The 57671-nt window shown below is 70.2% G+C and carries 50 protein-coding genes (2 of these 50 only partly in view); 19 read left to right on the top strand and 31 right to left on the bottom strand.

The features are described from left to right. From ACZ6Z4_RS30185 to ACZ6Z4_RS30150, 8 genes are all read right to left on the bottom strand, one after another. A protein-coding gene (locus tag ACZ6Z4_RS30185) for an alpha-L-fucosidase (RefSeq protein WP_465571633.1) crosses the window boundary here: on the bottom strand, positions 1-144 show its start. Its footprint begins 1080 nt before the window's first position; 144 of the gene's 1224 nt are visible here — the first part of the coding sequence; the start codon lies at positions 142-144; the stop codon falls past the left edge of the window. Between the two features lie 5 nt (positions 145-149). Next, positions 150-1016 (bottom strand): carbohydrate ABC transporter permease, encoded by an 867-nt coding sequence (locus ACZ6Z4_RS30180; RefSeq protein ID WP_465571630.1) that lies wholly within the window; start codon positions 1014-1016, stop codon positions 150-152. After that, on the bottom strand, positions 1013-1927 hold the full coding sequence (locus ACZ6Z4_RS30175) for a carbohydrate ABC transporter permease (protein WP_465571626.1): 915 nt from the start codon (positions 1925-1927) through the stop codon (positions 1013-1015). Before ACZ6Z4_RS30175 ends, ACZ6Z4_RS30180 begins: the two co-directional genes overlap by 4 nt. After that, on the bottom strand, positions 1927-3249 hold the full coding sequence (locus tag ACZ6Z4_RS30170) for a sugar ABC transporter substrate-binding protein (protein WP_465571622.1): 1323 nt from the start codon (positions 3247-3249) through the stop codon (positions 1927-1929). The genes ACZ6Z4_RS30175 and ACZ6Z4_RS30170 overlap by 1 nt, the downstream gene beginning before the upstream one ends. An 85-nt stretch (positions 3250-3334) precedes the next feature. Beyond that, a complete protein-coding gene (locus ACZ6Z4_RS30165) occupies positions 3335-3904 on the bottom strand; it encodes a DUF5666 domain-containing protein (RefSeq protein WP_465571618.1) in 570 nt (189 codons plus the stop codon). 11 nt (positions 3905-3915) lie between these two features. Then, positions 3916-5157, bottom strand: a complete 1242-nt coding sequence (locus ACZ6Z4_RS30160) for an ABC transporter permease (protein ID WP_465571613.1) — start codon at positions 5155-5157, stop codon at positions 3916-3918. After that, the gene (locus tag ACZ6Z4_RS30155) at positions 5157-5894 is read right to left on the bottom strand and encodes an ABC transporter ATP-binding protein (protein WP_465571608.1); all 738 of its coding nucleotides are present in this window, start codon (positions 5892-5894) and stop codon (positions 5157-5159) included. The genes ACZ6Z4_RS30160 and ACZ6Z4_RS30155 overlap by 1 nt, the downstream gene beginning before the upstream one ends. Next, positions 5884-7122 (bottom strand): efflux RND transporter periplasmic adaptor subunit, encoded by a 1239-nt coding sequence (locus ACZ6Z4_RS30150; protein WP_465571605.1) that lies wholly within the window; start codon positions 7120-7122, stop codon positions 5884-5886. The genes ACZ6Z4_RS30155 and ACZ6Z4_RS30150 overlap by 11 nt, the downstream gene beginning before the upstream one ends. A 238-nt stretch (positions 7123-7360) precedes the next feature. Here ACZ6Z4_RS30150 and ACZ6Z4_RS30145 point away from each other — a divergent pair, with 238 nt between their 5' ends. Beyond that, a complete protein-coding gene (locus tag ACZ6Z4_RS30145; RefSeq protein WP_344172121.1) occupies positions 7361-7747 on the top strand; it encodes an RNA polymerase-binding protein RbpA in 387 nt (128 codons plus the stop codon). 86 nt (positions 7748-7833) lie between these two features. Here the strand turns inward: ACZ6Z4_RS30145 and ACZ6Z4_RS30140 are convergent, their stop codons facing one another. The 7 genes from ACZ6Z4_RS30140 to kdd form a co-directional block, all read right to left on the bottom strand. Continuing rightward, entirely contained in the window at positions 7834-8385 is a 552-nt protein-coding gene (locus ACZ6Z4_RS30140) for an FxsA family protein (protein WP_465571599.1), read from the bottom strand. A gap of 23 nt (positions 8386-8408) precedes the next feature. Continuing rightward, entirely contained in the window at positions 8409-9974 is a 1566-nt protein-coding gene (gene lnt / locus ACZ6Z4_RS30135) for an apolipoprotein N-acyltransferase (RefSeq protein WP_465571594.1), read from the bottom strand. 486 nt (positions 9975-10460) lie between these two features. After that, positions 10461-10850, bottom strand: coding sequence for a 3-aminobutyryl-CoA ammonia lyase (gene kal, locus ACZ6Z4_RS30130; protein ID WP_363677517.1), 390 nt, complete (start codon positions 10848-10850; stop codon positions 10461-10463). Beyond that, positions 10847-11605, bottom strand: coding sequence for a lysine 5,6-aminomutase subunit beta (gene kamE, locus ACZ6Z4_RS30125; protein ID WP_363677518.1), 759 nt, complete (start codon positions 11603-11605; stop codon positions 10847-10849). The genes kal and kamE overlap by 4 nt, the downstream gene beginning before the upstream one ends. After that, positions 11602-13170 (bottom strand): lysine 5,6-aminomutase subunit alpha, encoded by a 1569-nt coding sequence (gene kamD, locus ACZ6Z4_RS30120; protein ID WP_465571589.1) that lies wholly within the window; start codon positions 13168-13170, stop codon positions 11602-11604. Before kamD ends, kamE begins: the two co-directional genes overlap by 4 nt. After that, the gene (locus tag ACZ6Z4_RS30115; RefSeq protein WP_465571586.1) at positions 13167-14771 is read right to left on the bottom strand and encodes an amidohydrolase; all 1605 of its coding nucleotides are present in this window, start codon (positions 14769-14771) and stop codon (positions 13167-13169) included. The genes kamD and ACZ6Z4_RS30115 overlap by 4 nt, the downstream gene beginning before the upstream one ends. Positions 14772-14775: 4 nt before the next feature. Next, a complete protein-coding gene (gene kdd, locus ACZ6Z4_RS30110) occupies positions 14776-15828 on the bottom strand; it encodes an L-erythro-3,5-diaminohexanoate dehydrogenase (RefSeq protein WP_465571582.1) in 1053 nt (350 codons plus the stop codon). A 160-nt stretch (positions 15829-15988) separates the two neighbouring features. On the opposite strand from kdd, the gene ACZ6Z4_RS30105 reads away from it, so the two are divergent. Further along, complete coding sequence (locus ACZ6Z4_RS30105) at positions 15989-17443, top strand: KamA family radical SAM protein (RefSeq protein WP_465571579.1); 1455 nt, start codon at positions 15989-15991, stop codon at positions 17441-17443. A 92-nt stretch (positions 17444-17535) separates the two neighbouring features. After that, positions 17536-18168, top strand: a complete 633-nt coding sequence (locus tag ACZ6Z4_RS30100) for a class I SAM-dependent methyltransferase (protein WP_465571575.1) — start codon at positions 17536-17538, stop codon at positions 18166-18168. Here ACZ6Z4_RS30100 and ACZ6Z4_RS30095 read toward each other — a convergent pair. Both ACZ6Z4_RS30095 and ACZ6Z4_RS30090 read right to left on the bottom strand, forming a co-directional pair. Continuing rightward, positions 18165-20615, bottom strand: coding sequence for an endonuclease/exonuclease/phosphatase family protein (locus tag ACZ6Z4_RS30095; RefSeq protein WP_465571572.1), 2451 nt, complete (start codon positions 20613-20615; stop codon positions 18165-18167). The two genes, ACZ6Z4_RS30100 and ACZ6Z4_RS30095, sit on opposite strands and share 4 nt — an antisense overlap. A gap of 223 nt (positions 20616-20838) precedes the next feature. Continuing rightward, positions 20839-21279, bottom strand: coding sequence for an Lrp/AsnC family transcriptional regulator (locus ACZ6Z4_RS30090; RefSeq protein WP_363677527.1), 441 nt, complete (start codon positions 21277-21279; stop codon positions 20839-20841). A gap of 77 nt (positions 21280-21356) precedes the next feature. Here ACZ6Z4_RS30090 and ACZ6Z4_RS30085 point away from each other — a divergent pair, with 77 nt between their 5' ends. After that, entirely contained in the window at positions 21357-22283 is a 927-nt protein-coding gene (locus tag ACZ6Z4_RS30085; RefSeq protein WP_465571858.1) for a 5'-3' exonuclease, read from the top strand. 269 nt (positions 22284-22552) lie between these two features. Further along, positions 22553-23758, top strand: a complete 1206-nt coding sequence (locus ACZ6Z4_RS30080) for a M20 metallopeptidase family protein (RefSeq protein WP_465571566.1) — start codon at positions 22553-22555, stop codon at positions 23756-23758. An 81-nt stretch (positions 23759-23839) separates the two neighbouring features. Here ACZ6Z4_RS30080 and ACZ6Z4_RS30075 read toward each other — a convergent pair whose 3' ends face one another. Continuing rightward, entirely contained in the window at positions 23840-24175 is a 336-nt protein-coding gene (locus tag ACZ6Z4_RS30075; RefSeq protein WP_465571560.1) for an ArsR/SmtB family transcription factor, read from the bottom strand. 64 nt (positions 24176-24239) lie between these two features. Between ACZ6Z4_RS30075 and ACZ6Z4_RS30070 the strand changes: the two genes are divergently transcribed. Beyond that, positions 24240-25376 (top strand): zinc-dependent alcohol dehydrogenase family protein, encoded by a 1137-nt coding sequence (locus tag ACZ6Z4_RS30070; RefSeq protein ID WP_465571556.1) that lies wholly within the window; start codon positions 24240-24242, stop codon positions 25374-25376. 7 nt (positions 25377-25383) lie between these two features. On the opposite strand, the gene ACZ6Z4_RS30065 is transcribed toward ACZ6Z4_RS30070, so the two are convergent. The 6 genes from ACZ6Z4_RS30065 to ACZ6Z4_RS30040 form a co-directional block, all read right to left on the bottom strand. Continuing rightward, positions 25384-26373 (bottom strand): nucleoside hydrolase, encoded by a 990-nt coding sequence (locus ACZ6Z4_RS30065; protein ID WP_465571553.1) that lies wholly within the window; start codon positions 26371-26373, stop codon positions 25384-25386. After that, the gene (locus ACZ6Z4_RS30060) at positions 26300-27622 is read right to left on the bottom strand and encodes a hypothetical protein (protein ID WP_465571550.1); all 1323 of its coding nucleotides are present in this window, start codon (positions 27620-27622) and stop codon (positions 26300-26302) included. Before ACZ6Z4_RS30060 ends, ACZ6Z4_RS30065 begins: the two co-directional genes overlap by 74 nt. 84 nt (positions 27623-27706) lie before the next feature. Next, positions 27707-29803 (bottom strand): ABC transporter ATP-binding protein, encoded by a 2097-nt coding sequence (locus ACZ6Z4_RS30055; protein ID WP_465571547.1) that lies wholly within the window; start codon positions 29801-29803, stop codon positions 27707-27709. Beyond that, positions 29800-31533: an ABC transporter ATP-binding protein gene (locus ACZ6Z4_RS30050; protein WP_465571543.1), complete on the bottom strand. Its 1734-nt coding sequence runs from the start codon at positions 31531-31533 to the stop codon at positions 29800-29802. Before ACZ6Z4_RS30050 ends, ACZ6Z4_RS30055 begins: the two co-directional genes overlap by 4 nt. After that, positions 31533-32135, bottom strand: a complete 603-nt coding sequence (locus ACZ6Z4_RS30045) for a TetR/AcrR family transcriptional regulator (RefSeq protein WP_465571535.1) — start codon at positions 32133-32135, stop codon at positions 31533-31535. Before ACZ6Z4_RS30045 ends, ACZ6Z4_RS30050 begins: the two co-directional genes overlap by 1 nt. Before the next feature lie 30 nt (positions 32136-32165). Beyond that, a complete protein-coding gene (locus tag ACZ6Z4_RS30040) occupies positions 32166-32927 on the bottom strand; it encodes a TetR/AcrR family transcriptional regulator (protein WP_465571532.1) in 762 nt (253 codons plus the stop codon). A 172-nt stretch (positions 32928-33099) separates the two neighbouring features. On the opposite strand from ACZ6Z4_RS30040, the gene ACZ6Z4_RS30035 reads away from it, so the two are divergent. The 10 genes from ACZ6Z4_RS30035 to ACZ6Z4_RS29990 all read left to right on the top strand — a co-directional run bounded on the left by ACZ6Z4_RS30035 (position 33100) and on the right by ACZ6Z4_RS29990 (position 47089). Beyond that, a complete protein-coding gene (locus ACZ6Z4_RS30035; protein ID WP_465571853.1) occupies positions 33100-34986 on the top strand; it encodes an ABC transporter ATP-binding protein in 1887 nt (628 codons plus the stop codon). A gap of 106 nt (positions 34987-35092) precedes the next feature. Beyond that, entirely contained in the window at positions 35093-37849 is a 2757-nt protein-coding gene (locus ACZ6Z4_RS30030) for a DEAD/DEAH box helicase (protein WP_465571529.1), read from the top strand. A 49-nt stretch (positions 37850-37898) separates the two neighbouring features. Continuing rightward, a complete protein-coding gene (locus tag ACZ6Z4_RS30025) occupies positions 37899-39071 on the top strand; it encodes an SWIM zinc finger family protein (RefSeq protein ID WP_465571526.1) in 1173 nt (390 codons plus the stop codon). 126 nt (positions 39072-39197) lie between these two features. After that, positions 39198-39677 (top strand): GNAT family N-acetyltransferase, encoded by a 480-nt coding sequence (locus ACZ6Z4_RS30020; RefSeq protein WP_465571523.1) that lies wholly within the window; start codon positions 39198-39200, stop codon positions 39675-39677. A gap of 154 nt (positions 39678-39831) precedes the next feature. After that, positions 39832-41508 (top strand): ABC transporter substrate-binding protein, encoded by a 1677-nt coding sequence (locus ACZ6Z4_RS30015; RefSeq protein ID WP_465571519.1) that lies wholly within the window; start codon positions 39832-39834, stop codon positions 41506-41508. 8 nt (positions 41509-41516) lie between these two features. After that, entirely contained in the window at positions 41517-42470 is a 954-nt protein-coding gene (locus ACZ6Z4_RS30010) for an ABC transporter permease (RefSeq protein WP_465571516.1), read from the top strand. Continuing rightward, positions 42470-43354 carry an ABC transporter permease gene (locus ACZ6Z4_RS30005; RefSeq protein WP_465571513.1) on the top strand — a complete coding sequence of 295 codons (885 nt, stop codon included), beginning with the start codon at positions 42470-42472 and terminating at the stop codon, positions 43352-43354. The genes ACZ6Z4_RS30010 and ACZ6Z4_RS30005 overlap by 1 nt, the downstream gene beginning before the upstream one ends. After that, complete coding sequence (locus ACZ6Z4_RS30000; protein ID WP_465571508.1) at positions 43351-44331, top strand: ABC transporter ATP-binding protein; 981 nt, start codon at positions 43351-43353, stop codon at positions 44329-44331. The genes ACZ6Z4_RS30005 and ACZ6Z4_RS30000 overlap by 4 nt, the downstream gene beginning before the upstream one ends. Next, positions 44328-45320 (top strand): ABC transporter ATP-binding protein, encoded by a 993-nt coding sequence (locus ACZ6Z4_RS29995; RefSeq protein ID WP_465571505.1) that lies wholly within the window; start codon positions 44328-44330, stop codon positions 45318-45320. The genes ACZ6Z4_RS30000 and ACZ6Z4_RS29995 overlap by 4 nt, the downstream gene beginning before the upstream one ends. Beyond that, complete coding sequence (locus ACZ6Z4_RS29990) at positions 45317-47089, top strand: gamma-glutamyltransferase family protein (RefSeq protein ID WP_465571502.1); 1773 nt, start codon at positions 45317-45319, stop codon at positions 47087-47089. Before ACZ6Z4_RS29995 ends, ACZ6Z4_RS29990 begins: the two co-directional genes overlap by 4 nt. 4 nt (positions 47090-47093) lie before the next feature. On the opposite strand, the gene ACZ6Z4_RS29985 is transcribed toward ACZ6Z4_RS29990, so the two are convergent. Beyond that, complete coding sequence (locus ACZ6Z4_RS29985; protein ID WP_465571499.1) at positions 47094-47759, bottom strand: GntR family transcriptional regulator; 666 nt, start codon at positions 47757-47759, stop codon at positions 47094-47096. 108 nt (positions 47760-47867) lie between these two features. Between ACZ6Z4_RS29985 and ACZ6Z4_RS29980 the strand changes: the two genes are divergently transcribed. Next, on the top strand, positions 47868-48728 hold the full coding sequence (locus tag ACZ6Z4_RS29980) for a GNAT family N-acetyltransferase (RefSeq protein WP_465571496.1): 861 nt from the start codon (positions 47868-47870) through the stop codon (positions 48726-48728). Positions 48729-48762: 34 nt separating this feature from the next. Here ACZ6Z4_RS29980 and ACZ6Z4_RS29975 read toward each other — a convergent pair whose 3' ends face one another. The 3 genes from ACZ6Z4_RS29975 to ACZ6Z4_RS29965 are packed head-to-tail and all read right to left on the bottom strand — an operon-like array spanning position 48763 to position 52436. Further along, complete coding sequence (locus tag ACZ6Z4_RS29975) at positions 48763-49416, bottom strand: response regulator (protein ID WP_465571493.1); 654 nt, start codon at positions 49414-49416, stop codon at positions 48763-48765. Between the two features lie 10 nt (positions 49417-49426). Further along, positions 49427-50647, bottom strand: coding sequence for a sensor histidine kinase (locus tag ACZ6Z4_RS29970; protein WP_465571490.1), 1221 nt, complete (start codon positions 50645-50647; stop codon positions 49427-49429). Positions 50648-50657: 10 nt separating this feature from the next. After that, complete coding sequence (locus tag ACZ6Z4_RS29965; RefSeq protein ID WP_465571487.1) at positions 50658-52436, bottom strand: M1 family metallopeptidase; 1779 nt, start codon at positions 52434-52436, stop codon at positions 50658-50660. A 311-nt stretch (positions 52437-52747) separates the two neighbouring features. Here ACZ6Z4_RS29965 and ACZ6Z4_RS29960 point away from each other — a divergent pair, with 311 nt between their 5' ends. Next, positions 52748-53506, top strand: a complete 759-nt coding sequence (locus tag ACZ6Z4_RS29960; protein WP_465571482.1) for a M28 family metallopeptidase — start codon at positions 52748-52750, stop codon at positions 53504-53506. Between the two features lie 3 nt (positions 53507-53509). Here ACZ6Z4_RS29960 and ACZ6Z4_RS29955 read toward each other — a convergent pair whose 3' ends face one another. After that, positions 53510-54616, bottom strand: a complete 1107-nt coding sequence (locus ACZ6Z4_RS29955; RefSeq protein WP_465571479.1) for a CapA family protein — start codon at positions 54614-54616, stop codon at positions 53510-53512. 336 nt (positions 54617-54952) lie between these two features. Between ACZ6Z4_RS29955 and ACZ6Z4_RS29950 the strand changes: the two genes are divergently transcribed. Next, positions 54953-56515 carry an adenylate/guanylate cyclase domain-containing protein gene (locus ACZ6Z4_RS29950; RefSeq protein WP_465571476.1) on the top strand — a complete coding sequence of 521 codons (1563 nt, stop codon included), beginning with the start codon at positions 54953-54955 and terminating at the stop codon, positions 56513-56515. 91 nt (positions 56516-56606) lie between these two features. Here the strand turns inward: ACZ6Z4_RS29950 and ACZ6Z4_RS29945 are convergent, their stop codons facing one another. Both ACZ6Z4_RS29945 and ACZ6Z4_RS29940 read right to left on the bottom strand, forming a co-directional pair. Beyond that, on the bottom strand, positions 56607-57350 hold the full coding sequence (locus tag ACZ6Z4_RS29945) for an SDR family oxidoreductase (protein WP_465571472.1): 744 nt from the start codon (positions 57348-57350) through the stop codon (positions 56607-56609). Positions 57351-57452: 102 nt separating this feature from the next. Then, positions 57453-57671, bottom strand: the end of a protein-coding gene (locus ACZ6Z4_RS29940) for a GNAT family N-acetyltransferase (RefSeq protein ID WP_465571469.1). It continues 570 nt past the right edge of the window; 219 of the gene's 789 nt are visible here — the last part of the coding sequence; its start codon lies beyond the right edge, outside the window — the gene reads right to left on this strand; its stop codon occupies positions 57453-57455.

Below are 57671 nucleotides of genomic sequence, written 5' to 3'. Positions count from 1 at the left end.
ATCGGGGTCGAACCGGTCGAAGTACCGCTGGTACTGCTCGTCGGTCATCCGTTCCCGGTTCTTCACCCACTCGTGCCGGGCGGCCAGCGAGTACAGCCCCCAGTGCACGAACATCCCGAACCGGTCGTGCCGGAACCACTCCATACCACTCATCCCTTCAGGGCGCCCGAGGTCAGACCCCGCGCGAACGACCGTTGGAAGAACAGGAAGACCAGCACCGACGGCAGCAGGGCCAGCAGCGACGCGGCCAGGACGACGCCCGGGGTGACGACCGGGTCGATCCGCAACGTTCTGAGGGCCAGCGGCAACGTGTAGGCCGACGAGTCCGTTGCTACCAGCAACGGGAGCAGGTACTGGTCCCAGATCATCGTGAACCCGAACACCCCGATCACGCCGAGCGCCGGCTTGCACAGCGGCAGGATGATCTGGGCGAAGATCCGCAGCTCACCGGCGCCGTCGATCCGGGCCGCCTCCTCCAGCTCGCGCGGCACGTCCTTCATGAACTCGGTCATCACCAGGATGGAGAACGCCCAGGCGCCGAGCGGCACGATCATCCCCGCGAGGGTGCCCATCAGGTTCACGTGCAGCAGCGGGAGATCGCCGAGCACGAGCGTGAGCGGCAGCGCGAGGATCTCCTCGGGCAGCATCATCGTGGCCAGGATCGCGACCATCACCAGCGTCATCGCCGGGAACACCTTGCGGGCCAGCGCGTACCCGGCCAGCACCGAGACCGCGACCTGGAGCAGCAGCCCGAAGCCGACCACGAAGAACGAGTTCAGCAGGTACCGCAGTACGCCGTGGTCGAAGGCGATCCGGAAGTTGTCCAGCGTCGGGCTGCGCGGGATCACGCTCAGCTGGGTCGGGTCGGAGACGTGGTTGAACGAGCTCACGAGCAGCGCGAGCAGCGGGCCGGCGAAGACCACGAACAGGCCGAGGTAGACGACGGCCTTGATCAGTTTGGCGACCGGGCCGGTGCGTTCGGTGAGACCGAGCGCGGTCTCGGTGGCGGCGCTCATGCGGCTCTCCTTCGACGCAGCAGCTGGACGCAGACGGTCAGGACGAGGGTCGCGGCGAACAGCAGCACCGCACCGGCCGAGCCGACGCCGAGCCGGTTCTGCTCGAGGCCGAGCTTGTAGATCAGCGTCATCACGACCTCGGTGGAGCCGTTCGGCCCGCCGTTGGTGAGCAGGAAGACCTCGGTGAAGCTGCGGAACCCACGCACCGCGGCGAGCACGAACAGGATCGCGAACACCGGCCGGAGCCCCGGCAGCGTGACGTGCAGGATCCGCTGCCGCGTGGACGCACCGTCGACGGTCGCGGCCTCGTACAAGCCGCGGTCGATCCCGGCCAGCCCGGCGAGGAAGATCATCATGTCGTACGGCGCCCCGCGCCAGATCCCGGTCACGACGATCGACGCGAGCGAGCTGTCCGGGTGGTTGATGAACCCCGACGGCCCGAGCCCGACCAGCCCGATCACCTGGTTCATCAGCCCGTCGGCGGTCGGGTGGTACATGATCCGCCACAGCTCGGCGACGACGGCGAGCGGCACCACGACCGGCAGGAACGCCGCCGACCGGACGAAGCTCAGCTTCCGGGTCTGCCCCTCGACCAGCAGCGCCAGCCCGAACCCGAGCAGCATCGAACCGAACGTCTGCCCCACCGCCAGCACCACGGTGTTCCACGCCGCCGCCCGGAACCCCTCCGACCCGAGCACCTCGCCGTAGTTCGCCGCCCCCACCCAGGTGTTCCCGAGATAGGGCTTCACGTCCTGCACCGACATCGTGACGGCCCGCGCCATCGGGATGAACTTGAAGTACAGGAACAGCACGAGAGCAGGAGCCAGGAAGGCCCACGGCACCCACCACTGTCCGAGTCTTCGCACTCGCACTTTCGCGCGAGCGACCCCCAGTACTTCGATCGCGGTCATCAGGCGCCGATCCCCTGCTGGTTGAGCGCGTCCGTGAGCTTGCTGTCGAGCTTCTTCAGCTCGTCACCGACGTTCAGGCTGCAGTCGGCGATCAACGCGTTGATGGTGTCGGCCGACGCCTGGCGAACCGCCGTCCAGTTCGGGATCGACGGCGCGTACCGCGCGTGCGACTTGTACGCCTCGGCGTACACCTTCCAGCGCGGGTCGGGCCGGACGCTGCTGATGTCGACGCTCTGGTTCACCGGGAGCTGCACGATGAACGCCTTCTCGCCGGCCATCCCGAGCTTCTGGCCCTCGGCCGAGATCGCGTACGCCGCGAAGGCGTCCTGCCCGGCGCGGTTCGGCGACCCCGCCATCAGATACACGCTGCCGCCCTCGGCGAGCACCGTCGCGTCCTTCGGCCCGGCCGGCACCGGCACGACCTCGTACTTGTCCTTGCCGAGCGCCGAGTCGAAGCGCGGCAGCAGGTACGGCCCGACGACGTACATCCCGGCGCGCCCCGCCTCGAACGTCTCGTTCGTCGGCGGCGTGTCCATCGTCGCGGCGCCCGGCTGCACCACCTTCGCCGTACAGGCCAGGTCCCGGAACCACGTCGTCGCGGCCACCGACTCCGGCGTGCTCATCGCGGCCTTGTACTTGCCGTCCGGCTGCGCCGCGACGAAGTCACCGCCACCGGCCCAGAGGAAGTTCGAGAAGTACCACGACGCGTACCCACGCTTCGTCGACCCCGGTACGGCGAGCCCGGCGGTGTCGGCCTTGCCGTTCCCGTCGGGGTCCTGCGTGGTGAACGCCTTGGCCAGCGTCACCAACTCCGCCCACGTGGTCGGCACCGGCAGCCCGGTCTTCGCGCGCCAGTCCTTGCGGATCAGCAGCGCGCTCGCCTGCGCGGAGTACGGAACGCCGTACGTCTTGCCGTCGGTCGCGCGCCCGGCGGCGAGCGCCGCCTCGAGCAACTGGTCGCTGCCCTTGACCGCCGCGAGGTCGACCTCGCGGACGATGCCCTGGCTGACCATCGTGCCGAGCTGCGCCGAGTCGTTCAGCACCAGATCCGGCAGGTCCTTCTGCGCCGCGCGCTGGGACAGCTTGGTCTCGAAATCGTCGAAGATCGCGGTGACCTGGACCTTCTGCCCGCTCGCCGCCTCGAACGCGGCCGCGAGCTTCTTCATCCCCTTCTCGCCGTCACCGCCGGGCGTGGTCCTGACCCACAGCTCCAGCGGTGCCGACGAGTCCTGGGCCACCTCACCGGCGCCGGACGAACCGCACGCGGCCACCGTGAAGGTGGCCGCCAGCACCGCCGCGACGAGTCTCCTGGAACTGCGCATGCCGTCTTCTCCTGTCGACGAAGAGGCGAATTTGTACTTTCTGCGCCTCATTTCGTCGCAAGATAGCGCTTTCCAAAGAAGCCCGTCAACGGTTGGGCGGTAGCTCCCCTTGCCGGACGGTCCGCGCGGTCAACGTCCCGTCGGCCGTCTCGCCGCTCACCACGACCTGCTGACCGGCCTTCAGATCACTCACCGACCCCTTGCTGCTGATCTCGTACGCCGTATCGCCGGTCAGCTTCACGGTCACGTCACCGCTCTGCGTCTTCACCACGAGCTTCCCGTCGGCCGCCGACACCACCGTGCCGATCGCCGCGCGGCCCTGGCCGAACTGCCCGCCGCCGCGTTGCCCGGCACCACCCTGGCCGGCCCCGCCCTGACCAGTGCCGCCCTGACCGGCACCATCCTGGCCGGGCTGCCCGCCCTGACCACGGAAGCCGCCGTACCCCGCCCCGCGCCCCGCCTGCGCCGACGTACCGTCCGACGCGAACGCCGCGTGCAGCCCGGCGCCGCCCGCCAGCCCGATCGCCAGCACCACCACCCCGCTCAGCACAGCAGTTGCCGCCGGCAACTTCAGCGTCTTCTTCGGCCGGAGCGCCGCCTCGACCTCCTGGTCGGACCCGATCTGGGCGAACTCGTCGGGACTCTGGTTGGACATGCCTGAACCTCTCACTCGTGTCGCAGTGCATCGATGGGACGCAGCCCGGCCGCCCGGTGGGCCGGCATGCTGCCGAAGAACAGCCCGACGGCCGCGGAGACGCCGAAGGCCAGCGCGATCGACGACGGCACCAGCACCGGCCGGACGCCGGCCAGCTCGAATCGGCTGACGACCAGCGCCGCCGCGACGCCGACGGCGCCGCCGATCAGGCTGAGCAGCGTCGCCTCGATCAGGAACTGCCCGAGGATCGCCCGCCGGCGCGCGCCGAGCGCCTTGCGGATCCCGATCTCGCGGGTCCGCTCGGTGACCGTGACGAGCATGATGTTGGTGACGCCGATCCCGCCGACCACGAGGCTGATCGCCGCGACCGTCGCGAGCAGCGCGGTGAAGGTCGCGGCGGTGTCCTGGCTGGTCTGCAGGATCTGCGCCGAGTTGGTGATCCGGAAAGGCCCTGTTTGGCCCGCTGTCTGGTTCGCCGGGACCTGGTGCCGGGCCGCGAGCAACTGGGTGACCTCGGCCTGGGCGACGTCGACGCGGTCCTTGCTCGTGGCCTGGACGACGATCTGGTTGAGCGCGCCGTACCCGGCCTGGGTCGCACGCAGCGTCGAGATCGGTACGACGACCGCCGCGTTCGGGTCGGCGAAGCCGGTGCTGTCCTTGCTCGCGAGGACGCCGAGGACGGTGAAGTCGACGGCGCCGAGCTTGACGGTCTGGCCGATGGCGGTGGCCGGGCGGGTGAAGAGCTCGCTGGCGGCCGTTTGGCCGAGGAGGATCACGCGGGCTGCCTGGTCGACGTCCTGCTGGGTGAAGGCGCGGCCGGTGCCGACCGGGGTGTTGGTCGCGGGCAGGTAGCCGGGGGTGGTGCCGATCACCTGGTTGACGGTGTAGCTCGTGTCGCCGTTGGTCGCCGTACCGGAGCTGGTCATCACGGGGGCGACGGTTGCGATGTCGGGCGCGAGGCGATCGTCGGCGAGGGCCGCGGCGTCGTCGGTGGTCAGGGCGTACTGCTGCGCGGACGGGCCGGCCTGGCCGCGCTGGAAACCACCGCCGCCGCCCGAGGACGAGACGGTGAGCAGGTTGGTGCCCATCGCCTCCAGCCGCTCCTGCACGGCCTTCCCCGACCCGTTGCCCACCGCAACCAGCACGATCACCGCGCCGACCCCGATCGAGACGCCGAGGACGGTGAGCAAGGAGCGCAACTTGTTGGCCCCGAGCCCACGGAGGGCGGCCCCGAAGAGATCTCCAGGAGACATCAGCCAGTCACCTTGTCAGCAACGATCTTTCCGTCAGACACTTGAATCAACCGGCGAGCTCGGCGAGCTACTTCATCCTCGTGAGTGATCACCACCACCGTGCGGCCTTCGGCGTTCAACGCGTCGAACAGGTCGAGCACCTCGTCCGTGGACTGCGCGTCGAGGTTTCCGGTCGGCTCGTCGGCGAGCAGGATGCGGGGGCCGGTGGCCAGAGCTCGGGCGATCGCCACGCGTTGCTGCTGACCGCCGGAGAGCTGGTTCGGGCGGTGGTCCGCGCGGTCGGTGAGGCCGACGAGCTCGAGCGCGCGGCGGGCCCGCTGACGGCGCTCCGAGCGGCGGAGGTGAGCGTAGGTGAGCGGCAGCTCGACGTTCGCGAGGGCGCTGGTCCGCGGGATCAGGTTGAAGGACTGGAAGACGAACCCGATCTTGCGGCCGCGCACGAGGGCCTGCTGGTCCTCGGTCAGACGGGCGACGTCGGTCCCGTCCAGCCAGTACTCGCCACGGCTAGGGACGTCGAGACAGCCGAGGATGTTCATCAGGGTCGACTTGCCGGAGCCGGACGAGCCCATCACCGCGACGTAGTCACCGGCGTGAACCTGCAGGGAAACCCCACGAAGAGCATGTACGGCGGTCTCACCGCTGCCGTAGGTCTTGGTCACACCCCGGAGCTCGATCAGCGCCGAGGCGGGCGCAGGTGCGGGGGTGTCGCGCAGCAAGTGCTGGGCGTCAGCGGCCACGGTTGGCGCCCCCGCCCTGGCCGCCGCCGAAGCCGCCGGGGAGCTGGCCGCCCTGACCGCCTTGGAACTGGCCGGCCCGGCCCTGGCCGGCGGTCGTGCCGCCGATGGCTCCCTGGAGGAGCTCGACCTGCTCGCCCTCGTCGAGGCCCGACTTGATCTCGGTGAAGCTGCCGCCCTGGACGCCGATCTGGACCTCGCGGGTGGATCCGTCGGCGAGGGTGACCGTGTGGGTGCCGCCGGAAGTGACGACGGCGGTGCTCGGGACGTAGAGGGCGTTGGAGGCCTTCGCGGTCTGCACGGTGACGTTCGCGGTCTGCCCGACGCGGGCGCCGGCGGGGAGCTTGGTGAGGCTGAAGGTCGCGGAGTACGCGACGACGCCGTTGGTCGTCGTCGGGGTCGGTGAGACCGACAGAAGCGTTGCCGAGAGGGTTGTGCCGGGGTCGGCGTTGAGGGTGACGCTGGCTGCCTGCTTGGCCTTGATTTTTACAGCGTCGGCCTCAGGGAAGGCGGCGACTACTTGAAGAGATCTCAGGTCCGCGAGGTTGACGAAGCCTGAGGTAGAGGTCGAGGCCTCGGCAGTTGACGACGGTGAGTTCGATCCACCGGCCACCGACCCCACTCCCCCGTTCACCGCAGTCACAGTCCCCGCGATCGGCGCCCGCAAAGTCGTCGCGTCGACCGCCGCCTGAGCCGCCTCGAGGTTCTGATCGGCCTGTTCCTTGTCAGCCTTCGCCCGCGCGAGGCTCGCCTTGGCGTTCGTCACCGCGATCTCGGGATCTTGCTGTACGCCGACCGCGGGCGTCGCCGTCGACTCCGCAGCCTCCTCCGCGTCGCTCAGCGACTCCTCCGCCGCATCCACCGAGTTCGCCGCCGCGATCCGGTTCTGCTCGGCGATCCGCACCTGCCGCTGCGCCGACGCCGGATCGATCTTCGCCAGCGCCGCGTTCTTGGCGACCACCTGGCCGACCTTCACGTACACCGCCGTCACCGTCCCCGACGTCGCGAACTGCGGCGCCGCCGACTGGGAGCTCTGCAGCGTCCCGCTCGACGACACGCTGGCGACCACCTCCCCGCGCGCCACCGCGACGCTCGGGCGCGTCGTACCGGCCGCCTCGGACTCGTCGCGGAAGAACAGCAGGTACGCCGTGACGGCGACGGCGACGACCACCGCCACCAGGGCCACGTTGAGCAGGCTGAGGCCACCGAGTTTGTGGCGTGGGAGGACCATGAGCGCAGACGCTAGGAAGCTTTGCTGAGGAATGAATCCGGGCGAGCTGGCAACTGGCTGTGAATCCGGCTGTTCGTTTCAGACTGTGGCGCGCGACACACAGTCAACTGTGAACAGGTGATGACACCGGGTCACGACGGGCTTGTCAGGTGCGTACCTTGGCCTCGGGCATGCCAAAATGGGAATGATCCGAGCCGGCCGACCGTTGGCACGGATGACGAAATCTCGGAGGTTTGACATGTCTAATCGCGTTCTGCGTGGTTCGGGGCTGGGTGGGGTCAGCTTCGAGGACGACCGTGGTGTGGAGTTCGCGCCGCGCCAGATGATCACTTACGACTGCCCGCGCGGTCACGTGGTCGAGGTGACGATGGCGCACGACGCCGAGGTCCCCGCGATCTGGGAGTGCCCGCACTGCGGCAGCGAGGCCGCCCGTTCGACCGGTGAGAAGCCGGAGCCGAAGCAGGAGAAGCCCGCCCGGACGCACTGGGACATGCTGCGCGAGCGCCGGAGCATCTCCGAGCTCGAGGAGCTGCTCGCCGAGCGCGTCCAGCTGCTCCGCAACGGTGAGATCGGCCCGGCGCACCTGCACCGGGCTCGCAACACCACGGGCAAGCGCACCGCCTGAGCACCGAACCCCGAACGGGCCGTTCCGCAGAGTCGCGGAACGGCCCGTTCGCTGTGTTCGGGCGAAGACCGGGGAAGTGACCTCGGTCACCTGTCCTGCGGCCGGTCGGGGTCGATGACCTCGCCTTGTACGACGTCGTCGTTCCGCATCCGCTGCCCTTCGGACTGCTCGGCCGACGGCGGCCGGAAGGTCCCCGGCATGAAGCCGGTGATCGGGTTCCCGCCGAGCTGCGACACGACCCGGCGGCCGAGGAAGCCGGACAGCACCCGGCGCGCCAGCGGCCGGGTGAAGGGCAGCACGAAGAAGAAGCCGAAGATGTCGGTGACGAAGCCCGGCGTCAGCAGCAGCGTTCCGCCGACCAGCAGCAGCGCCGCGTCGGCCAGCTCCTTGCCGGGCATCCGCCCGGTCTCCAGCGCCGTCCGGAGCGCGGCGAACGCCCGGCGCCCCTCGCGCTTGATCAGCCAGGCCCCGAGCGCGCTCTCGATCAGCAGCAGCGCGACCGTGGGCCAGCCGCCGATCACCTGGCCGATCTGGATGATCACGTAGATCTCGACGATCGGCACCACCAGCAGCGCCACCGCGACGAACCACGGCAGCCCTCGGGTCTTGCGCGTCGGACTTCCGGTTACGCCGCTCACAGCAGCCCCACCTCTCGTGTCGGTCAGACCGGTACCTTCTCAGCGCTGGGGGTCGCGGCCGGCGGCGTACCGGGGTCCGCCGGGCGGCGGTTCCGGCGCGTCGCCAGCGCCAGCACTGCTCCCATGATCCCCAGGCCGGTCAAGCCCCACTGCGGCCAGCCGCCGAGCTTGGTGGCGAGCGTCTCGCCGTCGCGGACCGGCACCGACGCGACGTACACGTCCGGGACGAACTGGCCCGACTTGTGCTCGACGGTCCCGTCCGGCCGGATCACGCCGGAGATCCCGGAGGTGGAGGCGATCAGCACGGTCCGCCCGGTCTCGATCGCGCGCATCCGGGTGATCGCGAACTGCTGCTCGGGCTGCCCGGTCCCGCCGTACGTCGCGTTGTTGGTCTGTACGACGAGCACCTGCGCGCCGCCCTTGGCCAGGTCGGACACGACGTTGTCGTAGGCGAGCTCGAAGCAGATCAGGTCGCCGTAGGTGACGCCGTTGATCGGCATCAGCCCCGGACCGACGCCGGGCGCGGTCTGCCGGCCGACCATCTCGAGGCGCTTGATGTAGGGCAGCAGCTGGTCGCGGAACGGGATGTACTCACCGAACGGCACCGGGTGCCGCTTCGCGTACCGCTGACCCGGCCCGCTCGCCGGGTCCCAGACGATGCCGGTGGTCTGCCGCTCGTTCTCGCCCGGTCCCTCGGTCACCGCGCCGACCAGGATCGGAACGTTGACCGCCTTCACCGCGGCCTCGATGTCGGCGCGGGTCTCGGCGTCCTTGTACGGGTCGATGTCGGTCGAGTTCTCCGGCCAGATCACCAGGTCGGGCTTGACCTGGGTGCCGGCCTCGACCTGGCGCTGCAGGTCGAGCGTGGCGTTCATGTGGTTCTTGGTGACGGTCCGGGCGCGGCCGAGGAACTCCAGCCCCTTGCCCGGCACGTTGCCCTGCACCATCGCCGCGGTGATCGTCTTGCCGTTGCCCTCGGTGGACAGCGACATCAGCGAGCTGCCCCCGACGATCGCGACCCCGGCGACCAGCGCGACGACGCGCAGGCCGAGGGCGCTCTTGCGGCGCAGTACGGCGTACGCGAGGACACCGAGCAGCGCGATCACGAAGCTCAGGCCGGCGATCCCGACCAGCGCGGCGAGCTTGCCGAGCGGCGAGTCCGAGAACGCCCACGCGAGCCGGCCCCACGGGAACCCGCCGAACGGCACCGACGAGGTGGCGAACTCCGTCCCGACCCACAGGCACGGGATCCACAGCATCCACAGCTTGTGCTTGAGCGCCTGACTGGCCAGCGCGCCGAAAACCGCGTAGAAGAGGCCTTCGAGGATGGCCAGCGCGATGGCGGCGTCGCCGCCGATGACGCTGAGCCACGGGACCAGGACGGCGTAGTAGGTGATGCCGAAGCCGGCGCCGACCAGGATGCCGCCCTTGACCGAGACGCCGTTCAGCGCGGCCAGGAACAGCGGGACGGCGACGACGGCCAGCCACGGGTGGTCGTGGGGCTCGAAGGCCAGTCCCAGCAGGGCGCCGGCGCCGACCGCCACCACGATCCTCGGCACCAGCCGTGCCAGAGCCTTCAACCGCTCCACTCGGGTCCCCTTCGCCTCACCGTCCGGCACCTGCCGGTGCGCACGACGGTACAACGTACGGGAGCCCGGAAGAGATCCGGTTGGTGACGCAGAGGTGTCGAGGTGGTGTTACGGCACCGACGCGGCGCGAGAGGCGGCTGTCGGGTGAGAGAGGAAAGAGGCTCGGCCGACCCTTCGGACCAACCGGCGGACCCGCTGGATGCGAGCCGCCCGGCTGTTGTCTACTGGGCGCCGAGCCTCTTCCACCTCTGCCCCGCGGGGGGCTGTCCACCGGCGATCTCAGCCCCCGTCGACTCAAGCCTGGCACTGGCCTGGTCAGCGTCGCGGGATCATCCGGTGGCCGAACTCTGTGTGTCTGCTGGAACAACGAACATTGACGACTCTCAGAACGATGCTCGCTGGAAGCGGTGAAGTCAACCTCTGCACCGGCTCCTTCAGAACGTTGTAACACATTCGGTCGACGTTGTTACCCAGGGCAACTATCTGTCACGCAGCCGGTACGACGACGGTACCGGTTGCCCGCGTGATCAGCAGCGGTTCGGCCAGTACCTCGGCCGCCGACTCGGACTTGTCCGGCCGCCCCCGGCAGACCACGTACGCCGCGAAGTCGAGCTCGCGGCTGCGCGTCCCGACCCGGGAGATCGTCGCGGTCACCTCGACCATGTCGCCGGCCCGCAAAGGCTGCAAGAACTGGACATCGGAGTAGGAAGCGAACAATCCTTCATCTCCGTCGGCCACGATGCAGACCTCGGTCGCGACGTCGCCGAACAGTCCCAGCACGTAGGCGCCGTCGACCAGGTGCCCGGCGTAGTGGGCGTGGCTGTACGGGACGTAACGCCGGTGGGTGACCGACAGACCGATCTCGGCCTTGCTCATGCGCTTCTCCTGTTCGGGGTCCGGACCCGCTTCGTCACCAGTACGTCGACCAGGTAGCTGGCCACCTCGCCGGGTGTCGTACCGCGACCGAACACCCGGTCCACACCGAGCTCCCCGGCCATCTGCTCGGTGAAACGGGGGCCACCGGCAACCAGTACCGGACGGGTCTCCTCGGGGTAGGCCTCGCGGAACGCGGCCGACATCTCCTTGGTGTTCAGCACGTGCGCCTCGCGCTGGGTGACCACCTGGGAGACCAGGATCGCGTCGGCCTTCTCGGCCTTGGCCCGCCGGACCAGCTCCGGTACGGCGACCTGCGCACCGAGGTTGACCACCTTCAGCTCCCGGTAGTACTCCAGGCCCTTCTCCCCCGCGAACCCCTTGATGTTCATGATCGCGTCGATGCCGACGGTGTGCGCGTCGGTGCCGATGCAGGCACCGACCACGGTCAGCCGCCGGCGCAGACCCTTGCGGATGGCAAGGTTCGCGTCCTTCGGCGCCAGCAGCGGGTAGTCGCGCTCGATCACCTCGACCTTGTCGGTGTCGACCAGGTGGTTCACCGGTCCGTAGACGACGAAGAAGGTGAAGTCCGGGCCCATCGCCTTGGCGTGCACGACCAGCGCCGGGTCCATGCCCATCTTGTTGGCCAGCTGCACCGCGGCGCCCTCGGCGCGCTTGTCGTGCGGGATCGGCAGCGTGAACGACAGCTGCACCATCCCGTCGCCGGTGGTGTCGCCGTACGGCCTGATGATGCTCACTGCGCCTCCTCGAGCAGCTCGATCGCCGGGTTGTAGTACGCCGCCGAGCGGCGCGCGACGCCGTCCAGACCGCGGCCGGCGTCCTGCGGGCGCTTCATCAGCCCGAAGGTGCCGTCGCCGATCGCGTTCAGCAGGCCGTCGTCGACGATGTTCTCCAGCAGCTCGACGGACTCCCCCAGCACCTGCCGGGCGCGCTGCGCGATGAAACCGTCCGGGGCCGGGTGGAAGTCCTCGTGAAGGTTGCCCGCGGCCCCCAGTACGTAGCGGACGTTCTGCAGCGCGAGGTCGCGGTCGGAGATCCACGGCGTGACCACGGCCTCGGTCATCATCCCGACCAGCAGGATGCCCTGCCCGGTCATCGCGCCGACCAGGTTGAAGAACCCGTCCAGCAGGTAGCCGCGGAACACGTCGCCGGTCATGTGCCGGGTCGGCGGCATCCACTTCAGCGGCGCGTCCGGGAACAGCTGCCGGGCCAGCATCGCGTGCGCGAGCTCGAGCCGGAACGAGTCCGGGATCTCCGGGGTGATCTCGAAGGCGTGCCCGAGCCCGAGCTGCCAGTCCTCGAGCCCGGCCTCCTTGGCGAAGTACTCGTTCAGCAGCTGCGAGACGGTCACCGTGTGCGCGGCCTCGACGGCGTCGGCGGTGGTCAGGTAGTTGTCCTCGCCGGTGTTGATGATGATCCCGGCCCGGGCGTGGATCTGCCGGCTGAAGCGCTGGTCGACGAAGGTCCGGATCGGGTTGATGTCGCGGAACAGGATCCCGTACATCGAGTCGTTCAGCATCATGTCGAGGCGCTGCAGCCCGGCCAGCGTCGCGATCTCCGGCATGCACAGCCCGGACGCGTAGTTGGTCAGCCGGATGTAGCGGCCGAGCTCGCGCGACGACTCGTCGAGCGCGGCCCGCATCAGCCGGAAGTTCTCCTGGGTCGCGTACGTGCCGGCGAAGCCCTCGCGGGTCGCGCCCTCGGGCACGTAGTCGAGCAGCGACTGCCCGGTCGACCGGATCACCGCGATGATGTCGGCGCCGGCCCGCGCGGCCGCCTGCGCCTGCGGGATGTCCTCGTAGATGTCGCCGGTCGCAACGATCAGGTAGATCCACGGCCGCTGCTCGGGATCGCCGTGCTTGGCGATCAACCGGTCCCGCTCGCGGCGCCGCGCGTCGACCTTCTTCAGCCCGCCGGCCGCGGCCTTCCGCGCCGCGGCCCGCGCCCGTACGGCGTCCCGCCCTTCCGGCAGCCGGAACGTCACCGAGCCCGACGCCGCCTTCTGCGCGAGCACCGACAGGTCCTCGGCCTCGCCGCGGACCAGCGCGTCCCAGACCGGCAGCGCCAGCCCGTGCTCCAGGCCGACGTCGGCCCGGACGGTGTCGGCCAGCCGGTTCACCCAGGGGATGCCCTCGGAGTCGGCCCCGGCCAGTCCGGCCAGCCGCAGCACGGCCCGCTCGACCGAGACCGTGGTGTGCTGGCGGGCGATGTTCACGATCGGTTTGCCGGCCTTGCGCGCCAGGCTGCGCGCCTTCCGGACGGTGACCGGATCGAGGTCGAGCTTCTTCACGGCACGGGTCACTCCGTGGACCACCCTTCAGACTCGTACACCAGGCGGCCACCGACGGCGGTCCGCACACACCGCGGCACGTCGGCCGCGTCGCTCAGGTCCGGCAGCACCGGTACGCCGGCGCCCGGGTCGGTCGACCAGGCCGCGACCCGCGGGTCCGGCGTCTGGACGACCAGGTGGGCGTCGGTCTCCCAGATCGCGTACGTCGCCGGCGTACCGGGGGCGAGCACGCCCTGGTCGTCGATCCCGGCCGCCCGCCAGCCGCCGCGGGTGTGCGCCTGGAACGCGGCCCGCACGGTGATCCGCTCCGACTCGGTCCGGTGGAACGCCGCCGCGCGGACGGCTTCCCAGCCGCCGAGCGAGGTGACCGGCGCGTCCGACCCGAAGGCCAGCACGACGCCCGCGCGCTGCAGCGTGCCGAACGGGTTCATCCCCTCCCAGCGGTCGCCGACGCGCTCGGCGTACATGCCGTCCGGGCCACCCCAGTGGCCGTCGAACATCGGCTGCACGCTCGCCACGACGCCGCACCTCGCGAGCGTCGCGACGACGTCGGCGTCCGGCATCTCGACGTGCTCGAGCCGGTGCCGCGCGGCGAGCAGCGCCGGGACGCCGACCTTCTCGGCGGCCAGCTCGAAGCCACGCGCGATGTTGTCGAGGGCAAGGTCCCCGATGCAGTGGAAGCCCGCCTGGACACCCTTCTCGGTGCAGGCGATCACGTGCTCGGCGATCTGCTCCGCGGTCAGGTACGCGTGGCCGCGGTGGTCCTCGCGATCGGCGTACGGCGCGCGCAGCGCCGCAGTCCGCGAACCCAGCGCGCCGTCGGCGTTCAGGTCGCCGGCGAGCCCGGCCAGCCCGTACTGCGAAACGTTGTCGAAGACACCGGTCTCACCCCAGTACAAGGTTGCCGACAGCCCCAATTCGTCGGCCGCCTGGCGGACCAGCGGCAGCTCCCAGACCGGCCCGATGTGCGGCGCCGCCATCTCGTGGAACGCGCCGATCCCGCGCTCGGCCATCGCCTTGACCGCCGCGCGGGCGTCGGCGAGCCGCTGGTCGGGACCGACCAGCTCGCTCAGCGCGTCCCGTACGGCGTGGTGCGCGTCACGCTCGACCCGGCCGTTCTGGTCGAACCCGGCCTGTCCTTCCAGTCCCTCGACGGCGGCGGTGAGCGAGGAGGAGATGACGCCCGAGTGGCCGTCCACACGCGAGAGGTAGACCCGACGGTCTCCCCCGGCGCGGTCCAGCTCCTCGGCCGTCGGCGGGCGGCCCTCGGGCCACTTCGTCTCGTCCCACCCGGCGCCGTCGACCACCGCGTCGGCCGGCAGCGTCGCCACGAACGCGGCGAGCCGGTCGAGGGCGTCGGTCAGGCTGGTGGTGCCGATCAGGTCGAGGCCGGTCAGCAGGGCGCCGGTCTGCGCGGTGTGGACGTGGGCGTCGACGAAGGTCGGCGTGACCAGCTTGCCCTGGAGGTCGATCACCTCGTCCGCGCCCTCGGCGTACGACGAAGCGCTGCTGTCGTCGCCGAGCCAGGTGACCACGCCGTCGTCGAACGCGATCGCGGTCGCGTGGGGGTCGGCGGGTGAGTAGACGGAACCGTTCGTCAGAAGTGTGCGCACAGGGCTAATCCTGCCCCTCCGCCTTCAGCCGGCTCTCGAAGAGTCGCCGGACACCCGGTTCGGAGCGCAGCAGCTCGAGCGCGTAGTCGGCGTGACCGGGCACGTAGCCGTTGCCGACCAGCATCGTCACGTCGGCCGCGAGACCCTCCGCGCCGAGCGCGGCGGCCGAGAACGAGGTCGCCATCGAGAAGAAGATCACCGTGCCGGCGGGCGCCGTCGCGAGCACCGCGCCGTGCTCGCACCCCGGTACGTCGACGCAGACCACGGTGATGTCCGCCGGTCCCCCGGACGCCTCGACCGCGGCCGCGAGCGCGACCGGGTTCCGGGCGTCGGCGAGCGCGACGACGTCGGCGAGGTCGGCCTCGACCAGCCGCTCGCGCTCCGCCTCGACCGGCACGATCCCGATCGTCCGGGCCGCACCCGAGCGCCGCGCGGCGGCCAGCGCGAGCGACCCGGATTTCCCTGCGCCGCCAATTACTGACACGACAGGCTTTATGCCTTTGTCGACATACTCGCGGACCACCCGCGCGGTCAACGCCGGCGCGCCGCAGACGTCCATCACGGCCAGCGACAGCTCCGGCGCCAGGTCGCCGGGCAGCTTCGCGACGATCGACCGGGCGAACAGGATCGCGTGCCCCTCGGCCGGGACCTGCTCGCTGCGGCCGTCCCAGCGGCGCAGGCCGTCGGTGATCCGCAGCGGGGTCAGCGTCAGCGACACCAGCGTGGCGACCCGGTCCCCCGGCTTCACGCCGAGCGGCGACTCCGGCCCGACCTCGTCGACGACGCCGACCAGCATGCCGCCCGACCCGGTGACCGGGTTCTGCATCTTGCCGCGCTCGGCCACGATCTCGAGCACCGCACGGCGTACGCCCTCACCGTCGTGCCCGTGCGCCTCGGCCAGCTGCCGGAACGACGCGGCGTCCAGGTTCAGCCGCTCGACGGCGATCCGGATCTCGTCCGGCCACAGCTCCGGGTGCGCGTCCAGGCGGGTCGCGGCCTGCGGCAGCACACCCGCGGGCTCGATCACGCGGTGCAGTCCGACCGGGCTCGACGACACGCTGCCTCCAGAGGTTCGCGGCTCGGGGGTGAGCCGGGCAAAATACTACTGATTCCGGGTCTGAGAAGGAATTCTTACGGCGTACTGTTGGATCTGAGGGAAGTTCTATCGCTATCCTCACATGAGACCGCATCGCCCGTGGAGCCCCCGGAGGACTTCCGTGACTGATCTGATCAGCCCCGAGCTGACCGTCCCCGACGGCCAGCCGTACGCCTACACCCGGGCGGAGCTCGTCGAGCCCGACTGGACCCGGATGCCGGGGTTCAAGGACGTGACGGCCGAGGAGTGGCGCTCGGTGCAGTGGCAGCGCTCGCACTGCGTGAAGAACGTCAAGCAGCTGCGCGACGTGATGGGCGACCTGCTCGAGGAGCGCGTCTACGAGGACCTGGCCCGCGACCAGGCCGAGCGCGCGACGATGTCGATGCTGCTCCCGCCGCAGATGCTGAACACGATCGTCCCGCAGGGCGCCGACGACTACACCGAAGCCTTCTACGCCGACCCGGTCCGGCGCTACATGCTGCCGATGTTCACCGACCGGCGGACCGACTGGCCGTCGCACCCGCACGCGACGCGCGACTCGCTGCACGAGCACGAGATGTGGGCCACGGAGGGGTTGACCCACCGCTACCCGACGAAGGTCCTGGCCGAGGTGCTGCCCACCTGCCCGCAGTACTGCGGGCACTGCACCCGGATGGACCTGGTCGGCAACTCGACGCCGGTGATCGACAAGCTGAAGTTCACCATCAAGCCGCAGCAGCGGCTCGACGACATGCTCGACTACCTGCGCCGCAACCCCGGCGTCCGGGACGTCGTGGTCTCCGGCGGCGACGTGGCGAACATGCCCTGGCCGCGGCTGGAGGCGTTCCTGACCAGCCTGCTGGAGATCGAGAACATCCGCGACATCCGGCTGGCCACCAAGGCGCTGATGGGGATGCCGCAGCACTGGCTGTCCGACGACGTCCGGACCGGTGTCGAGCGGGTCGCGACGATCGCCCGGCAGCGCGGCGTGATGGTTGCCATGCACACCCATGTGAACGCGGCCCAGTCGGTGACCCCGCTGGTCGCCGAGGCGACCAAGGCGATGTTCGAGGCCGGGCTGCGCGACGTGCGCAACCAGGGCGTCCTGATGCGCGGCGTCAACGACTCGGTGCCGCAGCTGCTCGACCTGTGCTTCGCGCTGCTCGACGGCGCCACCATCACGCCGTACTACTTCTACATGTGCGACATGATCCCGTTCTCGGAGCACTGGCGGGTCTCGGTCAAGGACGCGCAGCACCTGCAGCACGGCATCCTCGGCTACCTGCCCGGGTTCGCCACCCCGCGGATCGTCTGCGACGTCCCGTACGTCGGCAAGCGCTGGGTGCACCAGCTCTCGGAGTACGACGAGGTGCGCGGCATCTCGTACTGGAAGAAGAACTACCGCACCGGCATCGAGCAGGCCGACCCGGAGGCGCTGAACCGCACCTACGAGTACTACGACCCGATCGACACCCTCCCCACCGAGGGCCAGGACTGGTGGCGCACCCACGCCGGCGACTCGATCGCCGCCGCCACCGAACAGGCCGCCGCCTCCCGCGCCGCGGCCGAGTCCCAGAAGCTCCTCCAGATCACCTGATCGGCTTCCGCCGGTGCCGCCGCACAGGGGTCAGCGGCACCGGCGGAAGACTCCGTGTCAGGACTGTCACGGGGAGCGACTAATCTGTCGCGGTGACTGAACACCTTGCCGCCACGAGGTCGTCGTACGACAACGTCGCGGACGCGTACCACGAGCTGGTGAAGGACCGGATGGCCGGGAACCCGCTGGAGCGGGCGATGCTGACGGCGTTCGCGGAGCTGACCGAGGACCCGATGGTCGACCTGGGCTGCGGGGCCGGGCGGACCACCGGGTTCCTGAAGGCGGTCGGGTGCGACATCTCCGGGCTCGACCTGTCGCCGAAGATGGTCGAGCTGGCCCGGAAGAACTACCCGGGCGTGACGTTCGAGGTCGGGTCGATGACCGAGCTGCCGTTCAAGGACGGCGAGCTCGGCGGCGTCCTGGCCTGGTACTCGACCTTCCACATCCCGCGCGAGGAACTGCCCGGGCTGTTCACCGAGTTCGCCCGCGTGCTCCGGCCGGGCGGCCGGGTGCTGATCGGGACGCACTCCGGCCAGGACGAGACGCTGCAGCCGGAGAAGGCGTACGGCGTCGCCGTGAGCTACACGGCGTACCTGTACCGGCCCGAGGTGATCACCGAGGCTCTCGCCGAAGCTGATCTCACCGTCACCGCCCAGCTCACCGAGCAGGGCAGCACCCCGGGCCGGGGGTACGCCGCGTTCATGGCCCAGAAGGGCCAGGGTTAGGGCACGTCCACCACCGGGCTGCCCGGGCGGCACCGGGTCGGCAACGGGCTGACGTCGCAGCCGGTCAGGATCCGCACGATCTGCGGGTCGTGGTCGCTGGCCTGGTCGGAGAACTCGGCGTTGATGTGCACGACGCCGTACGAGTAGCCCTGGATCGCCGGGCTGACCAGGATGTGGTCGAGCACCTGCGAGTTGCCGTCGAACACGTAGCTGTAGCGCTCGTTGACCGGCAGCGTCTCGATCAGCGGCTTGAGCAGCGCGCCGTCGTTGGTCAGCGTCTTGATCGCCGGGCTGAACTGGTAGTCGTTCAGGTCACCCAGTACGACGACCCGCGCGCGCCCGGCGGACTTGTCGGACAGGTCCTGGACGAAGTCGCGGACCTCGTTGGCCTGCTTCAGCCGCTGCACCTCGCTGCTGCGCACCGGCGGCTGCACCGCGGCCGAGAGCGGGAAGTCGCCGCCCTTGGAGTTGAAGTGGTTCGCCACCACGAACAGCTGCTTGTTGCCGTCGTACAGGAACTCCCCCACCAGCGGCTTGCGGCTCGACGCCCACGCGTCGCTGCCCGGGTCGATCCGGCCTGGGGAGACCGACAGCGACACCTGGTTGCTGGTCGGCCGGGCGCGGACGACCGAGACGGCCGTGTTCGCGTCGCCGCCGGGCCGGTCGACGAACGTCGTCCGGGCCGGGTTGAACAGGAACACCTGGCGGATGTTGCCGCCCGGCTCGCCGCCGTCGGTACCGTCGTTGGGGTCGATCGAGCGTGACGAGTACGCCGGTCCGCCGGCCGCCTGGATCGCGGCGGTGAACTTCGCGACGGTCTGGTCGGCGGCGACGACTCCGTTGCTGGTGGCACCGTTGTTGTCCTGGATCTCCTCCAGCGCCAGGATGTCCGGCGACCCGAGGTTGTGCACGACCGCCTCGGCCAGCCGGGCGAACTTCGCGTCCGGGTTGGTCGCGGCGAGGTTCTCCACGTTGTACGTCGCGATCGACAGGTCGCCGGCCTTCTTCGGCGGCAGCACCTTCTGCTTCTTCAGCCCGCCGTCGGTGATCGCGCCGAGCTGCGTCGCCAGCAGCACGTAGCCGCCGAAGGACTGGTAGTCGATGACGCCGGTCGTCCCGGCGGCCAGCGTCGAGCCGACGTTCGCCGCCGGTGCGCCGTTCAGCGCCGCGATCATGAACCGGCCGCTGTTCTGGTCGTCGTACGACGTGTAGACGGTGCCGCCGCGCGGCGAGGTGTTCTGCGCCGGCTCGAAGGTCACCCAGAGCTCACCGAACTCGGTGTTCACCGGGCTGACCAGACGGGTGCTCTGGGCAACGGTCACCCGCATCCCCTCGTGCACCTCCAGCCAGTCCAGGACGTAGGAGTTCTCCTCCAGCGGCTGCGCCTCGAGCGCGCCGGCCTTGGTGTAGGCGTCCGGGAGCGCGACCGGCACCGGGGCCGGCAGCGCGTTGCCGCTGCTGACCTTGAGCGTGTTCACCGTCCCGCCGATCTCGGTCAGGCTCTGCGCGCCGGCCGCCGGACGGAACTCGGTGACCCGGCCGGAGACCAGCACGGAGTCGCCGGCCACGACGGCCGGTGAGGTGGAGCCCGTGAAGACGAAGAGGCCCTCGCTGGTCAGCTGGTCCGCGTCGGCGGTCGGGTCCTGCATCCAGTAGCCGCGCGCGTTGCCCGTCGTACGGGTCGCGGTGACGATGCCGGGGACGTTGGTGACGCTCTGGCCGACGATCGGCGAGATCCGGCCGGAGCCCTGGATGTCGTGGATCCGGACCGAACCCGGCGTCGGGTCGACCGGACCGCCGGGGTTGCCCGCGTCGACCGTCGTACCGGCGGTGTTCGTCGCCTTCGGGACGCCGGAACTGAAGTCGACGGAGTTGTTGTCAGTGTCGGTGAGCGCGCCGGAGCGCGCGTTCGCGGTGCTGTTGCTGAGGCCCGGCGCGGCCAGCGTCTCGACGTTCGCCGTCGCGCCGTACCCGACCAGGTCCTTCACGTTCGGCGCGGTCGCGCAGGAGATGCCGCAGCCGACCAGCGGGATCTGGGCCGTCACGAGCGCGACGACACCGGACGTCGCCGACATCGGGATCGACCCGGTCGCGTCAGGCGTCGGCAGCGCGACGGTGCCGCCGGCGCCGGCGGCCTCCTGGACCAGGTACCGGCCGTGCGCCGGGATGGTGCCGGTGAGGTTCGTCATCTGGAACACCGACCCGGCGGCCGACGCGTACTGGACGCTCCAGCCGGTCACGTTCACCGGCGTGTCGGTCAGGTTCGCGAGCTCGATGTAGTCGTTGGTGAACGCCGCGCCCGAATTGCCGCCACCGCCGTAAACGGCGGAGATGACGACGTCGGTCGACAGCGCGTTCGCCGTACCGGGCAGTCCGGCCAGCGTGGCCACGACAGCCAGCGGCAGCGCGGCGGCGACAGCACGACGGCGTGCTCTGGACAGGTCCACGAGGTCCCCCCTCGATCGAGAATGGTTCGAGGAGGAGCATGCGACCTCTTCGGCGTGTGCGACACCACCGCGGGGCACAGTTCGCCGGGTGTTCCCGGGCCGTTCAGGGAGGCGGCCCAAGCCGTCGTCTTTGGGCACCAGTCAGCCACCACATCGCCACGAAAGTGACTGAGCCGTGCTCAAAGTCGGACCTCGTCGGCGGCTGTGGTTCTTCGCGATGGGTCTACAGCGCCGGTGGGCGGCGCTCGTACGGCGTACTGAGGACGATCGTCGTGGTCGTGGAGACGTTCGCCCGGGCCCGGATCGTGGCCAGAAGCTCCTCGAGCGCCGCCGGCGAGGCGACGCGGACGATCAACACGTAGCTCGAATCGCCCGCGACCGAGTAGCAGGACTCGATCTCCGGCACGTCGCGCAGCCGCTCGGGCGAGTCGTCGGGCTGCGACGGGTCGATCGGGCGGATCGAGATCAGCGCGGTCAGCGGCAGGTCGAGTGCGGTGTGGTCGATCGTTGCCGCGTACCCCAGGATGATGCCGCGCTGCTCCAGCCGCTTCACCCGCTGGTGCACGGCCGACGTGGACAGGCCGGTGGCCTTGCCGAGGTCGGTGAAACTCATCCGGCCGTCCGACGCCAGCAGCGCCACGATCTTGCGGTCCAGGTCCTCCACGCTGGAGACCCTACTGCCCCGGGGGCCCGGCATGAAAGCATCACCCCATGGCTGAGACTGGTTCCGGGCAACGGCTGATGCTGCTCGACACTGCTTCCCTGTACTTCCGGGCGTTCTTCGGGGTCCCGGACACGATGAAGGCCGCCGACGGTACGCCGACCAACGCGATCCGCGGGCTGCTCGACTTCATCGCGCGCCTGGTCGAGAACCACCGGCCGACCCACCTGGTCGCCTGCTGGGACGACAACTGGCGACCGTCGTGGCGGGTCGAGCTGATCCCGTCGTACAAGGCCCAGCGGGTCGAGTACGTCGCCACCGGCGGCGAGCAGGTCGAGGACGTCCCGGACCGCCTGGAGGTGCAGGTCCCGTTCATCCGCGCCTGCCTCGACTCGCTCGGCATCGCGATCGCCGGCGCGCCGGACCACGAGGCCGACGACGTGATCGGGACGCTGTCGCACCGCTCGAAGATGCCTGTCGACGTGGTGACCGGGGACCGCGACCTGTTCCAGCTGATCGACGACGCGCGCGGCATCCGGGTCATCTACACCGCCGCCAAGGGCGTCGGCCGGGCCGAGGTGTACGACGAGAAGGCGCTCCTGGCCAAGTACGACATCCCCGCGTCCCGGTACGCCGACTACGCGACGCTCCGCGGCGACGCATCGGACGGGCTGCCCGGCGTCAAGGGCGTCGGCGAGAAGACCGCGGCGTCGCTGGTGACGGCGTACGGCGGTCTGGCCGAGATCCGCGCCGCAGCGGCGGACGCCTCGACGCCGATGTCGCCGTCGGTCAAGCGCAAGATCCTGGAGGCGAGCGACTACCTGGACGTTGCGCCGAAGGTGGTCGCGGTCGCGCACGACGCGCCGGTCAGCGCCCACGACGCCAAGATGCCGACCGAGGTCGCGGACCCGCAGCGGTGGTTGGATCTCGTCGAGCTGCTGGAGCTGGGCAGCAGCGCGCAGCGCGTGATGCAGGCGCTGAACGTGGGCCCGAAGGGCGACCTGTGAGCAGCCTCGCCTCGGGGTCCCCGGCACCTGAGTCGCCGTCCGCTGGATCCCTCGGCGCTGGATCTCCCGGCGCCGGGTCCCCCGCCGCTGGATCGCCTGCCGCTGGATCGCCTGCCGCTGGATCCCCCGCCGCCGGGTCCCCCGCCGCTGGATCGCCTGCCGCTGGATCTCCGGCAGCGTCCGGCGAAGCCGACGCGACGGCCGGCGGCACCTCCCCCTCCTCTTCCCAGCGCGATGGCGCCGAAGGCGCCGAGCCGTCGGCCACCCGCGTGCTCGCCGAGCAGTTTCGCGCCGAGATCGTCGACCTACGGCGAGCGCTGCACGAGGTGCCGGAGTACGACCTGGAGCTGCCGAAGACCCAGGCGCTGATCCTCGCTGCTTTGGAAGGCCTCGACCTGGAGGTGACGGTCGGCAAGGAACTCTCCTCGGTCACCGCCGTACTCCGCGGGACCGCTCCGGGCGCTCCGACCGACGCCTCGGCCCGCCCGGTCGTCCTGCTGCGCGGGGACATGGACGCTCTCCCGGTGACCGAGCGCACCGACGTGCCGTTCAGGTCCCAGCACGACGGCATGATGCATGCCTGCGGCCACGACCTGCACGTCGCCGGCCTGGTCGGCGCGGTGAAGATCCTGCACGCGATCCGCGACCAGCTCGCGGGCGACGTCGTGTTCATGTTCCAGCCCGGCGAGGAGACCTCCGGCGGCGCGCCGATCATGATCCGCGAAGGCGTCCTGGAAGCCGCCGGCCGCCGGGTCGACGCGGCGTACGGCCTGCACGTCGGCTCGGCCGGCCAGCCGTTCGGCATGTGGAGCAGCAAGCCGAACTCGTTCATGGCCGCCGCCGACCAGCTCCACGTCCGCGTCGTCGGCGCGGGCACGCACGGCTCCACGCCGTACCGGGGCAAGGACCCGATCCCGGTCGCCTGCGAGCTGGTCACCGCGCTGCAGACGATGATCACCCGCCAGTTCGACGTCTTCGACCCGGTGGTCCTCACCGTCGGCCGCATCGCCGGCGGCACCAAGGAGAACATCATCCCCGACGACGCGTTCTTCGACGCGACGATCCGCACGTTCTCCGAAGAGACCCGCACCAAGGTCCAGCACGCGTCGACCCAGCTCGTCGAGCAGATCACCGCGGCCCACGGCCTCGTTGCCGAGGTCAACTACCTGATCGGCTACCCGGTCACCGTCAACAACCCCGACGAGTACACCTTCGCCCGCGACACCATCATCGACCTCTTCGGCCCCGACCGCTTCCGCGAACGCGCCAACCCCCGCTGCGGCGCCGAGGACTTCTCCTACGTCCTCAACGAGGTCCCCGGCGTCTACCTCAACCTCAGCGCCTGCGCCGGCCCCGACCCAGACGCGGCCGCCGACAACCACTCCCCCTTGGCCAACTTCGACGACGCGGTCCTGCCTGACGGCGCGGCACTGCTCGCCGAACTAACCATACGCCGAATCGCCCGCGGGGTGTAGCTCCACGCCTTCAGCGGCCCGGGCCCAGGCGTCGCCCTTCAGTGGGGCGCGCCCAGGCCCCGGGCTTCAGCCTTCGGCGTCTCAGCGCCCGGCCTTCTGTGGCCGTCGACTCGACTCGGCGGCCACGATCGCGCCGAGCAGCCCCGGGTGGACCTGCTCGAACTCCTCACCCCGCAGCGAGTTCATCCGCGACGTGCCCACGTAGTACTGCCGAATCAACCCGGCTTCGCGAAGCACCTTGAAGTGATGCGTGGCGGTCGACGTACTCACATCCAGGTCGAATCCCCCACACTTCACATCCTCCGCCGCCTGCGCGAGCTGCGTGACGATGCTGCGGCGCACCGGGTCGACGAGCGCCTCCAGCACCTGCTGGAGCGCGATCTCCGCCGGGTCAGGGTGCGCTGGGATCCGGTTCACAACCTCATAGTACGACAGCCATCATAGTTTGACAGCCATCAAACTTGCAGGGTTCACTAGCTGGATGACAAGCGAGCAGGCAACGGTCGTGCGGTTCCACTCGCTCGGTGGACCGGAGGTGCTGCAGGTCGAGCAGGCGCCCATCCGCCTCCCCGGCCCAGGCGAGGTGCGCATCCGCGTCGAGGCGATCGGCGTCAACCGCGCCGAGGCACTCTTCCGCAGCGGCCACTACATCGAGCCCGTCCGCGAGTTCCCCGCCGGCTTAGGCTCCGAAGCCAGCGGCGTCATCGACCTCGTCGGCCCCGACGTCACCGGCCTCAACCCCGGCGACCCGGTCAGCGTCGTCCCCGCGTTCTCCCAGAACGACTACCCCATGTACGCCGACCGCGCGATCGTCCCCGCCGCCGCCATCCTCCCCCGCCCCGACGGCATCGACGCCATCACCGGCGCCGCCACCTGGATGGCCTACCTCACGGCGTACGGCGCACTCGCCGAACCCGGCACCATCCACCCTGGCGACACCATCCTCCTCAACGCCGCCTCCAGCAGCGTCGGCCTGGCACTCATCCAGATCGCCAACCACCTGGGCGTCCACACCATCGCCCTCACCCGAACCGCAACCAAGGCCGCTGCCCTCGCGAACCACGGCGCCACGCACGTGATTGCCACTGGCCCGGAGCCAGACGCCTGCACACCGTTCCCCGCGATTCCCGGGCGCCGCGGCGTGGAAGTCGGCGCGGGACTACTTGCAACCGCCGGGCAGCGCGGCCCCGATGCCGGCGCGGATCTCGGCGCCGTCCCGTCCGGGGACCTGGCCGCCCAGGTGAAGGCGCTGACGTGCGGCCGCGGTGTTCCGCTCGTGCTCGACGCCGTTGCCGGGCCCGGGATCTCCGACCTCGCTCAGCTCGTCTCCCCCGGCGGCACTCTCCTCGTCTACGGCGCCTCCAGCGGCCAGCCCACGCCGTACCCGGGCGTGGATCTCGGTCTCCCCGCACTCACCATCCGGTCGTACACGATGCACGAGCTCAGCCGCGATGCTCAGCGGTTGGCCCGGGCGGCGGCGTTCATCACCGCCGGGCTGCGCAGCGGCGCCTTCCAGCCGGTGGTGGCTGCGACCTATCCCCTGGGCGACGCTGTTGCCGCACACAAGCATCTGGAGAGCAACTCGCACATCGGCAAGCTCGTGCTGACCGTCTCGTGAAAGATGATCAGGTGACGCGCTCCTCCAGCCAGTCCATGAACGCCGCATAGTCCGCCCGGACCGACATCGCGATCTCGATGCCCTCGGCATCGAGTCTCATCCGCGCGAGCTCGTCCAGCGCCACCCGCTCGCGCACGAACCGCACCCCGGGCCAGAACATCGCCGCGGCCAGCGTCAGCGCGTCGTGCTGCATCGAGCCCGGGTAGCGCTCCATCCACCGGTCGAAGTGCGCCTTCAGCACCGGCCCCCACGGCGGGCTGTCCGGCGCGGCCCACTTCTCGTAGATCGCCGACCCGGGCAGGAGCTCCATCGCCGGGTTGAACGTCACGTCCGACACCACGAACGACGGCACCGACAGTTCCAGCACCGGCAGCATCCGGATCACCGCGGCCGGATCCATCCGGAAGTTGTGCTCGGCCCGCGACGGATCGCGGTAGTTGATCGCACCCCCCATCTGGGTGACGACCATCTTGGCGACCAGCTCCGGCCGGGCCTCCTGCAGCGCAGCGAGGTTCGACAACGGCCCGATCCCCACCCACCGCACCGGCCCCGGCGTCGAAGCACACACCGCAGCCACCGCGCCGATCACGTCGTCGCTCTGCTTCGGCACGTCCGCAGGAAACAACCCGTCCACGAAGTACAACCGGTCGTTGCCGAGATCCGACCCCGCGACGACCGGCACCTCCGGCCGCCCCGCCAGATCCAGCAAATGCCGAACGAACCGCGCCCGCTCCCCGCCGTACTCGTCCGACGTCACCACCAACGCCAACTCAGGCACCGCCCGAGCCGCGACCACCAGCGCCACATCATCATCCGGATCCCCACCCGCATCAGTGTCGATGATCATCGGCGCCCGAGCCACCACCTGCGGCCCCAACCCAGGCGGCGGCCCGCCGACCGCGTCCGCGGGCTCGCCGAGCTCTTCAAAGCTCTCGCTCATCCCCACGATCGCCAGCCACTCGTCCGTCGGGCTCTCGTCGCCCCGTTCGCCGCCCATCCGAACCTCCGCCTGTCTGCTCCGCGTTGAGGACATTCTGTACGAACACCGCTTTGTCTCCGTCGGCGCAGCGGTCGTACGCCGCCCAGATCGCCGCCGCGCGAGGCTCCGGCACCCGCGACCTGTCCAAGGCCACGCCGAGCGCCTCCGCCTCCTGCTTGTCGCCCCGATGCACGAACCCGTCGAGGAACTCGTTCAGCCGCGGATCGACCGCCTCGCCGCCGATCCACGCCCGGATCTCCTGGCGGAACCGCGCAGCGCCGTTCTCCAGCCCGCTCCGGTAGTCCTTGCCCGCGTCACGCAGCACGGCAGCATGCCGCGCTCGATCCGCTACGGCGTACAGGTTCGCCACCTTGACGCCTTCCCGCACCGGCAGCGACCGGAGCCGTTCGGAGATCCGCCCGCGGCTCAGACCGACCAGCATCTCCGGCCGGTGCCGCTGCCCGGTCTGCTCCGGCCGGCCGTCGGCGATCCTGATGGAGGTCGCCATCGGACCGTCCAGCAACTCCTCGACCGCGTTGATCCCGAGCTGGTGCGCGAACGTCTTCGACTCGTCCGCGGGAAGCTCGTAGAACGGGCGTCCCTGCCGCGTCTCGTCCGCACGCAGGTGGACCTCGTAGCCGCGCTTGCTGCCCGGGTGCGGATCGTACGGCGACTCGCCGAAGAAGGCGTACCGCCCGTTGAACGTCGTCTCCGGATACACCGCGGACAGCAACTCCTGCACCGTGCCCTTGAAGCTCGTGTCGAACACAGTGACCCGACTCCCCGGCCGGTCGACGGGCACGCGCCCTGCGTGCAGATACTCGGTGAGCACCCGAAACCCGGCGACCGTGTCGTTCGGATCCACCCGCGGCGCGACTCGCCGATAGCCGTCCACCTGAGGGAACTGCAACTTCAGATGGTGCTCGAGATCCTGCAGCGCGTTCTCCACCAGCGCACGCGAAACCACCAGGTTCGACACGTGCTGCTGGTAGAAGGCCGGCTCGAGCAGGCGCATCGCGATCGCCAGGCTGTGCCCGTCCCGCCCGAGCGCGAGCACACGATCCGTACGCCGCGACCCGACGTCCGCCCGGAGATCGGCCAGCATGTCGTCGGCGATCCTGACCATCAGCGGCGCCGAGAACTCGTACGTCACGGCGTACGCGTCGGCGAGCGTGCTGACGTCGCGCTCGTCGCGCAGCCCGAGCTTCGCCCCGAAGTGCCGGGCGACCTCGAGACCGCGGCGGCGGATCGCATCCGAAGGTTCCATGCATCAAGTAGCTCACATTCCGCGCGATCGCCGCGGAAGATATCCACAGGCGCCGCCCAACTGGAGCGGCGCCTGTGAATGGTCCTACGGAGTGAGAGCTGACTCGTCCTCGTCGTCGGCCAGTAGTTGCGCCGTGGTGGGCACCGGTGGGACCGGCGTGGGAGCCGGCTCGCCGGTTGCGTCGTGGTCGACGACCGCGGCGGTGAACTGGGCGTTGTACAACCGGGCGTAGGCGCCGTCGACGGCGAGGAGCTCGGTGTGGGTGCCTTGTTCGACGATCGCGCCGTTCTCCATCACCAGGATCAGGTTGGCGTCGCGGATGGTGGAGAGGCGGTGGGCGATGACGAAGCTGGTGCGGTCGGACCGCAGGGCGGCCATCGCGCGTTGGACCAGGACCTCGGTGCGGGTGTCGACCGAGCTGGTGGCCTCGTCGAGGATCAGCAGCTGGGGGTCGGCCAGGAAGGCGCGGGCGATGGTGAGGAGCTGCTTCTCGCCGGCGCTGACGTTGCTGCCTTCCTCGTCGATCACCGTGTCGTAGCCGTCGGGGAGGCTGTGGACGAAGCGGTCGACGTACGTCGCCTTGGCCGCGGCCAGCATCTCCTCCTCGGTGGCGTTCAGGTTGCCGTAGAGGATGTTGTCGCGGATCGTGCCGCCGAACAGCCAGGTGTCCTGCAGCACCATGCCGATCCTGGACCGCAGGTCGTGCCGGGTCAGTTCGGTGATGTCGATGCCGTCGAGGGTGATCCGGCCGCCGTTCAGCTCATAGAACCGCATGATCAGGTTCACCAGCGTGGTCTTGCCGGCGCCGGTCGGGCCGACGATCGCGACCGTCATCCCGGGTTCGGCGACCAGCGACAGGTCGGTGATCAGCGGGACGTCGGGCTTGTACGAGAACGACACGTGCTCGAACTCGACCCGCCCGCGGGCCTGCGTGACCTGCTCCGGTGTCGCGTCCTCCGGGACCTGCTCCTCGGCGTCGAGCACCTCGAAGACCCGCTCGGCCGATGCGACCCCGGACTGCAGCAGGTTCGCCATCGACGCGACCTGAGTCAGCGGCTGCGTGAACTGCCGCGAGTACTGGATGAACGCCTGTACGTCGCCCAGCGACATCGTGCCGGACGCCACCCGCAGGCCGCCGATCACCGCGATCACCACGTAGTTGACGTTCCCGATGAACATCATCGACGGCATGATCAGCCCGGAGATGAACTGCGCGCCGAACGAGGCCTGGTACAGCTCCTCGTTCTTGGTCGCGAAGCTCGCCTCGATCTCCTTCTGCCGGCCGAACACCTTGACCAGCTCGTGGCCGGTGAAGGCCTCCTCGATCTGCGCGTTCAGCGCGCCGGTGTGCCGCCACTGGGCGACGAACCGGGTCTGCGAGCGTTTCGCGATCGCCGCGGTCAGGATCATCGAGACCGGGATCGTCACCAGCGCGATCAGCGCCAGCAGCGGCGAGACCACGAACATCAGCGTGATCACGCCGACCACCGTCAGCAGCGAGGTGAGCAGCTGGCTCAGAGTCTGCTGCAGGCTGGTCGACACGTTGTCGATGTCGTTGGTGACCCGGCTCAGCAGCTCGCCGCGCGGCGCGCCGTCGAAGTAGCTGAGCGGGAGCCGGTTCAGCTTGTCCTCGACCTCGGAGCGCAGCTCGAAGACCGTCCGCTGGACGACGCCGTTCAGGATGTAGCCCTGCATCCAGGACAGCAGGAACGCCCCGACGTATAGACCGAGGACGAGCAGCAGGACGTTGCGCAGGGCATCGAAGTCGATGCCGACGCCCGGGATCAGGTCGATCCCGGTGATCAGGTCGGCGAACCGGTTGTTGCCCTGGGCCCGCAGGCCCTCGATCGCCTGCTCCTTGCTGATGTCGCTGGGCAGCATCTTGCCGATCGCACCGGAGAAGATGATGTCGGTGGCCCGGCCGAGCATCTTCGGCCCGAGCACCGACAGCCCGACGCTGGCGATCGCCAGCAGGATCACGCCGCCCACCTGGACGCGGTGCGGCCGGAGCCGGCGCAGCAGGCGTTTGGCCGACGGGCCGAAGTTCATCGACTTGTCGCCGGGGATTCCGCCGGGCGGCCCGAACGCGCGGCCACCGGTCGGCCGCTCGGTCGCCTTCACCGTCGCCGTACCTTCGACCGGCTCGTCGGCGGCAGCCGTGGTGGTCTGGTTCTCGCTCATGCCGCCTCCTCCGCGGATCGCTGGGACTCGACGATCTCGCCGTACGTCGGACAGGACTCGAGCAGTTCCTCGTGCGTCCCGCGGCCGACGACCGCGCCGTCCTCGAGCACGATGATCTGGTCGGCGTCGATGATCGTGGACACCCGCTGGGCGACGATCACCACGCACGCGTCGGCGGTGACCGGTGCCAGCGCCGCGCGCAGCCGCGCGTCGGTGGCCAGGTCGAGCGCCGAGAACGAGTCGTCGAACAGGTAGATCTCGGGTTTGCGGACCAGCGCCCGCGCGATCGCCAGTCGTTGCCGCTGGCCACCGGACACGTTCGTCCCGCCCTGGGCGATCGGTGCGTTCAGCTGCTCCGGCATCGCCTCGACGAAGTCCTTGCCCTGGGCAATCTCCAGCGCGTGCCAGAGCTCCTCGTCGGTGGCGTCGGGGTTCCCGTACCGCAGGTTGCTGGCGACGGTCCCGGAGAACAGGTACGGCCGCTGCGGTACCAGGCCGATCCGCTTCCAGAGCGCCTCCGGCTCGATCTCCCGTACGTCGACGCCGTCGACGAGCACCCGCCCCCCGGTCGCGTCGAACAGCCGCGGCACCAGCGAGAGCAACGTCGTCTTGCCCGCGCCGGTACTCCCGATCACGGCCGTCGTCTGCCCCGGCGACGCCGAGAAGCTGAGGTCGCGCAGGACCGGCTCGGCGGCTCCGGGGTACTGGAAGCCGGCGTTCTCGAAGACCAGCTCGCCCTGCCCGGTGAACGCGCCGATCGGCGTCACCGGCGGCCGGACCGAGGACTCGGTGTTCAGCACCTCGCTGATCCGGTCGGCGCAGACCGCGGCCCGCGGCACCATGATCATCACGAAGGTCGCCATCATCACCGAGAACAGGATCTGGATCAGGTAGCTGATGAAGGCGGTCAGCTGACCGACCTGCATCGCGCCGCTCTCCACCCGGGACGCCCCGAACCAGAGCACCGCCACGCTGGAGGCGTTCAGGATCAGCATCACGACCGGGAAGACCAGCGCCATCAGCCGGCCGGCCCGGATCGCGGTGTCGGTGACGTTGGCGTTGGCCTCGCCGAAGCGGTCGGTCTCGTGCGGCTCGCGGACGAAGGCACGGACCACCCGGATGCCGGTGATCTGCTCGCGCAGCACCCGGTTCACGCTGTCGATGTTGACCTGCATCTTGCGGAACTGCGGCACCATCCGGCTGGCGATCAGCCCGATCGACGCGGCCAGCAGCGGTACGGCGACCGCGACCAGCCAGGACAGGCCGGCGTCCTCGCGGACCGCCGCCACGATGCCGCCGACCATCGTGATCGGCGCGGCCACCAGCATCGTGCAGGAGGTGACCACCAGCATCTGGACCTGGGTGACGTCGTTGGTGCTGCGCGAGATCAGTGTCGGCGCGCCGAACTGGTTCACCTCGCGGGCGGAGAAGCTGCCGACCTGGTGGAACACCGCGGCCCGGACGTCGCGGCCGAACAGCGCCGCGGTCTTGGCGCCGAAGTACACGGCGAAGATCGTGCAGAGGATCTGCACCAGGCTGACGCCGAGCATCCAGCCGCCGGTGCGCACGATGTAGCCGGTGTCGCCGGTGGCCACGCCGTTGTCGATGATGTCGGCGTTCAGGCTCGGCAGGTAGAGGGAGGCGATCGTCCCGACGAACTGCAGGACCACCACCAGGGTCAGGTTGCCGGCGTACGGACGCAGGTGCGTGCGTAACAGGCGAAGTAGCATCAGTTGTCCCCAAGGTCGTGAAGGCGGACACCGTCGAGTGCGAAGTCGACGATCTCCTCGGCGGTCATCGGCCGACCGTCCGAAATCATTGGGTGGGTCGCGGAGAAGGTGATCATCCGGATCCGGTGCGCGACGTCCTCGGGCGAGAACCGCAGCGCGTGCGCGTCGGGCCGGATCAGGTCGACGAAGACGGCGCTGGCCGCCTCCGCCTCGGCCTTGCGACGCTTCTCCTCGGCGGGGTCGCTCTTCCAGTCCGGCGGCCGGTGCATCCGCATCGTCAGCAGCAGCCGGAAGACGCTGCGCAGCCGGCTCTGGCTCACCTCGACCGAGGCGATCAGGCGTTCGCGCAGCGGCAGCGACGGGTCGATCTGGTGCAGAGCCGCGATCAGCGGGCCGGACTCGAAGGCCGACCCGATCGCGGCGTCGATCAGCGCGTCCTTGCTGCCGAAGGCGCGGAAGATGGTGCCTTCGGCGACACCGGCCGCCTCGGCGATCTGCCGGGTGCTGACATCGGTGCCGTACTCCTCCAGCAGGGGCAGTACGGCGGCGACGATCGCGGCACGGCGCTCGTCGGGCGGCATCGGGGTCGCTCGTGGACTCACCCGGCCGAGGTTAACTGAGTGAGTACTCACTCACAACTGTTTTGTGGCCAGCAGCGCGGCGATCCCGTCCAGCACCCGGTCCAGCCCGAACGCGAACCCGTGCTCGGAGTCGTACGCCGCGTCGAACTCCTCGCCGACCGCGGTCCCGACCCGACTGGCGAGCGGGAACTTCTGCGCGTCCCCGATCTTCTCCAGCAACGGCTCGTGCGCGAGCCACCAGTCCTTGTCCGTGATACCAGACGACTGAATCACCAGCTTGGCGTCGACAGCACTTCGTACGGCGCCGTGCACGTACCCGTTGACCAGCGCGATGGCCGCGTCCATCTCGACGTCGGTCAGCCCGATCCCCTCGACCGACTCCAGCTCGTACTCGTACTTCGCCATCAGCCCCGGACCGAGCGGCGGCCGGCTGCTGGCGACGTACAGCATCCACGGGTGGGCCAGGTAGAGCTCGCGGTTCTCCAGCGCAACCTCGCGCAGCTTGGCGCGCCAGTCGCCGTCGACAGGCCGGCGCGGGAACTCGGCGTACACACTGTCGAGCATCACGTCGAGCAGCTCGGCCTTGCTCGGCACGTACCGGTACAGCGTCATCGCACCGACGCCGAGCTCGTCGGCGACCCGGCGCATCGACAGCGCGGCCAGGCCCTCCGCGTCCGCGATCCGTACGGCGGCCGCGCAGACGCCGTCGACGGTGAGCGCGGGTTTCGGCCCGCGGGTCGGCTTCGACTGCAGTCCCCAGAGCAGCTCCAGGCTCTTCGCGGGATCGCCGGCACCGCTGTACTCGGAATTCATGAGCGTGATTCTCTCCGACCGGTTATACTCCGTACATCGTACCCAGTTTAAATCCTGTTGACCTCTAGTTAAGTCGAGGTCCTACGGTCGTCGGAAAGTGTCGGTGGTCCGCGAGACCATCGCCACACCCTGGCCCACGATCGACCTCCGGAGCACAACCGTGAGCATGGAAATGACCGCGTGGAACTCGCTGTACCACGCGATGAACGCGCAGGAAGAGAAACGTCCGTTCTCCAAGGCGACGCTGAAGCGGATCCTCGCTTTCGCGCGTCCGCACCGGCGGCTCCTGGTCGCGTTCCTGGTGCTCAGTACGGCGGCCGCCGTGCTCGCCGTCGCGACCCCGATCCTGGCCGGCGAGGTGGTCGAGGCGATCGTCGACGGCAAAGCGGTCAGCATGGTGCTGTGGCTGGCCGGACTGATCGCGGTGATCGCGGTCGCCGAGGCCGGGATCAGCCTGTTCACCCGCTGGCTGTCGGCGCGGATCGGCGAGGGGCTGATCCTCGACCTGCGGACCGCGGTCTTCGACCACATCCAGAAGATGCCGATCGCGTTCTTCACCCGGACCAGGACCGGCGCGCTGGTCTCCCGGCTGAACAACGACGTGATCGGCGCGCAGCGCGCCTTCAGCGACACCCTGTCCGGTGTCGTCAGCAACCTGGTGATGCTCGTCCTCACGCTCGTGGTGATGCTCAGCCGGTCGTGGCAGATCACGGTGCTGGCGCTCGTCCTGCTGCCGGTGTTCGTGATCCCGGCCCGGCGAATGGGTGCACGGCTGGCGTCGCTGGAGCGCGAGGCGGCGAACTACAACGCCACCATGAGCACCCAGATGACCGAGCGGTTCTCCGCGCCCGGCGCGACGCTGGTGAAGCTGTTCGGCCGGCCGGTGCGGGAGTCGAAGGAGTTCGCCGACCGGGCGCGGCAGGTGCGCGACATCGGCGTCCGGACCGCGATGGTCCAGTGGGTGTTCGTGACCGCGCTGACGCTGGTCTCCGCGCTCGCGCTCGCCGTCGTCTACGGGCTCGGCGGGTTCTATGCGCTGCGCGACCAGCTAGACGCGGGCACGGTGGTGGCGATGGCGCTGCTGCTTACCCGGCTCTACGCGCCGCTGACCGCGCTGGCGAGCGCGCGGCTCGAGGTGATGACCGCGCTGGTCAGCTTCGAGCGGGTCTTCGAGATCCTCGACCTGAAGCCGCTGATCCAGGACAAGCCGGACGCCGGGCGGGTGCCGGAAGGGCCGGTCGCGGTCGAGTTCGACGACGTACGGTTCGCGTACCCGTCGGCCGACAAGGTGTCGCTGGCCTCGCTGGAGGAGGTCGCGAAGCTCGACACCCGCGGTGGTGAGGAAGTGCTGCACGGGATCTCGTTCCGGGCCGAGCCCGGTCAGATGATCGCCCTGGTCGGTACGTCGGGAGCGGGCAAGTCGACGATCGCCCAGCTGATCCCCCGCCTGTACGACGTGGACTCTGGCGCGGTCCGGCTCGCGGGCGTCGACGTACGGGACGTGACGGCCGAGTCGTTGCGGGACACGCTCGGGATGGTCACGCAGGACGGGCATCTCTTCCACGACTCGATCCGGGAGAACCTGCTGCTCGCGCGGCCGGAGGCCTCGGAGGAAGAGCTGTGGGACTCGTTGACGCGGGCTCGGTTGGGTGACCTGATCCGTTCGCTGCCGGATCAGTTGGACACCGTGGTCGGCGAGCGCGGGTACCGGCTGTCGGGTGGTGAGCGGCAGCGGCTGACGATCGCACGGTTGCTGCTCGCGCAGCCTCGGGTCGTGATCCTCGACGAGGCGACGGCGGCGCTGGACTCGACGTCGGAGGCCGCCGTGCAGGCGGCGCTGGCGGAGGCGTTGGACGGCCGTACGGCGGTGGTGATCGCGCACCGGTTGTCGACGATCCGGGCGGCCGATCTGATCCTGGTGATCGAGGCCGGGGTTGTGGTCGAGCGGGGAACTCACTCGGAGCTGCTGGCGTTGGGTGGGCGGTACGAGGAGCTGTACCGGACGCAGTTCGACCAGCCGACGGCCGAGGACGAGGTGGTGGTGGCCGGGAGGTCGTGATGCGCGGGGCCGGGGTCGTGGTGGGTGTGAGTGCGTGCTGCTGGTGGCGACGGAAGGTACGGGGTTGGTAGTAGCGGTGGGAGTTTCGGCCGAGGTTGCTCAGTTGGTGGCGGTGTTCCGGCCGGCTGATCCACCCCGGTCGGGGACCGTGGCGTTCTGGTCGCCTGACGGGGAGGCGCTGCCGCTGGGGATCGGTGAGCATGTCGACCTCCAGGTGGTGGCGCCGGTCGACGGCGCTGTGCGACCGCAGGTTGTCCGGGCGATGGAGCTGCCGGTGGGTGAGGCGGTTGCGTTGCTCGGGCGGGCGCGGAAGTCGGCCGGAGCTCATCCGTCGGTGGGGTTCTGGGGTGCGGTGTCGCTGGTGGCGTTGCAGCTGGTGGCGCGGGGGCGGTTGCTGCCGGGGGTTTCGGCTGGTGGGCATGACGCGTGGAGAGTTGGACCGTACGACCAGCCGGATGTCGAACGGGTGCTGCAGTTGGCTGAAGCGATGCCTGCTGAGGCACGTGCAGTACCTGATGAGAACCTTCGGCTTCCTGTTGCCGAGGATCTTGTTCGGGCGTTCCTCGACGCGGTTGCCGATGGCATGCCTCGGTCTGCGGCTGCCGCCAAGGCTCATGGGACCGATCTCTTCACCGCGAAGGCACCGCAGCGGGTCGAGCGGTTGCGGTCGTGGGCGGACGAGGTCTCGGCCGGGCTCGACACCGGCGTACGGATCTCCCTGCGGATCGACCTGATCGAAGGCGACGACCTCGGGCTGCGGGCCAACGTACAACTCCACAGCCTGCAGGACCCGACGCTCGTCGCGGACGCCGCCGATGTGTGGGCGGGCGACGTACCGGGGTTCGGCCCACGGGCGCGGATCGACGCGACGCTGGCGATCCGGCGCGCGGCACGCGTCTGGCAGCCGCTGCATCAGCTGCTCGACGCCGCCGTACCGGATCGGCTGGAGCTGTCCGACGACGAGATCGCCGGGCTGCTCGCGAGCGGCGCGCAGCGGCTCGCGGCCGCGGGGGTCGACCTGCACTGGCCGCGCAGCCTCGGGCGGGCGCTGACTGCCCGGGCCGCGATCACCACCACGCCGGACACTCCCCCGTCCGACCTGCCGAGCTTCTTCGGCGGCGACAGCACCCTCGACTTCAGCTGGCAAGTTGCGCTCGGCAACGATCCGCTGAGCAGCGAGGAGATGGACCGGCTCGCCGAGGCGACCCGTCCGGTGGTCCGGCTGCGCGACCAGTGGATGCTGGTCGATCCCGAGGTCGCCCGCAAGGCGCGCGAACGAATCCTGAAGCCGGTCACGCCGATCGACGCGCTCGGTGCCGCGCTCACCGGTACGGCCGAGATCGACGGTCAGCACGTCGCGGTGACGCCGACCAAGTGGCTCGACGACCTGCGCGCCCGGATCGCCGACCCCGACCGCTCCGACGAACCACTCGAAGCACCCGAAGCGCTTCAGGCGACCCTCCGCGACTACCAGCTGCGCGGCCTGCAGTGGCTGGCCCGGATGACGTCGCTCGGACTCGGCGGCTGTCTCGCCGACGACATGGGTCTCGGCAAGACGATCACGCTGATCTCGTTGCATCTCCACCGCCAGACCAACGACGCGACCGCGGGCCCGACGCTGGTCGTCTGCCCGGCGTCCCTGCTGGGGAACTGGGAGCGCGAGGTCAACAAGTTCGCGCCCGGTACGCCGGTCCGCCGCTTCCACGGGACCAGTCGCTCGCTCGACGACGCCGACACCGGGTTCGTGCTCACGACGTACGGGACGTTGCGGCGGGACGCGAAGAAGCTCGCCGGGCATCGCTGGGGTCTGCTCGTCGCCGACGAGGCGCAGCACGTGAAGAACCCCGCCTCGGGCACGGCGAAGGCGCTGCGCACGGTTCCGGCGCAGGCGCGCGTCGCCCTGACCGGTACGCCGGTCGAGAACAACCTGTCCGAGCTGTGGGCGATCCTCGACTGGACGACGCCGGGGCTGCTCGGCCGGCTCGGTACGTTCCGCAGCCGGTGGGCGACGCCGATCGAGGCCGACAAGGACCAGGAGATCGCCGACCGGCTCGCGACGTTGGTCCGGCCGTTCCTGCTGCGGCGCAAGAAGTCCGACCCGGGCATCGCGCCGGAGCTGCCGCCGAAGACCGAGACCGACCAGACCGTGTCGCTGACCCGCGAGCAGGCGGTGTTGTACGAGGCAACGGTGCGCGAGCTGATGGAGGAGGTCCGGTCGAGCAGCGCGATGGCGCGGCGCGGGCTGATCGTGAAGCTGCTGACCGGCCTGAAGCAGATCTGCAACCACCCGGTGCAGTACCTGAAGGAGCCCGCGGGCGCGAAGCTCGCCGGGCGGTCGGGCAAGCTCGAACTGCTCGACGAGCTGCTCGGCACGATCCTCACCGAGGACGGCGCGGTGCTGATCTTCACCCAGTACGTCGCGATGGCGCGGCTGCTGGAGCAGCACCTCGCGGACCGCGGCGTCGGCACCCAGCTGCTGCACGGCGGTACGCCGGTGCACAAGCGCGAGGAGATGGTCGAGCGGTTCCAGGCCGGGGAGGTGCCGGTGTTCCTGCTGTCGCTCAAGGCGGCCGGTACCGGGCTGAACCTGACGCGGGCGGATCACGTGGTGCACTTCGACCGGTGGTGGAATCCGGCAGTCGAGGACCAGGCGACCGATCGCGCGTACCGGATCGGGCAGACCCGCCCGGTGCAGGTGCACCGGTTGATTGCCGAGGGCACCATCGAGGACCGGATCGCGGCGATGCTGACGAGCAAGCGAGCGCTGGCGGACGCCGTACTGAGTGCGGGTGAGGCGGCGCTGACCGAGCTGTCGGATGCCGAGCTGGCCGATCTGGTCGAGCTGCGGGGTGGTGTGCGATGAGCGGCGAACAGCTGGTCGGCATCGGCGCGCGACTGCGGGGTGGGGTGCGATGAGTACGGCGAAGGGGTTCGTGCCGTTTCCCGCGCAGCGGGGGCGGAGTACGCGGGGGCGGTCGTGGTGGGCGCGGGCCTGGGTGCAGGCGATGGAGGACACGTCGCTGGACAACGGTCAGCTGAAGAAGGGCCGGCGGTTCGCGAACTCGGGGCAGGTCGGGACGATCACCGTCAGCCCCGGCCGGATCGCGGCGCTCGTCGAGGCGCCGGAGGACCGGTACGAGTCGGCGGTGCTGGTCGAGCAGCTGGACGACGACGACTGGAGCCGGTTCCTGGACGAGGTCGGGTCACGCGCGGGGCACATCGCGGCGCTGCTCGACGGCGACATGCCGCACGATCTGGTCAGCGCGGCCGAGGACGCGGGCGTGCAGCTACTGCCGGGGATCGGCGATCTCGATCCGTCGTGCACGTGCGATGCATGGGAGCTGCCGTGTCAGCACGCGGCTGGGTTGTCGTACCAGGTGGCGTGGTTGCTGGACGACGATCCGTTCGTGCTGCTGCTTCTGCGCGGGCGATCGCGCGAGGACCTGCTGGACGAGCTGCAGCGGAGGGCGACTGTCGCGCCAACCTCAGGGATCCAACAAGAGGTCGGCGTCGACGCGGCCTCTGCGTTCGCAGCGCAGGTCGGAGTACTACCGGCGCCTCCGGAGTTACCAGGCAAGGTGTCCCTAGAGGACTTGCCGATCACCGGCACGGCTCCCCTGGAGTCCGTCCTGTCGCCGTTGCTCGTGCTCGATGCCGCCCGCCGAGCGCGCGGGTTGCTGAACGCTTTGCTGGCGGGCGATTCCGGACCGTGGGAGCTCGACGAGTGGCAGGACTCGGTGCGCCTCGCGGCCGAGTACCCGGAGCTGCGGGACAGGCTGGCGGGGACGGAACGCCTCGCGGCCGGCGTACAGGCGTGGGAGTACGGCGGCGCGCCGGGCCTCGACGTGCTGCTCAACGCGTGGGCTCCGCAGGGCGGTGAGCTTGTCAGGGCGCGGACCGAGGTGCAGGCGGCGAGCGACGAGGACGTCGACCTGGAGATCACCGGGAACTGGCTGACCGCGTCGACCGTGCAGCTGCGCCTCGACCGGGTCGGCCGCTGGCATCCGTACCGCCTGGTCGACAACGAGTGGCAGCCGGCCGGCCCGGCCGACCGAGACCCGACCGCAGCCTTCGCCGCTCAGTAAGTCGAGCGACAGCAGCGACGCAGCAGCACTAGTGTGACCACCGACGACCAGGGAGAGAGGAGTTGAGGCGTATGACCGCGCAGTGCTGGTCCCTGCCCGACTCCTCCTGGTCGAAAGGTCTTTCCGTTGTCCACCACCTGGATCACCCGCGCCGAGTCCGGCGCTGACAGCACCGCCGTCGACGCGGTCAACTTCCACGCGTTCGGCCGCCGCCTCGAGCCCGACATCGTCCTCCGGCTCCGCGCCTCGAGCGCCTGGATCCCCACCCTCTCGTACGTCGCGACGCGTGCCGACGAGATCGTTGCCCACGCACTGCTGAGTCGTTGCCACATCGACGAATCCCCGGCGCTCGTGCTCGGGCCGGTCGCCGTCCTGCCGCAGTACCAGGGCGCCGGCGCCGGGAGTGCGACGATCCGGGCCGCGCTCGAAGCGGCCCGGGCCGAAGGCGAGCACGCGGTCGTCGTACTGGGGCATCACGAGTACTACCCGCGGTTCGGTTTCCGGCAGGCGACCGACTTCGGCATCCACAGCCCGTACGACGGCCCGAACCAGATGGCCCTCGGACTCGTCGCGGAGCGCATACTCCCCCGCGGCACCATCCGCTAGCCCACGGCCTGGGAAGCCTGAAAGACGGAGGAAATCCTTCACCGGGCCGGGATGCAAATCGGTAAAAGCTTGCACCAAACACTCCGAACCCCTTGCGCGCCTGCCTTGTATACATGAAACAGTCGACGGAACCGCTCATCCCCTGGAGGACGAAATGTTCCGTCGAACTCCGTCGCCGCTGAATCGTTCCACTCGGTGGCAGACCGCTCCCCCGGCCGCCCTGCTCGCCCTCGTCCTCGCGGCCACCGCCTGCTCACCGGTCCAGTCCGGCGACAACCCGTCCGGCGGCGGCGACCAAGCCGCCGCCGGCCAGGACGTCTTCGGCGACGCCGCCGACGCCGCGCAGGTCAAGGCCGGTGGGACGCTGACCGTTGCCCTGTCGGCCGATCCGGACAAGCTCGACCCGACGCTGTCGCGCAGCCTGTACTCGCGCTACGTCTTCCACACCATGTGCGAGAAGCTGTACGACCTCGGCCCGGACGCCAAGATCGTGCCGCAGCTCGCGACCGCGCTGCCGACCGTCGCGGCCGACGGCCTGAGCCTGACCATCCCGCTGAAGGAAGGCGTCAAGTTCGCCGACGGCGGCACGCTGGACTCGGCCGCCGTGAAGGGCTCGATCGAGCGCGGCCTGACGCTGGCCGGTTCCGGCCGCAAGAGCGAGCTCGGCCCGATCAGCGGGATCGAGACGCCGGACCCGAAGACCGTCGTGATCAAGCTGTCCAAGCCGTTCGCCCCGCTGACGGCCGCTCTGGCCGACCGGGCCGGCATGGTGCTCAGCCCGGCCGCCGTCGCCAAGCTCGGCGCGAACTTCTCCACCGCACCGGCCTGCGTCGGCCCGTTCAAGTTCGCCAGCCGGGTCGCGCAGAACTCGATCAAGGTGGTCAAGGACCCGCTGTACTACGACGCCGCCAAGGTGCACCTGGACGCGATCGAGTACCGGATCATCACCGACTCCAGCATCCGCTCGGCCAACCTGCGCTCCGGTGACGCGCAGATCGCCGACTCGCTGTCGACGCAGGACGCGCCGGAGCTGCAGAAGGACAGCAGTATGACCGTGCTGCAGTCGCAGTCGCTGGGCTACCAGGGCCTGACCATCAACGTCGGCAACGCCGAGGGGATCGGCAAGCCGGTCAAGCAGCTCGACACCCCGATCGCGAAAGACCCGCGGGTCCGGCAGGCGCTGGAGGCGTCGATCGACCGCGAAGCGCTGGTGAAGACGATCTTCAACGGGCTGAACACGGTGGCCTGCTCGCCGATCTCGCCGAAGAGCGAGTTCACCAGCGAGGCCGCGCAGGTCTGCCCGGGGCACGACCCGGCCAAGGCCAAGGAGCTGCTGCAGCAGGCGGGCGTCAGTACGCCGTACAAGGTGGAGATGATCACCTCGAACAACCCCGACTCCTTGCGGCTGGCCCAGGCCCTGCAGGCGATGGTCAAGGAGGGCGGCTTCGATCTCGTGATCAAGCCGGTCGAGTACGCGTCGCTGCTGGACCAGCAGGACCGTGGTGACTTCGAGCTGCTCCAGCTCGGCTGGTCGGGCCGGGTCGACCCGGACGCGAACATCTTCAACTTCGTCGGCACCGGCGGCAGCCAGAACGTTGCCGGGTACAACAGCCCCGAGGTGGACAAGCTGCTCACCGACGCCCGGCAGGCCAAGGACCAGGCCGAGCGGGTCAAGCTGTACGGCGACGTGGTGGCCAAGCTGCAGCAGGACGACCCGCTGATCTACCTGTACCGCCAGCGCAACCTGACCGGGGTCAGCAAGAAGGTGCTCGGCGTCCAGACCTACCCGGACGGGGTGATCCGGACCGCCTTCGCCGGTTTCGCGAAGTAGGCGGGGCGATGCGCCGCTACCTGCTGGGCCGGCTCTGGCAGTCGGCCGTGACCTTGCTGCTGGCAACGATCGTGGTCTTCCTCGGGGTCCGGGCGCTGCCCGGCGACCCGGCCCTGGCGCTGGCCGGGGAGGACCGCGATCCGGAGTCCCTGCGCGCGATCCGCGAGCAGTACGGGCTGGACGACTCGCTGCTCGTGCAGTTCTGGCAGTTCGTCAGCCACGCCGTACGGGGTGATCTCGGAGTGTCGATCAGAACGGGAGAGAGCGTGACCGGGATGCTCCGGAGCGCTCTGCCCGTGACGCTGGAGCTGTCGCTGCTCGCGATCGCCGTCGCCGGGGTGATCGGCATCGGCGCCGGCGTCGTCGCGGCGGTGCAGCGCGGGCGGCCGGCCGAGTGGGCGGCGAACGCGCTCGCCCTGCTCGGGCTGTCGGTGCCGAACTTCTGGCTCGGCCTGATGGCGATCCTCTACCTGTCGGTCGCGCTCGGGCTGTTCCCGGCGTCCGGTTTCGTGCCGTTCTTCACCGACCCGATCGCCAACCTGCACCACCTGGTGCTGCCGGCGCTGATCCTCGGGACCGGCCTCGCGGCGGTCATCATGCGGCAGACCCGGTCGTCGATGCTGGACGCGCTCTCGGCCGACTACATCCGGACGGCGGAGGCGAAGGGCCTGCGGCCGAGCGCGGTGATCGGCCGGCACGCGCTGCGCAACAGCCTGATCGTGGTCGTCACGATCGTCGGGCTGCAGCTCGGGGCGCTGATCTCCGGCGCGGTCGTCACCGAGCGGATCTTCGCGCTGCCCGGTTTCGGCAAGCTGACCGTCGACTCGGTCTTCCAGCGCGACTACCCGGTGATCCAGGCCGTCGTGCTGGTCACCGCGACGGCGTACATCGTGATCAACCTGCTGGTCGACCTGCTCTACTCGGTGATCGACCCGCGCATCCGGGTGCGAGGTGAGTCCTGATGGCTGTTGCCGACGTCAACGTCTCGGCCGGCGCCCCGCTGTCGTCGCGGCGCCGCAAGGTGGTCAAGCGGATCCTGCGCAACCCGCTGGCGATCGCCGGGCTGGTCGTGCTGGTGCTGGCCGTCGTGGTCGCGGTCCTCGCCCCCTGGATCGCGCCGCACGAACCGACCGACACGCACCTGAGCGAGGCCTTCGGCCCACCCGGTACGCCGGGCTACCTGCTCGGCACCGACGACCTCGGCCGCGACGTACTGGCCCGGATCATGTTCGGCCTGCGCGCCTCGCTGCACGTCGGGTTGCTCGCGGTCGCGACGTCGCTGGTGGTCGGCGTACCGCTCGGGCTGATGGCCGGGTACTTCCGCGCCGTCGACGCGCTGATCTCGCGGTTCACCGACCTGGTGCTGGCGTTCCCGTTCCTGATCCTGGCGGTCGGGCTGGCCGCGATCCGCGGCGCCAGCCTCGGCAACGCGGCGATCGCGATCGGGATCGCGCAGATCCCCGGCGTGATCCGGATCGTCCGCTCGGAGACGCTGCGGCTGAAGTCGCTCGACTTCGTCGCGGCGGCGATCGTCGAGGGCGCCGGGGACCTGTGGGTGCTCGGCCGGCACATCCTGCCGAACGCCGCGTCGGTGGTGATCGTGCAGGCGACGGTGGCGATCCCGGCCGCGATCCTCGGCGAGGCGGTGCTGTCGTTCCTCGGGCTCGGCATCCAGCCGCCCGCGCCGAGCCTGGGCACGATGCTGTCCGACGCCCAGCAGTTCGCGACCCGGGCGCCGTGGGCGGCGGTGATGCCGGGGCTGGCGATCATGCTGCTGGTACTCGCGTTCAACATCGTCGGTGACAGCCTGCGCGACGCCCTCGACCCGAAAGCGAGCCGCCGATGAGCACGATCCTCGAGGTCAAGCAGCTATCGGTCGGCTTCCGCACCGAGGACGGTCACGTGTCGGCCGTCGACAAGGTCGACTTCTCGGTCGCTGAGCAGGAAGTGCTGGCCGTGGTCGGTGAGTCCGGCTGCGGGAAGAGCGTCACCGCGATGAGCATCGCCGGCCTGCTCCCCCGCTCGGCGAGCGTCGACGGCTCGGTGAAGCTCGACGGTGTCGAGCTGATCGGCGCCGACAAGCGCACGCTGCGGTCGATCCGCGGCCGCGAGATCGCGTACATCTTCCAGGAGCCGATGACGTCGCTGAACCCGGTCTTCACCGTCGGGCGCCAGATCGGCGAGGTGCTCGGCGTGCACAACGGGCTGTCCCGCGCGGCGGCGCGCAAGCGCGCGATCGAGCTGCTCAAGCTGGTCGGCATCCCGTCGGCCGACCGCCGCGTCGACGACTACCCGCACCAGCTGTCCGGCGGGATGCGGCAGCGGGTGATGATCGCGATGGCCGTCGCCTGCGACCCGAAGGTGCTGATCGCCGACGAGCCGACCACCGCACTCGACGTCACCATTCAGGCCGGCATTCTCGACGTACTGCGTGGCCTGCGGGAGCGGCTCGGCACGAGCATCGTGCTGATCACCCACGACCTCGGAGTCGTCGCCGACCTCGCCGACCGGGTGGCCGTCATGTACGCCGGCCGCGTGGTCGAGACGGCCGAGGTGCACGACCTGTTCGCCCACCCCACTCACCCCTACACCGCCGGGCTGCTCGGAGCATCGCCCGCGGCCGGACGGCACGCGGGCAGCGACCGCCTCAACGAGATCCCGGGCCTCGTCCCGGTGCTCAGCGAGCAGCCCGACGCCTGCACGTTCGCCGACCGCTGCCCCCGAGCACTGGACACCTGTACGACGGAGCAACCGCTCCTGACGGCAGACGCCCACCAGGTGGCGTGCTGGAACCCGGTCCGTGAGCCGGTGGAGGCCCGATGAACGCGTTGGAGATCGAAGACCTGGTCATGCACTTCGGACCGGTCAGAGCTGTCGACGGAGTCTCGCTGCAGATCCGCAAGGGCACAGTGGTCGCCCTGGTCGGTGAGAGCGGCTCCGGCAAGTCCACAGTCGGCCGCTGCATCGTCCGGCTCCTGGAGCCGACCGGTGGGACAGTCCGGCTCGCAGATGCCGACATCACTCATCTCAACCGCCGACAGCTCCGCAAACACCGCCGCGACGTGTCCATCGTGTTCCAGGACCCCGCCGGCTCGCTGGACCCGCGGCTGTCGGTCGGCGACATCGTCAGCGAGCCGCTACGGCTGCAGCGGCAGCGGGACACCGCTGGAGCCGTTGCTGACTCGCTCCGGCGAGTAGGGCTCCGCCCGGAGGTCGCACACCGCTCGCCGCACGAGCTGTCGGGTGGCCAGCGCCAGCGGGTGAGCATCGCGCGGGCACTGATCTCCAAGCCGAGCCTGCTCGTCGCCGACGAGCCGACCAGCGCACTGGACGTGTCGGTGCAGGCGTCGGTGCTCAACCTGCTGGCTGACCTGCAGCGGGACCTGGGCTTCGCCTGCTTGTTCATCACGCACGACCTGTCCGCCGTCGAGTACCTGGCCGACGAAGTCGCGGTGATGTACCTGGGTCAGCTGGTCGAGCAGGGGCCTCGGGAGCGCATCTTCGGCGTACCGAAGCATCCGTACACGCAGGCGCTCCTGTCGGCGGCTCCGGTGCCCGACCCGGCGACCCAGCGGGCGCGGCAGCCCGTGCTGCTCGGCGACGACCTGCCGTCCCCGATCGACCCGCCCAGTGGCTGCCGGTTCCACACCCGCTGCCCGGTGGCGGTGGACAGATGCCGGACAGTCGTCCCGGAGTCCCGGGTGATCGGGGAGGGTGGACACCGGGTCGCGTGCCACCTGGTCGCCGACGACGGCACCGGCCCGGACGTACGGCGTACGCAAGACACGACTGACACAGGAGCTGCCCGATGACCTTCACCACCCGGCCCACGCTGCGCGGCACGTTCGGGATGGTCTCGTCCACGCACTGGCTGGCGTCGCAGTCGGCGATGCGGGTCCTGGAGCTCGGCGGCAACGCGTTCGACGCGGCCGCCTGCGCCGGGTTCGTGCTGCACGTGGTCGAGCCGCACCTCAACGGGCCTGGCGGGGAGGTCCCGGCGATCGTCGCGACCGCCTCCGACCCGACGCCGCGGGTGCTCGCCGGACAGGGCGTGGCACCAGCGGGCGCGACCATCGAGCACTACAAGTCGCTGGGCCTCGACCTGGTGCCCGGCTCCGGTCCGCTGGCAGCGACAGTGCCCGGTGCGGTCGACGCGTGGCTGCTGCTGCTCAGGGACCACGGGACGCTGCCCCTGCGGACTGTGCTCGAGCCGGCGATCGACTACGCCCGCAACGGGCACCCGGTCGTACCGCGGGTCGGTGACACGGTCGAGACCGTGCGGGAGCTGTTCACCGAGCACTGGCCGACCTCTGCGGAGCTGTGGCTGCCTCACGGACAGGGGCCCAAGGCGAACCAGCTGTTCAAGAACCCGGCGTACGCCGACACTCTGGAGCGACTGGTCGTTGCCGGTGAGTCCGCTGGCTCCGACCTGGTCGCACAGGTCGAGGGCGCTCGGCTGGCGTGGCGGGAGGGTTTCGTCGCGGAGGCGGTCGACGAGTTCTCGAAGAAGCCGCACCGGGACTCCAGCGGCGAGGACCACGCCGGGCTGATCACCGGCGCCGACATGGCGGCGTTCAGCGCGACCTGGGAAGACGCGGCGACGCTGGACTGGCACGGGCACACCGTGGCGAAGACAGGTCCGTGGGGCCAGGGGCCGGCGCTGCTGCAGTCGCTCGCCGTACTGGCTGAGCTGGGTGACCCCAGCGAGCTTGACCTGACCAGTGCTGAGGCCGTCCACACCACTGTCGAGGTCATGAAGCTGTCGTACGCCGACCGCGAGGCCTGGTACGGCGACGGCGCCGACGTACCGCTGAAGACGCTGCTCTCCCCCGCGTACGCCGCTGCTCGGGCGGCGCTGGTTGGCGCAGAGGCGTCGCTGGAGCTGCGGCCTGGTCAGCCGGACGGGCGCAAGCCGCAGCTGCCTTCGGTGACGACCAGTGGTGCGGCTGTCGACGCGACTGTCGGGGAGCCGACGGTGGCGCCTGACGGCGGGACGCGTGGCGACACCTGTCACGTCGACGTGATGGACCGGTGGGGCAACGTCATCTCAGCCACGCCGAGTGGTGGGTGGCTGCAGTCGTCGCCGGTGATTCCGTCGCTCGGGTTCCCGCTGGGGAGCCGGGCGCAGATGTTCTGGCTCGAGGAGGGGCTCGCGTCGTCACTGGCTCCTGGCAAGCGGCCGCGGACGACGCTGACGCCGACGCTGGTGCTGCGGGACGGCGTACCGGTGCTGGCTTGTGGGTCGCCGGGTGGGGATCAGCAGGACCAGTGGCAGCTGCTGTTCCTGCTGCGGACGCTGGCTGGTGGGCAGGACCTGCAGGAGGCGATCGACGCGCCTGCTTGGCACACCACTGGGTTCCCGTCGTCGTTCTACCCGCGGGCGACCGAGCCGGGTGGGCTGGTGCTGGAGAGCCGGCTCGGTGCCGGCGTGCGGGACGAGCTGGTACGCCGTGGGCACGTGGTGACGGAGTCGGATCCGTGGAGCCTCGGCCGGTTGTGTGCGGTGGCGCGGGAAGCGGACGGCGTACTGGCGGCGGCTGCGAACCCCCGCGGGATGCAGGGGTACGCAGTGGGCCGCTAGGCGCTCAGGCGAGCGCGGCGGCGGCTGCAGCTTCGATGTGAGCTGTGGCCGCCGCGACCGCGGCCTCCGCGTCGCCCTCGGCGATGGCGTCGACCAGGCGGATGTGCTCCTCCCACGAGTGCGGCGCCCGCTGCGCTGCGCCGACCCGGAACACCCAGTGCACGTGGTGGTACATCGCCGACGCCAGCGAAGCCAGCCAGCGGTTCCCGCTGATGTCGATCACCGCGACGTGCAGCTCGCTGTTCAGCTCGGCGACCCGCGCGAAGTCCTCCGAGTCCGTCGCCGCGTTCGCCTCCGCCAGCAACCCGCGCAGCCGCGCGACGTCCTCCTCGGTCGCCCGCTCGGCAGCGAGCCCGGCGGCCAGCGTCTCCAGCTGCTTCCGTACGGCGAACAGGTCACGGATCGCCGTGTCGTCGAGCGTCGCCACCACCGCACCACGCCGCGGCAGGATCTCGACGAACCCCTCGCTCTCCACCACCCGCAGGGCCTCGCGGACCGGGTTGCGGGACACCCCGAAGTCGTCGGCCAGACGGTTCTCGGTCAGCCGCTCGCCCTGGGCGTAGTCGCCGTCGACGATGCGGCGCCGCAGCTCGCTCAGCACCTGCTCCCTGAGCGCGATGTGGTCCGCACCGATCGTGCGTACCTGCTCGCCCCCGTACTGCTGGTCCACCCCGGACTCCCCTCTGCTTTCGGCCGGTGCCGTTGCGAGGCACCGTACCGGACCGCAGGGCGCAGAACCCGTTTGCCGCCTGCCGGTGCGCCTCGGTACGTTGACGCCTTGTCCATCACGATCACGCCGTTGACCGACCCCGACTACCGGCCGTTCAGCCGCCGGCTGGTCTGGCTGGCGTCCGATGAGCACCCTGTCGGTTCGGCGTACCTGCGGCTGAACAGCAAGCCCTCCCAGCAGCACCTGGCCGAGCTGGAGCTCGCGGTGCATCCGGCGGAGCGGCGGCAGGGCGTGGGGACGCGTCTGCTGGAGGCGGCGCTGCAGGGGGCTGCCGAGAACGAGGCGACGACGCTGTTGGCTGACGCGACAGCCGGCTCGGCTGGAGACGCGTTTCTGGCTGCACGTGGGTTTGCTGTTGGGCTGCGGCTCATCTACACACGGCTGGCGCTGGGTGATGGCTGTGTGTCGGTGGCGCCGGTTGCCGGCTACCAGCTGACCTCCTGGGCCGGTGCACCTCCGGACGGGTTGATCGAGAGCTTCACCGCCGTCCGCAACGCGATGAACGACGCACCGGTCGGCGACATCGACTACGGCGAAGAGGTGTGGGACGTCGAGCGCACCCGGTACGTCGCCGACGTCGTGGCCCAGCGCGGCGACCTGCTGGAGACCGTCGCCGCACTGGACGCGTCCACGGGTGAGGTGGTCGCGTACACCGAACTCGTCGTACCAGGTGATGGTTGTGGCGACGCGCAGCACTACGGCACGGTCGTCGCTGCCGCTCATCGCGGGCTCGGCCTGTCACGGTGGATCAAAGCTGAACAGGTCCGGCAGACCCGAGCCCGGCATCCGCAGCTCGCCGGGCTGCTGACCGACACTGCAGCCAGCAACGAGGCGATGCGGCGGACCAATGCGTCCCTCGGCTACCGGGAGACCCACCAGGTCCACCGCTGCCACCTCATCCTCAGCTGAGCCCGGCCAGCCTGACGGCGTCCTAGGGACTGGGTCAGGCGAGGCCGGCGTCGTGCGCGAGCAGCGCGATCTGGACGCGGTTGTTCAGGTCGAGCTTGGTGAGGATGCGGGTCAGGTGCGTCTTCACGGTGGCGACGCCGAGGTCGAGGGTGTCGGCGATCTCCGCGTTGCTCTTGCCTTCGGCAACTGCCGCGGCGACGTCGCGTTCGCGGTCGGTCAGCTTCGTGAGGGCCTCGACGGCCTGCTCGCGGCGGGTTCCTCCGGCGTCACCGGCGACGAAGTCCATCAGGTGCCGGGTGACGCCGCCGGACAGGATCGGCTCGCCGTCGGCGACCCGCACCACCGCGTCGACGATCTCTTGGGGTGCCGAGTCCTTCAGCAGGAAGCCCGCTGCTCCGGCGCGCAGCGCCTGCAGCAGGTGCTGCTCGGACCCGAACGTCGTCAGGATCACGACCTCGGGCGCGTCCGGCAGACGGCGTACGGCCTCGGTCGCGGTCAAGCCGTCCATCACCGGCATGGTGATGTCCATCAGTACGACGTCCGGCCGCAGCTCGCCGACGGTGTCGATCGCCGCCCGCCCGTCGGCCGCGTCGCCGATGATCTCCAGCTCGTCCGCTCCCCCGAGCATGCTCTTCAGCCCAGCCCGCACCAACGGATCGTCATCAACCAGCACCACCCGAACAGCCATGCCGCACAGCCTAGGCGCTCGGCCAGGGCAGCCATGCGGTCAGCTGGAACTCTCCGGCCTTCACACCGTGTTCAAGTCGTCCGCCTGCGAGTGTCGCCCTCTCCACCAAACCAACTAGTCCAACCTGCGATCCCGGCTGGCCGCCTGATCCCAGCCTGTTCCGGACCTCGATCGTCAGCCCGTCCCCCGGCCCGCCGCTCAGCTCCACATGTACCAGCGACCCCGGCGCGTGCTTGCGCGCGTTGGTCAGCCCCTCCTGCACGATCCGGTAGCCGTGCCGCCCAGTGGCCGCCGGCAACCCGACAGCCTCGCCATCCAGCGGCTGGAACCGCACCTGCATCCCCGCAGCCACCGACTCCTCGACCAGCCCGGCGATCTCCTCGATCCCCGGCTGCGGCCGCTGCCCACCCGGATCGCTCAGCCCAGGCCCCCGCAGTACGCCGACGATCGCCCGCAAGTCATCCATGCTCTCCCGCGCACTCGCCCGGATCACCCCGGCCGTCACCGCCAGCTCGTCCGCGGGCATGTCCGGCCGAAACTCCAGCGCCCCCGCGTGCACGCTCAGCAACGACAGCCGATGCCCGAGCGCGTCATGCATCTCCCGCGCGATCCGCTCCCGCTCCCGCTGGCGCCCCTGCTCGACGCGCATCTCCTGCTCCGACTCGGCCCGCCGCGCCCGCTCCTCCATGGAGAGCAGCAGCTGCCGCCTCGTCCGTACGACGATCCCCCAGGCGACCGACGCCAGACACATCAGCGCGACGAAGCCCACGACGAACTGGTAGCCGTACGGGATGTCGAGCTTGATCGGGTAGAGCCAGAACTGCAGCGCGGCCGACCCGGTGGCCAGCAACAGGATCGACAGGCTGACCGCCGGCCGCCGGTGCACCGCGACCGAGAAGAGCGCCAGCGCGCTCGCCGTGCCCACCGCCGGGAAGAACACCGAGAGCAGCGTCAGCACGACGACGAGCTCGACCGGCCATCGCCGTCGCAGCAGCAACGCCGCGGCAGCAACCAGTCCGAACGCCAGGTTGACGCCCTCCGGCGGCAGCGGCAGCTTCGGGTCCGGTCCTGGCGCCGCCGGAGGCAGCAGGCTGCCACCGATCGCGAGCAGCACGAACAGCGTGTCGACCACCCAGTCGCGCGGCGTCCGGCGACCCTGCCCAGGCGCGGCCCGCGACCCCGGCCGGAACAGCGCCTGGACGACACCTGGGCGATCGAGCTCCGCTGACATACCCCAGACGTTAGCGGGCGGCCGCCAGGATCTTCTGGACCGCAGCGGTCGTGATCGGGTGGTAGCCGGGCTGAGCGGTCGCAAACACCCGCGCCGCGAACTCCCGGCCCTCCTCCGACGCGCTCAGCGCCTTGTAGACCGGCAGTACCAGCTTCATCCGGCCGACGCGGGTCAGGAACGTCGCCAGTTCGTCGTACGCCGGGGTGTAGGCGCTGGCGGCAACGATCGAGTACCAGCGGCGGGCGATCTCGCCGTTCGCCGTACCGGTCAGGGCGAACTCGCGGTCGAGCTCCTGCAGCTGCTCGGCGCTCAGCACGTCCGGCGCGGCGTCCAGGAAGCGCAGCCACTCCTGCGTCGTCCAGCTCTTGCCGCCGGCCGGCAGCTCACCGGTGCGCAGCCAGTTGTCGCGCAACTGGTCCACTACCTCGAAGCGGTCCGACTGCGCCCGCGCCGCGAACTGCGGGATGCCCGGCTCGTCCAGCCAGGCCGCGACCTCGTCCGCCGTCACCACACCGGGCCGCGGCGTCAGCAGGTGCTCCTGCAGGTGCGCGACGAAGTCCTCGGAATTGATGCTGCGGAACGCGAACCGGTCGAAGTACCCGCGCAGGAACGGGTCGAACACCTCGCGCCCGAACCGCTCCTCGAGCCAGGACAGGAACCACGAGCCCTTCAGCGGCCCGAGCGAGGTCGTGCCGTGGTACTCGGTGCCGTGATTGAGCCCCGGTAGCTCGACGGCGAGCTGGGCCGGGGTCAGCGGGTCGAGTTTGAGCACGGTCGAGTGCTGCTTGATCGCGGTCTCCATCACCGCCAGCTCGGTCCCGTAGACCGCCTCGACGATCCGGTTCTCGACGTACGACGTGAAGCCCTCGTTCAGCCAGATGTCGTCCCAGCTGTCCTGGGTGACCAGGTTGCCGGACCAGCTGTGCGCGAGCTCGTGCGCGATCACGCTGACCAGGGACTTGTCGCCGATCACCACGGTCGGGGTGGCGAACGTCATCCGCGGGTTCTCCATCCCGCCGTACGGGAAGGACGGCGGCAGCACCAGGACGTCGTACCGACCCCAGCGGTAGGGGCCGAAGAGCGCCTCGGTGACGCGCATCATCTCCTCGGTGTCGCTGAACTCGGTGGCGGCCCGCTTGGCCATCTCCGGCTCGGCCCAGACGCCGGCCCGCTCACCGATCGGCTCGAACACCAGGTCGCCGGCCGCGATCGCCAGCAGGTACGACGGGATCGGCTCCGGCATCACCACGTCGTACGAACCGGTACGACGGGACTGAGTGCCGTTGTCGGCACTCATGAGCACCATCAGTTCCGGCGGCGCGGTGACGTGCGCGCTGTAGCTGAAGCGGACGCCCGGGGTGTCCTGCACCGGCACCCAGCTGCGTGCGTGGATCGCCTGCGACTGGCTGAACATGAACGGCAGCACGCCGCCTGCTGTCATCTCCGGCTCCAGCCACTGCAGCCCGGTCGCCGTCGGCGCGGTCCGGTAGCTCACGCGGACCTGCTCGTGCCCGGCGGTGCGGATGGTCAGTGCGGAGCCCAGCTCGTCGTCCGGGAAGGCCAGGTTGTGCTCCAGCGGCTCCCAGCCGTCAGCGGTCGAGCCCTCCACCTGCAGGACGGTCAGGTCGCGGCTGTCCAGGATCAGGCGGTCGCCGGGCCCACTCCAGGCCAGGGTGTGCGTGGCGGTGCCGACCAGCACCTTGGCGGTGAAGTCGAGATCCAGCTCCAGGTCCAGATGGGTGGTACGGACCAGGGCCGGTTCGGCGTAGGAGTGGCGGTCGTGGGTCACAGGGGGCTCCCGAGGCATTCAGGGGGTCATTCGCCGCGGTCGTTCGCAGACGTCGTTCGCTGGACACTACCCAGCGGACAGGCCGATGACGCGGCCGATTAGAGCCAGGGGCAGCACCGTGCCAAGTTGCCCAGCGTGGGCAGGATGGAGGCATGCGCATCGCTGTTCTGCTCACCGTGCTGGCGGCCACCGCCTGCACCAGCAGCACGGTGTCACCCGCGCCCACGACACCTCCTCCTGCCAGCCCCAGCACTCGGACCACCCCGACTCCAACGCCTACCCCGACTCCCCCGCCGGTAGTGGACGACCCCATGTCCACCGTGCGACACCTGGCCGGGCTCGGCCCACGGGAAGCGACCAGCAGCACCTATCTGCGAGCTCTGGCGTGGTTGGAGGGTCGGTTCAAAGCTTCCGGCTATCAAGTCCGCCGTCAGAAGTTGCAGGTTCCTGCAGGTGTCTCCTGGGAGGTACCGGTCCGCGCCGGCACCAGCTGGAACCTCATCGCCACCAGACCCGGCTTCGATCCCAGCAAGCCGCATCTGGTCGTCGGCGCCCACCTGGACACGGTCCCCCAGGCACCAGGAGCCGAGGACAACGCCTCCGGCATCGCCGTCCTGCTGCGCGCCGCCCAGCTCGCCACCCCGCGCCTCCCGACCGCGTTCATTGCCTTCGGCGCCGAGGAGCCGCGCGGCGACGGCGACGCCAACCACCACTACGGTTCACGCGCCTACGTCGCCTCCCTACCCACCGCGCAGCGGCAGGCGGTCCGCGGCATGGTCTCGCTCGATCGGGTCGGCGTCGGCACCGTCGTACCAGCCTGCTCGGCCAACGACTCGCAGCTGACCACCCGCAACGAGCTGCTGGCAGCAGCGGCGCGCGTCGGCGTACGGACGCGCAGCTGCGTGAACAGGTCGAGCGACCACTGGTCCTTCGTCCGCGCCGGACTCCCGGGCGCCCGCCTCGGCAGTACGCCGTACGCCGCCTATCACAGCGCCCGCGACCTGCCCAACGTCGTCAATCCTGCTCAGCTTGACCGGATGGGCAAGGTGCTCGTCAGCTGGCTCGGCTAGCTGCTAGCGCAGGTCGGCGAGGATCGCCTCCGCCCGGGCACCGCTCACCACCCGCGGGCTGAAGTCCGCGCCGATCACGTACGGCGTCAGCCTCGCCGCCTTGAGCGTCTTGCCCCAGTAGGTCAGCTCCAGCAGGACCCCCTCCTGCGTCTGCTGCGAGAAGTCCATGTCGAAGACCAGATTGCCCAGCGAGTGCACCGTTGCCTTGTTCGCCGAGAACTGGGCACTCTGCACCCAGTGCGGGTGCCCGCCGATCACCAGGTCGGCGCCTGCGCGGGTGAGCGCAGCCGCGACGGTCCGCTGGGCTGGAACCGGCTCGTGGGTGTACTGCTGACCCCAGTGCGGCAGTACGACGACCACGTCGACGGTCTTGCGGAGTGCTTGGATGCGGCTGGTCAGCGCTGCGAGATCCGCTTGGTTGAGCGGGCCGGTGCGCGGGGGCATCCGCAGCTCGAACGCGCCTGGGCTGGTCGCGGTGGCGCGCGGGGTCTCGCCGATCGCGTTGAAGGCGAGGAAGCCGAAGCGGACGCCGTCGCGGGTCACCACCACCGGGCGGGACGCCTCGGTGTAGTTGCTTCCGGCACCGACCGGTTGGATGCCGCCGGCCCGGACCTGGCGGACGGTCTCGACCAGGGCGCGGTCCTGGAAGTCGCCGGTGTGGTTGTTGGCCAGCGAGACGATGTCGACACCGGCGTCGCGCAGGCCGGCGACGACGCCGGGCGGAGCGGCGAAGGAGTCGCCGCCCTGCTGGGGGTTTCCGGCGCGGGAGAGCGTGCTCTCGAGGTTCACGACGGTGAGGTCGGCGGATCTCAGGCGTGGGCCGATGGCGCGGAGCGGGCGGGAGACGTCGCCCGTACGGGCGGCTGCTGTCGCGACGCGGCGGCCGAGCATGACGTCGCCGCCGATCGTCAGGTTGACGACCTGCTGGGGTGTGCTGCCTGCGATGGTCAGCGCGTACTTGGCGGGGTCGGCGAGGGGGTCGATGCCGTTGACCGTCCAGGGGCGGACGATCGGGGTGACCTTGGAGGCGGGGACGACGGCCAAAGCGTCGAGGTCGCGGGCTACTTGGTCGGCGCTGGTGACGATGCGGAAACCGCGCCAGGTCTTCACGCCACCCGCGGCTACCCGGCGGGCGGTGGCCAGGTCGACGTCCTGGGCCGCACGAGTCGGGTGAACGACGACAACCAGCGGCTCGCGTGGAGCGGGAGGAGAAGCGGGCGGTTGACTGGTAGCGACGGACGGTGTTGGCGCATCACTCCGGCTGGTAGCGGTGGACGGTGTTGGCGCCTCACTCCGGCTGGGTTCCGAGCACGCGGCGGCCCCGGCGATCACCACCGCCGTCAGCGCCCACGGCTTCCACCGCACACCCATGCGGCCACGGTAGCGACCCGGCCCAACCGCGGGGCGGTGCTCCGCTCGAGCGCCCGGACCCAGCAGACTATAGGCATGATGCCGGAGAGCAGCAGCCCCGAAGTGGTGCTGCAGCGCAGGCCCTTCGGGTCGTGGTTGCTGGGTCCGGTCGACCAGAGCCCGCGCGTGCTGCGGATCCGCGTACAGCTGCTGCTGACCTTCTTCTCGATCGGCACCAACGTGATCGGCGCGGTCGTCGTGTTCGTGCTCGCGGTCTGGGTGCTGCCCGGTCCGCCGGTCGGTGACGAGCTGAGCCTGGTCCGATGGATCGCGTTCCCGTCGTACTTCCTGTTCGCGCTGCTGGTCGGCGCGGTCTGGAGCACACGGCTCGCGCTCCGGGTGACCAACTGGGTGCTGCAGGACCGCCCGGCGACCCGCAAGGAGCAGATCGCGACGCTGCAGCTGCCGTTGCGGCTGACCATGATCGAGGTCGTCCTGTGGTTGCTCGGGACAATCTTCTTCAGCCTGCTCACGCTGGCGCTGCAGCCGGAGAGCGTGCTCCGCGTTCTAGTCACGACCTTCGACGGCGGCATCGTCACCTGCGCGGCGTCGTACCTGCTGACCGAGTTCGCGCTCCGGCCGATCGCCGCGCGGGCGCTCGCGGACGGCGCGCCGCCGCGCAGGCTGCTCGCGGCCGGGCTGAAGGCGCGCACGGTGTTCTTCTGGGCGGCCGGCTCCGCCGTACCGGTGCTCGGGCTCATGCTGACCGCGGTGATCGCGCTGATCGAGAAGGACGTCTCGTCGACCCGGCTCTCGGTGATCATCCTCGTGCTCGGCACGGTCGTCCTGGTCTGCGGATGGTTGCTCACGTTGCTGTCGGCCAAGTCCGTGGTCGCGCCGGTGCGCTCGGTGCGGAACGCGCTCTCGGTGATCGGCGACGGAGAGCTCAACGTCCGCATCCCGGTCTTCGACGGCACCGAGCTCGGGTCGCTGCAGTCCGGCTTCAACCAGATGGCCGCAGGGCTGCGTGAGCGGGAGCGGATCCGCGACGTCTTCGGCCGGTACGTCGGACCGGACGTCGTCCGGGAGGCGCTGACGAGTGACTCGCTCGGCGGCGAGGAGCGGTTCGCCGCCGTGCTGTTCGTGGATCTGGTCGGGTCGACGGAGCTGGCCGCTGGGCGACCGCCGGCCGAAGTGGTTCAGCTGCTCAACCGCTTCTTCGCCGTCGTGGTCGACGAGGTGGACCGCAACGACGGATTCGTGAACAAGTTCGCCGGGGACGCGGTGCTCGCGGTCTTCGGCGCGCCGACCGAGCTCCCGGATGCGGCAGGGAGCGCTCTCCGGGCGGGCCGGGCGCTCGCCGAGCGGCTGACCGAGGAGTTGCCGGAGGCAACGGCTGGGATCGGGGTCACCGCGGGCACGGTGGTCGCCGGGACGGTCGGCGACGTACGGCGGTACGAGTACACGGTGATCGGCGACCCCGTGAACGAGGCCGCCCGGTTGAGCGATCTGGCGAAGCAGACCGACCGGCATGTGGTGGCGTCGATGACAGCGGTGGACGAAGCGGCGCCGTCCGAGGCCGCGCACTGGCACGCCGGTGAGGAGATCACGGTGAGAGGCCGACCGACCTCAACCCGTCTCGCGCACCCGAACAGCTGACGCGGACCCGCGGCGCGGGCGGGGAGCAGCGCGGGCGGGGAGCAGCGCGGGCGGGAGCAGCGCGGGAAACGCGCCCCGGGGTGCTCCGGCCCTACCGGCCGCCGGCGACGTCCACCATCGAGCCCGTCATGTACGACGCGCGGTCCGAGGCCAGGAACGCGATCAGCTCGGCCACCTCTTCGACCTTGCCCGGGCGGCCGAGCGGCGGGGTGGTGCCGATCCGTTCCAGCCGGCCCTCGGCGTGGATCTCGGTCTCGATCAGCCCGGGACGGATCCCCAGCACCCGGATCCCCTCCTTGGCGACCTCGTTCGCGAGCCCGAGGGTCAGCGTGTCGACCGCGGCCTTGCTCGCCGCGTAGTCGACGTACTCCCCCGCCGACCCGAGCACCGCACCCCGCGACGACACGTTCACGATCACCCCGCCCGCGCCGCCGTGCGCCGTCGACATCCGCCGCACCGCCGCACCCGCCACCAGGAACGCCCCGATCGCGTTCACCCGGAACACCTGCTCGAGCCGCTCGACGTCGTACTCATCGACCCGCCCAGCAGGCGAAACAATCCCCGCGTTGCTGACCACGGCCCCGATCGCGCCCAGCTCCCGCGTCACCGCGTCGAAAAGCGACTCGATCTCAGCAGCCTCGGCGACATCCGCCCGTACGGCGACCGCCCGCCGCCCCGCAGCCTCACACGCGGCGACCACATGTGCGGCCTCGTCCTCACGCGTCCGGTAGCTGATCCCGACGTCCCACCCGTCACCGGCCAACGCGATCGCGGCCGCCGCGCCGATCCCGCGACTCCCACCCGTCACCAGCGCAACCCCACGCGAACCAGTCATGCGTCCACCCTTTCACGCCGCCCGCGTCCGGGCCCGCACGCGTCGAGGCACCGCGCTCCCCGCACCCTCCTCCCCCCGGCGCCCCCGCCTAGCTTCCCGCGCCTACGGCGCAGGCTTCGTGAGCTGGATCTGCGTCTCGGTCCCCTCGAACCCCAGCGCCCGGTAGATCCGGATCGCCAGGTACTCCGGATCCGCCACCATCACCAGCGTCTCCGCGCCCAACTCCCCGAACCCGTACTCCGACGCAGTGTGCACCAGCGTGCTCGCGATCCCCCGACCCCGATCGTCCGGATGCGTCTGAACGTCCTGGAACCGCGCCAC

It is taken from the genome of Kribbella sp. NPDC104740 (genome assembly GCF_055583505.1).
This window is presented reverse-complemented; position numbering and strand designations above follow the sequence as displayed.

What these genes read in the sequence shown, in the direction of transcription:
- kal (WP_363677517.1), bottom strand. Translation starts at nt 10,850, where the DNA reads ATGAGCAAGGCCGAGATCGGTCTGTCGGTCACCCACCGGCGTTACGTC.
- ACZ6Z4_RS29975 (WP_465571493.1), bottom strand. Translation starts at nt 49,416, where the DNA reads ATGGCTGTTCGGGTGGTGCTGGTTGATGACGATCCGTTGGTGCGGGCT.
- ACZ6Z4_RS30180 (WP_465571630.1), bottom strand. Translation starts at nt 1,016, where the DNA reads ATGAGCGCCGCCACCGAGACCGCGCTCGGTCTCACCGAACGCACCGGC.
- ACZ6Z4_RS30015 (WP_465571519.1), top strand. Translation starts at nt 39,832, where the DNA reads ATGTTCCGTCGAACTCCGTCGCCGCTGAATCGTTCCACTCGGTGGCAG.
- ACZ6Z4_RS30005 (WP_465571513.1), top strand. Translation starts at nt 42,470, where the DNA reads ATGGCTGTTGCCGACGTCAACGTCTCGGCCGGCGCCCCGCTGTCGTCG.
- ACZ6Z4_RS29960 (WP_465571482.1), top strand. Translation starts at nt 52,748, where the DNA reads ATGTCCACCGTGCGACACCTGGCCGGGCTCGGCCCACGGGAAGCGACC.
- ACZ6Z4_RS29995 (WP_465571505.1), top strand. Translation starts at nt 44,328, where the DNA reads ATGAACGCGTTGGAGATCGAAGACCTGGTCATGCACTTCGGACCGGTC.
- ACZ6Z4_RS29950 (WP_465571476.1), top strand. Translation starts at nt 54,953, where the DNA reads ATGATGCCGGAGAGCAGCAGCCCCGAAGTGGTGCTGCAGCGCAGGCCC.
- ACZ6Z4_RS29945 (WP_465571472.1), bottom strand. Translation starts at nt 57,350, where the DNA reads ATGACTGGTTCGCGTGGGGTTGCGCTGGTGACGGGTGGGAGTCGCGGG.
- ACZ6Z4_RS30025 (WP_465571526.1), top strand. Translation starts at nt 37,899, where the DNA reads ATGAGTACGGCGAAGGGGTTCGTGCCGTTTCCCGCGCAGCGGGGGCGG.
- ACZ6Z4_RS30000 (WP_465571508.1), top strand. Translation starts at nt 43,351, where the DNA reads ATGAGCACGATCCTCGAGGTCAAGCAGCTATCGGTCGGCTTCCGCACC.
- ACZ6Z4_RS29990 (WP_465571502.1), top strand. Translation starts at nt 45,317, where the DNA reads ATGACCTTCACCACCCGGCCCACGCTGCGCGGCACGTTCGGGATGGTC.
- ACZ6Z4_RS30175 (WP_465571626.1), bottom strand. Translation starts at nt 1,927, where the DNA reads ATGACCGCGATCGAAGTACTGGGGGTCGCTCGCGCGAAAGTGCGAGTG.
- ACZ6Z4_RS30165 (WP_465571618.1), bottom strand. Translation starts at nt 3,904, where the DNA reads ATGTCCAACCAGAGTCCCGACGAGTTCGCCCAGATCGGGTCCGACCAG.
- ACZ6Z4_RS30160 (WP_465571613.1), bottom strand. Translation starts at nt 5,157, where the DNA reads ATGTCTCCTGGAGATCTCTTCGGGGCCGCCCTCCGTGGGCTCGGGGCC.
- ACZ6Z4_RS30010 (WP_465571516.1), top strand. Translation starts at nt 41,517, where the DNA reads ATGCGCCGCTACCTGCTGGGCCGGCTCTGGCAGTCGGCCGTGACCTTG.
- ACZ6Z4_RS30070 (WP_465571556.1), top strand. Translation starts at nt 24,240, where the DNA reads ATGACAAGCGAGCAGGCAACGGTCGTGCGGTTCCACTCGCTCGGTGGA.
- ACZ6Z4_RS30055 (WP_465571547.1), bottom strand. Translation starts at nt 29,803, where the DNA reads ATGAGCGAGAACCAGACCACCACGGCTGCCGCCGACGAGCCGGTCGAA.
- ACZ6Z4_RS30145 (WP_344172121.1), top strand. Translation starts at nt 7,361, where the DNA reads ATGTCTAATCGCGTTCTGCGTGGTTCGGGGCTGGGTGGGGTCAGCTTC.
- ACZ6Z4_RS30060 (WP_465571550.1), bottom strand. Translation starts at nt 27,622, where the DNA reads ATGGAACCTTCGGATGCGATCCGCCGCCGCGGTCTCGAGGTCGCCCGG.
- ACZ6Z4_RS30040 (WP_465571532.1), bottom strand. Translation starts at nt 32,927, where the DNA reads ATGAATTCCGAGTACAGCGGTGCCGGCGATCCCGCGAAGAGCCTGGAG.
- ACZ6Z4_RS30065 (WP_465571553.1), bottom strand. Translation starts at nt 26,373, where the DNA reads ATGGGCGGCGAACGGGGCGACGAGAGCCCGACGGACGAGTGGCTGGCG.
- ACZ6Z4_RS30150 (WP_465571605.1), bottom strand. Translation starts at nt 7,122, where the DNA reads ATGGTCCTCCCACGCCACAAACTCGGTGGCCTCAGCCTGCTCAACGTG.
- ACZ6Z4_RS30085 (WP_465571858.1), top strand. Translation starts at nt 21,357, where the DNA reads ATGCTGCTCGACACTGCTTCCCTGTACTTCCGGGCGTTCTTCGGGGTC.
- ACZ6Z4_RS30050 (WP_465571543.1), bottom strand. Translation starts at nt 31,533, where the DNA reads ATGCTACTTCGCCTGTTACGCACGCACCTGCGTCCGTACGCCGGCAAC.
- ACZ6Z4_RS29970 (WP_465571490.1), bottom strand. Translation starts at nt 50,647, where the DNA reads ATGTCAGCGGAGCTCGATCGCCCAGGTGTCGTCCAGGCGCTGTTCCGG.
- ACZ6Z4_RS30170 (WP_465571622.1), bottom strand. Translation starts at nt 3,249, where the DNA reads ATGCGCAGTTCCAGGAGACTCGTCGCGGCGGTGCTGGCGGCCACCTTC.
- ACZ6Z4_RS30035 (WP_465571853.1), top strand. Translation starts at nt 33,100, where the DNA reads ATGACCGCGTGGAACTCGCTGTACCACGCGATGAACGCGCAGGAAGAG.